The sequence below is a fragment of the Sphingomonas sp. NFR15 genome (assembly GCF_900103265.1).
Taxonomy (GTDB): domain Bacteria; phylum Pseudomonadota; class Alphaproteobacteria; order Sphingomonadales; family Sphingomonadaceae; genus Sphingomonas; species Sphingomonas pollutisoli.
The window spans coordinates 1-55,863 of record NZ_FMWX01000010.1 but is presented as its reverse complement, the minus strand read 5'-3'; the positions used below and the strand labels follow the sequence as shown (position 1 = coordinate 55,863).

53 protein-coding genes (1 of these 53 only partly in view) are annotated in these 55,863 nt (G+C 69.0%); 26 read left to right on the top strand and 27 right to left on the bottom strand.

Annotated features, from left to right (window positions below; genetic code table 11):
* From pabB to clpS, 3 genes are all read left to right on the top strand, one after another.
* Positions 1 to 791: the 3' portion of an aminodeoxychorismate synthase component I gene (gene pabB / locus BLS81_RS18480; protein ID WP_093226100.1), read on the top strand. Its footprint begins 994 nt before the window's first position; 791 of the gene's 1,785 nt are visible here — the last part of the coding sequence; its start codon lies off the left edge, out of view; it ends in the stop codon at positions 789 to 791.
* A 33-nt stretch (positions 792 to 824) separates the two neighbouring features.
* Positions 825 to 2,024, top strand: coding sequence for a pyridoxal phosphate-dependent aminotransferase (locus BLS81_RS18475; protein ID WP_093226098.1), 1,200 nt, complete (start codon positions 825 to 827; stop codon positions 2,022 to 2,024).
* A gap of 150 nt (positions 2,025 to 2,174) precedes the next feature.
* Positions 2,175 to 2,528, top strand: a complete 354-nt coding sequence (gene clpS, locus BLS81_RS18470) for an ATP-dependent Clp protease adapter ClpS (protein ID WP_371128305.1) — start codon at positions 2,175 to 2,177, stop codon at positions 2,526 to 2,528.
* A gap of 56 nt (positions 2,529 to 2,584) precedes the next feature.
* On the opposite strand, the gene BLS81_RS18465 is transcribed toward clpS, so the two are convergent.
* Positions 2,585 to 3,286 (bottom strand): Crp/Fnr family transcriptional regulator, encoded by a 702-nt coding sequence (locus BLS81_RS18465; protein ID WP_093226097.1) that lies wholly within the window; start codon positions 3,284 to 3,286, stop codon positions 2,585 to 2,587.
* Positions 3,287 to 3,473: 187 nt separating this feature from the next.
* Between BLS81_RS18465 and murA the strand changes: the two genes are divergently transcribed.
* Positions 3,474 to 4,757 (top strand): UDP-N-acetylglucosamine 1-carboxyvinyltransferase, encoded by a 1,284-nt coding sequence (gene murA / locus BLS81_RS18460; RefSeq protein WP_093226095.1) that lies wholly within the window; start codon positions 3,474 to 3,476, stop codon positions 4,755 to 4,757.
* Positions 4,758 to 4,972: 215 nt separating this feature from the next.
* Here the strand turns inward: murA and BLS81_RS18455 are convergent, their stop codons facing one another.
* Both BLS81_RS18455 and BLS81_RS18450 read right to left on the bottom strand, forming a co-directional pair.
* Positions 4,973 to 5,821 (bottom strand): phasin family protein, encoded by an 849-nt coding sequence (locus BLS81_RS18455; RefSeq protein ID WP_093226094.1) that lies wholly within the window; start codon positions 5,819 to 5,821, stop codon positions 4,973 to 4,975.
* A 133-nt stretch (positions 5,822 to 5,954) separates the two neighbouring features.
* Positions 5,955 to 7,646, bottom strand: a complete 1,692-nt coding sequence (locus BLS81_RS18450) for a PHA/PHB synthase family protein (RefSeq protein ID WP_093226180.1) — start codon at positions 7,644 to 7,646, stop codon at positions 5,955 to 5,957.
* A 176-nt stretch (positions 7,647 to 7,822) separates the two neighbouring features.
* Between BLS81_RS18450 and BLS81_RS18445 the strand changes: the two genes are divergently transcribed.
* The 4 genes from BLS81_RS18445 (at position 7,823) to BLS81_RS18430 (ending at position 13,290) form a co-directional block, all read left to right on the top strand.
* On the top strand, positions 7,823 to 9,028 hold the full coding sequence (locus tag BLS81_RS18445; RefSeq protein WP_093226092.1) for an LL-diaminopimelate aminotransferase: 1,206 nt from the start codon (positions 7,823 to 7,825) through the stop codon (positions 9,026 to 9,028).
* A 118-nt stretch (positions 9,029 to 9,146) separates the two neighbouring features.
* Positions 9,147 to 10,922, top strand: a complete 1,776-nt coding sequence (locus BLS81_RS18440) for a sensor domain-containing diguanylate cyclase (protein ID WP_093226091.1) — start codon at positions 9,147 to 9,149, stop codon at positions 10,920 to 10,922.
* A gap of 55 nt (positions 10,923 to 10,977) precedes the next feature.
* The gene (locus tag BLS81_RS18435) at positions 10,978 to 11,718 is read left to right on the top strand and encodes a response regulator transcription factor (protein WP_256326329.1); all 741 of its coding nucleotides are present in this window, start codon (positions 10,978 to 10,980) and stop codon (positions 11,716 to 11,718) included.
* Positions 11,719 to 11,748: 30 nt separating this feature from the next.
* A complete protein-coding gene (locus BLS81_RS18430) occupies positions 11,749 to 13,290 on the top strand; it encodes a sensor histidine kinase (RefSeq protein ID WP_093226088.1) in 1,542 nt (513 codons plus the stop codon).
* A 207-nt stretch (positions 13,291 to 13,497) separates the two neighbouring features.
* On the opposite strand, the gene BLS81_RS18425 is transcribed toward BLS81_RS18430, so the two are convergent.
* From BLS81_RS18425 to BLS81_RS18380, 10 genes are all read right to left on the bottom strand, one after another.
* Positions 13,498 to 14,283 carry a 3-hydroxybutyrate dehydrogenase gene (locus BLS81_RS18425; protein ID WP_093226086.1) on the bottom strand — a complete coding sequence of 262 codons (786 nt, stop codon included), beginning with the start codon at positions 14,281 to 14,283 and terminating at the stop codon, positions 13,498 to 13,500.
* A gap of 30 nt (positions 14,284 to 14,313) precedes the next feature.
* Positions 14,314 to 15,471 (bottom strand): patatin-like phospholipase family protein, encoded by a 1,158-nt coding sequence (locus tag BLS81_RS18420; protein WP_093226085.1) that lies wholly within the window; start codon positions 15,469 to 15,471, stop codon positions 14,314 to 14,316.
* A gap of 68 nt (positions 15,472 to 15,539) precedes the next feature.
* Complete coding sequence (locus BLS81_RS18415) at positions 15,540 to 16,733, bottom strand: murein hydrolase activator EnvC family protein (protein ID WP_093226179.1); 1,194 nt, start codon at positions 16,731 to 16,733, stop codon at positions 15,540 to 15,542.
* Positions 16,733 to 17,155 (bottom strand): 23S rRNA (pseudouridine(1915)-N(3))-methyltransferase RlmH, encoded by a 423-nt coding sequence (locus tag BLS81_RS18410; protein ID WP_093226083.1) that lies wholly within the window; start codon positions 17,153 to 17,155, stop codon positions 16,733 to 16,735. The genes BLS81_RS18415 and BLS81_RS18410 overlap by 1 nt, the downstream gene beginning before the upstream one ends.
* Before the next feature lie 344 nt (positions 17,156 to 17,499).
* Positions 17,500 to 17,910, bottom strand: a complete 411-nt coding sequence (gene rsfS, locus BLS81_RS18405; protein WP_093226082.1) for a ribosome silencing factor — start codon at positions 17,908 to 17,910, stop codon at positions 17,500 to 17,502.
* Between the two features lie 8 nt (positions 17,911 to 17,918).
* A complete protein-coding gene (locus BLS81_RS18400) occupies positions 17,919 to 18,551 on the bottom strand; it encodes a nicotinate-nucleotide adenylyltransferase (RefSeq protein ID WP_093226080.1) in 633 nt (210 codons plus the stop codon).
* Between the two features lie 8 nt (positions 18,552 to 18,559).
* Entirely contained in the window at positions 18,560 to 19,597 is a 1,038-nt protein-coding gene (locus BLS81_RS18395) for an aldo/keto reductase (protein ID WP_093226079.1), read from the bottom strand.
* Between the two features lie 94 nt (positions 19,598 to 19,691).
* Positions 19,692 to 19,955, bottom strand: a complete 264-nt coding sequence (locus BLS81_RS18390) for a type II toxin-antitoxin system RelE/ParE family toxin (RefSeq protein ID WP_176787252.1) — start codon at positions 19,953 to 19,955, stop codon at positions 19,692 to 19,694.
* A 17-nt stretch (positions 19,956 to 19,972) separates the two neighbouring features.
* On the bottom strand, positions 19,973 to 20,236 hold the full coding sequence (locus BLS81_RS18385) for a CopG family ribbon-helix-helix protein (RefSeq protein ID WP_093226076.1): 264 nt from the start codon (positions 20,234 to 20,236) through the stop codon (positions 19,973 to 19,975).
* A gap of 31 nt (positions 20,237 to 20,267) precedes the next feature.
* Positions 20,268 to 21,533 (bottom strand): glutamate-5-semialdehyde dehydrogenase, encoded by a 1,266-nt coding sequence (locus BLS81_RS18380; RefSeq protein ID WP_093226074.1) that lies wholly within the window; start codon positions 21,531 to 21,533, stop codon positions 20,268 to 20,270.
* 120 nt (positions 21,534 to 21,653) lie between these two features.
* Between BLS81_RS18380 and BLS81_RS18375 the strand changes: the two genes are divergently transcribed.
* From BLS81_RS18375 to BLS81_RS18345, 7 genes are all read left to right on the top strand, one after another.
* Positions 21,654 to 23,351: an Hsp70 family protein gene (locus tag BLS81_RS18375; protein ID WP_093226072.1), complete on the top strand. Its 1,698-nt coding sequence runs from the start codon at positions 21,654 to 21,656 to the stop codon at positions 23,349 to 23,351.
* Positions 23,348 to 25,768 (top strand): J domain-containing protein, encoded by a 2,421-nt coding sequence (locus tag BLS81_RS21245; protein WP_093226071.1) that lies wholly within the window; start codon positions 23,348 to 23,350, stop codon positions 25,766 to 25,768. Before BLS81_RS18375 ends, BLS81_RS21245 begins: the two co-directional genes overlap by 4 nt.
* Positions 25,769 to 25,811: 43 nt before the next feature.
* Positions 25,812 to 26,999, top strand: coding sequence for a BaiN/RdsA family NAD(P)/FAD-dependent oxidoreductase (locus tag BLS81_RS18365; protein ID WP_093226069.1), 1,188 nt, complete (start codon positions 25,812 to 25,814; stop codon positions 26,997 to 26,999).
* Between the two features lie 47 nt (positions 27,000 to 27,046).
* On the top strand, positions 27,047 to 27,625 hold the full coding sequence (pdxH, locus tag BLS81_RS18360; RefSeq protein ID WP_093226177.1) for a pyridoxamine 5'-phosphate oxidase: 579 nt from the start codon (positions 27,047 to 27,049) through the stop codon (positions 27,623 to 27,625).
* Positions 27,622 to 28,554: a cation diffusion facilitator family transporter gene (locus tag BLS81_RS18355; protein WP_093226068.1), complete on the top strand. Its 933-nt coding sequence runs from the start codon at positions 27,622 to 27,624 to the stop codon at positions 28,552 to 28,554. Before pdxH ends, BLS81_RS18355 begins: the two co-directional genes overlap by 4 nt.
* A complete protein-coding gene (locus BLS81_RS18350) occupies positions 28,551 to 29,342 on the top strand; it encodes a PhzF family phenazine biosynthesis protein (RefSeq protein WP_093226066.1) in 792 nt (263 codons plus the stop codon). The genes BLS81_RS18355 and BLS81_RS18350 overlap by 4 nt, the downstream gene beginning before the upstream one ends.
* A 113-nt stretch (positions 29,343 to 29,455) precedes the next feature.
* A complete protein-coding gene (locus BLS81_RS18345; protein WP_093226065.1) occupies positions 29,456 to 30,349 on the top strand; it encodes an SDR family oxidoreductase in 894 nt (297 codons plus the stop codon).
* A 16-nt stretch (positions 30,350 to 30,365) separates the two neighbouring features.
* Here the strand turns inward: BLS81_RS18345 and mnmA are convergent, their stop codons facing one another.
* Positions 30,366 to 31,475 carry a tRNA 2-thiouridine(34) synthase MnmA gene (gene mnmA / locus BLS81_RS18340; protein ID WP_093226176.1) on the bottom strand — a complete coding sequence of 370 codons (1,110 nt, stop codon included), beginning with the start codon at positions 31,473 to 31,475 and terminating at the stop codon, positions 30,366 to 30,368.
* A gap of 156 nt (positions 31,476 to 31,631) precedes the next feature.
* Between mnmA and BLS81_RS18335 the strand changes: the two genes are divergently transcribed.
* The 3 genes from BLS81_RS18335 to BLS81_RS18325 all read left to right on the top strand — a co-directional run bounded on the left by BLS81_RS18335 (position 31,632) and on the right by BLS81_RS18325 (position 32,607).
* Positions 31,632 to 31,859, top strand: coding sequence for a hypothetical protein (locus BLS81_RS18335; protein WP_093226063.1), 228 nt, complete (start codon positions 31,632 to 31,634; stop codon positions 31,857 to 31,859).
* A gap of 98 nt (positions 31,860 to 31,957) precedes the next feature.
* On the top strand, positions 31,958 to 32,257 hold the full coding sequence (locus BLS81_RS18330) for a CtrA inhibitor SciP (protein WP_093226062.1): 300 nt from the start codon (positions 31,958 to 31,960) through the stop codon (positions 32,255 to 32,257).
* A 98-nt stretch (positions 32,258 to 32,355) separates the two neighbouring features.
* Positions 32,356 to 32,607 (top strand): GlsB/YeaQ/YmgE family stress response membrane protein, encoded by a 252-nt coding sequence (locus BLS81_RS18325; RefSeq protein ID WP_093226060.1) that lies wholly within the window; start codon positions 32,356 to 32,358, stop codon positions 32,605 to 32,607.
* A gap of 57 nt (positions 32,608 to 32,664) precedes the next feature.
* On the opposite strand, the gene BLS81_RS18320 is transcribed toward BLS81_RS18325, so the two are convergent.
* On the bottom strand, positions 32,665 to 33,390 hold the full coding sequence (locus BLS81_RS18320) for an SIMPL domain-containing protein (protein ID WP_093226059.1): 726 nt from the start codon (positions 33,388 to 33,390) through the stop codon (positions 32,665 to 32,667).
* Positions 33,391 to 33,680: 290 nt separating this feature from the next.
* Between BLS81_RS18320 and BLS81_RS18315 the strand changes: the two genes are divergently transcribed.
* From BLS81_RS18315 to BLS81_RS18305, 3 genes are all read left to right on the top strand, one after another.
* A complete protein-coding gene (locus BLS81_RS18315; RefSeq protein ID WP_093226057.1) occupies positions 33,681 to 34,871 on the top strand; it encodes an efflux RND transporter periplasmic adaptor subunit in 1,191 nt (396 codons plus the stop codon).
* Positions 34,872 to 34,877: 6 nt separating this feature from the next.
* Complete coding sequence (locus BLS81_RS18310) at positions 34,878 to 37,997, top strand: efflux RND transporter permease subunit (protein WP_093226056.1); 3,120 nt, start codon at positions 34,878 to 34,880, stop codon at positions 37,995 to 37,997.
* Positions 37,998 to 38,140: 143 nt separating this feature from the next.
* Positions 38,141 to 39,403, top strand: coding sequence for a DUF445 domain-containing protein (locus tag BLS81_RS18305; RefSeq protein ID WP_176787251.1), 1,263 nt, complete (start codon positions 38,141 to 38,143; stop codon positions 39,401 to 39,403).
* Positions 39,404 to 39,540: 137 nt separating this feature from the next.
* Here BLS81_RS18305 and BLS81_RS18300 read toward each other — a convergent pair whose 3' ends face one another.
* Positions 39,541 to 40,212 carry an HAD-IB family hydrolase gene (locus BLS81_RS18300; RefSeq protein WP_093226054.1) on the bottom strand — a complete coding sequence of 224 codons (672 nt, stop codon included), beginning with the start codon at positions 40,210 to 40,212 and terminating at the stop codon, positions 39,541 to 39,543.
* Between the two features lie 62 nt (positions 40,213 to 40,274).
* On the opposite strand from BLS81_RS18300, the gene BLS81_RS18295 reads away from it, so the two are divergent.
* The 4 genes from BLS81_RS18295 to BLS81_RS18280 are packed head-to-tail and all read left to right on the top strand — an operon-like array spanning position 40,275 to position 43,793.
* A complete protein-coding gene (locus BLS81_RS18295) occupies positions 40,275 to 41,384 on the top strand; it encodes an ABC transporter permease (protein ID WP_093226173.1) in 1,110 nt (369 codons plus the stop codon).
* Positions 41,381 to 42,211 carry an ABC transporter ATP-binding protein gene (locus tag BLS81_RS18290; RefSeq protein WP_093226053.1) on the top strand — a complete coding sequence of 277 codons (831 nt, stop codon included), beginning with the start codon at positions 41,381 to 41,383 and terminating at the stop codon, positions 42,209 to 42,211. The genes BLS81_RS18295 and BLS81_RS18290 overlap by 4 nt, the downstream gene beginning before the upstream one ends.
* Positions 42,211 to 43,173 (top strand): MlaD family protein, encoded by a 963-nt coding sequence (locus tag BLS81_RS18285; protein ID WP_093226051.1) that lies wholly within the window; start codon positions 42,211 to 42,213, stop codon positions 43,171 to 43,173. The genes BLS81_RS18290 and BLS81_RS18285 overlap by 1 nt, the downstream gene beginning before the upstream one ends.
* Before the next feature lie 23 nt (positions 43,174 to 43,196).
* On the top strand, positions 43,197 to 43,793 hold the full coding sequence (locus BLS81_RS18280; RefSeq protein ID WP_093226050.1) for an ABC-type transport auxiliary lipoprotein family protein: 597 nt from the start codon (positions 43,197 to 43,199) through the stop codon (positions 43,791 to 43,793).
* A gap of 111 nt (positions 43,794 to 43,904) precedes the next feature.
* On the opposite strand, the gene BLS81_RS18275 is transcribed toward BLS81_RS18280, so the two are convergent.
* The 11 genes from BLS81_RS18275 to cyoA form a co-directional block, all read right to left on the bottom strand.
* On the bottom strand, positions 43,905 to 44,870 hold the full coding sequence (locus BLS81_RS18275; RefSeq protein WP_176787250.1) for an FAD:protein FMN transferase: 966 nt from the start codon (positions 44,868 to 44,870) through the stop codon (positions 43,905 to 43,907).
* Positions 44,871 to 44,881: 11 nt separating this feature from the next.
* A complete protein-coding gene (locus BLS81_RS18270) occupies positions 44,882 to 45,766 on the bottom strand; it encodes a DUF4198 domain-containing protein (RefSeq protein ID WP_093226048.1) in 885 nt (294 codons plus the stop codon).
* A 198-nt stretch (positions 45,767 to 45,964) separates the two neighbouring features.
* Entirely contained in the window at positions 45,965 to 46,435 is a 471-nt protein-coding gene (locus tag BLS81_RS18265) for a DUF2271 domain-containing protein (RefSeq protein ID WP_093226047.1), read from the bottom strand.
* An 11-nt stretch (positions 46,436 to 46,446) separates the two neighbouring features.
* On the bottom strand, positions 46,447 to 47,136 hold the full coding sequence (locus BLS81_RS18260) for a PepSY-associated TM helix domain-containing protein (RefSeq protein WP_093226045.1): 690 nt from the start codon (positions 47,134 to 47,136) through the stop codon (positions 46,447 to 46,449).
* Positions 47,137 to 47,373: 237 nt separating this feature from the next.
* Positions 47,374 to 47,904, bottom strand: a complete 531-nt coding sequence (locus BLS81_RS18255) for a response regulator transcription factor (protein ID WP_093226044.1) — start codon at positions 47,902 to 47,904, stop codon at positions 47,374 to 47,376.
* Positions 47,897 to 49,144, bottom strand: a complete 1,248-nt coding sequence (locus BLS81_RS18250; protein ID WP_218123169.1) for an ATP-binding protein — start codon at positions 49,142 to 49,144, stop codon at positions 47,897 to 47,899. Before BLS81_RS18250 ends, BLS81_RS18255 begins: the two co-directional genes overlap by 8 nt.
* An 86-nt stretch (positions 49,145 to 49,230) precedes the next feature.
* Positions 49,231 to 49,971: an SURF1 family protein gene (locus BLS81_RS20995; protein ID WP_218123166.1), complete on the bottom strand. Its 741-nt coding sequence runs from the start codon at positions 49,969 to 49,971 to the stop codon at positions 49,231 to 49,233.
* Entirely contained in the window at positions 49,971 to 50,369 is a 399-nt protein-coding gene (gene cyoD, locus BLS81_RS18245; RefSeq protein ID WP_093226041.1) for a cytochrome o ubiquinol oxidase subunit IV, read from the bottom strand. The genes BLS81_RS20995 and cyoD overlap by 1 nt, the downstream gene beginning before the upstream one ends.
* Entirely contained in the window at positions 50,366 to 50,998 is a 633-nt protein-coding gene (gene cyoC / locus BLS81_RS18240) for a cytochrome o ubiquinol oxidase subunit III (RefSeq protein ID WP_093226039.1), read from the bottom strand. The genes cyoD and cyoC overlap by 4 nt, the downstream gene beginning before the upstream one ends.
* Positions 50,999 to 51,001: 3 nt before the next feature.
* Positions 51,002 to 53,005, bottom strand: a complete 2,004-nt coding sequence (gene cyoB, locus BLS81_RS18235; protein WP_371128303.1) for a cytochrome o ubiquinol oxidase subunit I — start codon at positions 53,003 to 53,005, stop codon at positions 51,002 to 51,004.
* A gap of 12 nt (positions 53,006 to 53,017) precedes the next feature.
* Positions 53,018 to 54,103 (bottom strand): ubiquinol oxidase subunit II, encoded by a 1,086-nt coding sequence (gene cyoA / locus BLS81_RS18230; protein WP_093226170.1) that lies wholly within the window; start codon positions 54,101 to 54,103, stop codon positions 53,018 to 53,020.
* 212 nt (positions 54,104 to 54,315) lie between these two features.
* Here cyoA and BLS81_RS18225 point away from each other — a divergent pair, with 212 nt between their 5' ends.
* Positions 54,316 to 55,662, top strand: coding sequence for an MFS transporter (locus tag BLS81_RS18225; RefSeq protein ID WP_093226036.1), 1,347 nt, complete (start codon positions 54,316 to 54,318; stop codon positions 55,660 to 55,662).
* Positions 55,663 to 55,863 lie beyond the last annotated feature (201 nt).

Sequence of the window (55,863 nt, the reverse complement as noted above, 5' to 3'; positions counted from 1 at the left end):
GGGACGCCGCGTTCAACGTCGCGATCCGCACGCTGACGCTGCCCGACGGCGCGGACACAGCGAGCTTCGGGGTGGGCGGCGGGATCGTCGCCGATTCGCGCGCTAGCGACGAATGGGCCGAGACGCGGACCAAGAGCGCGTTCCTCGCCACGCCCGGCCCCGGCTTCGACCTGATCGAGACGATGCGGTTCGACCCGCTAACGGGGGTGGCGCGGCTCGAACGCCACCTCGCGCGGATGCGGGCGAGCGCCGCGGCGTTCGGCTTCGTGTTCGATCGCCACATCGCGCGCAACGAGCTTCAGGCGGCGACCTTCCGGCTGCGCGAGCCGCGCCGGCTGCGGCTGTTGCTGGCGCGAAGCGGCGCGATCGCGATAGAGGTGTCGCCGCTGCCCGCGCCGCCGGCGGGGCCGGTGCCGGTCGCGGTGGTGCCGCTGCCGGTCGATCCGGGCGACATCCGCCTGCGCCACAAGACCACCGATCGCGGCTTCTACGACGCGGCGCGCGTCGCGGCGGGCACGTTCGAGGTGCTGTTCGCCGACCCTTCCGGCGCGCTGACCGAGGGGAGCTTCACCGCGCTGTTCGTGGCGCGCGGCGGCGTGCTGGTGACGCCGCCGCTGGCGCGCGGGCTGCTGCCGGGGGTGCTGCGCGCGGCGCTGATCGCGGAGGGCAAGGCGATCGAGGGCGATCTGACCGCCGCCGATCTCGCGGGCGGCTTCTTCATCGGCAACGCGCTGCGCGGGCTGATTCCGGCGGTCGTGACGGTTGCGAAGCCTGCGAAGGCCAGTCTATAGCCGCGCCGCTTTCCCTATAGAGGCGTCTTTCTCATGCACCCATCCGCCGCGCTCGCCCGCATCAAGCCCTCGCCCACGCTCGCGATCACCTCGCGCGTGCAGGAACTGAAGCGCGCCGGCGTCGACGTGATCGGCCTGGGCGCCGGCGAACCCGATTTCGACACGCCCGATTTCATCAAGGAAGCGGGCATCAAGGCGATTCGCGACGGGCAGACCAAATATACCAACGTCGATGGCACCCCCGAGCTGAAGGACGCGATCGCGCAGAAATATCTGCGCGACAACGGCCTCGCCTACACGCGCGACCAGATCAGCGTGAATTCGGGCGGCAAGCACACCTTGTTCAACGCGATGGTGGCGACGCTCGACGCCGGCGACGAGGTGGTGATCCCCGCACCGTATTGGGTGAGCTATCCCGATGTCGTGCTGTTCGCGGGCGGTACGCCGGTGTTCGTCGCGGCGGGCGCCGACCAGCAGTACAAGATCACCCCCGAGCAGCTCGACGCGGCGATCACGCCGAAGACCAAGTGGGTGATCCTCAACTCGCCGTCCAACCCGACCGGCGCCGCCTATAGTGAGGCCGAGCTGAAAGCGCTGGGCGCGGTGCTGGAGGCGCATCCGCACGTGTGGATCTTCGCCGACGACATGTACGAGCATATCCTGTTCGACGATTTCAAGTTCACCACGATCGCGCAGGTCTGCCCGTCGCTGTACGAGCGCACGCTGACCGCCAACGGCTGTTCGAAGGCCTATGCGATGACCGGCTGGCGGATCGGTTTCGCCGGCGGCGCGCCGTGGCTGATCAAGGCGATGGCGAAGCTTCAGTCGCAATCGACCAGCAACCCGTGTTCGATCGCGCAGGCGGCATCGGTCGCGGCGCTGACCGGCGACCAGGGGTTCCTCAAGGACAACGCCGCGCTGTTCCAGCGCCGGCGCGATCTCGTCGTGGGGATGCTCAACCAGGCCGAGGGCATGACCTGCCCCAAGCCCGAGGGCGCCTTCTACGTATATCCCGAATTCTCCGCGCTGATCGGCAAGACCACGCCGGGCGGCAAGCGGATCGAGACCGACGAGGACTTCGTCGGCTATCTGCTCGACGATGCCAAGGTGGCGGCGGTGCAGGGCGCGGCGTTCGGCCTCTCGCCGGCGATGCGGATCAGCTATGCGACCAGCGACGAACTGCTGACCAAGGCGTGCGAGCGGATCCAGGAGGCGTGCGCGGCGCTGCGCTAGGCACCGCCGGCCCGCCCGCCCCCCGAACGGGTCTAAGCCCGAACGGGGGCGCGGGCGGCTTCCTGCTTCGGGCGTGATCGACGCAAAAACCGGGGATCGGTCAAGACCCCCTTGCCCTTGGCCGGTGCGATGCCATATTTTCGTCTCGCCATGATCGACGCACCCACACCCACGACGATGGCCGAGCACACGGACGGCGATGACGACGGCACCGGGCTTGGTGTCGCGACCCGCACGCGTGCCCGCACCAAGCAGCCGACGCCGTACCGCGTGCTGCTGCTCAACGACGATTACACGCCGATGGAGTTCGTCGTGCTCGTGCTTCAGCGCTTCTTCCGCATGGACATGGAGGCGGCGACGCGGGTGATGCTCCACGTCCACCAGAAGGGCGTCGGCGTGTGCGGCATCTTCAGCTATGAGGTCGCCGAGACCAAGGTCGCGCAGGTGACCGAATTCGCCCGGCAGAACCAGCATCCGCTGCAATGCATGCTGGAAAAGGCGTGACCCGCCGCCGCTGAGCCTCACCCGGCGCGGTTTGGCCCGGCATCGCGGCCTGGCCGTTATCCCCGCGAGGCGGGCAGCCAGCCGAGTTCCAGACCCGCGTAGCGATCGATGAAATTGGCCGAGCGCGCCAGCGCGCGTTCGTCGAGAAAGCGCACCCGGCCCGCCTCGCGCGCGATCAGCCGCTCCTCCTCCAACTGGCGCAGCATGCGGTTGACGTGGACGGCGGTGAGGCCGGTCGCGTCGCCGATCTCCTCCTGCGTCAGCCCGAGCGCGAAACTGTCGCCGACGCTCTTGTCGAGCATCCGCGCGCGGTTGCGCATCTCGATCAGCACCGCCGCCACGCGTGCCTTGGCCGAGGTGCGGCCGAGCGCGGCGAGCCGGTCGGTCAGCGCGACCCGCTCGATCTGGTTATAGACCAGGATCAGCGCGGCGAGACGCGGATGCTCGACCAGCAAGGCGCTGAACGCGGCGCGTTCGAACGGCGCGACGGTGCAATCGGACAGGGCGGTGATCGTCTCGGGCGCGTCGTCGTAGATCAGGTTCGAGACGGCGAGCAGATCGCCCGAGGAATGGATGCGCAGGATCTGCCGGCTGCCGTCGTCGAGCAACACCGAGCTCATCATCCGGCCGGACCGCAACACGAACACTTCGCCGACGCGATCATTCTCGCGCTGCAGCGTGACACCGCGGCGAAGACGCCGTTCCCGTTCCTCCAGACGCTCAAGCGCTCGGTATTCCACATCCGTCAGCGCGACCATGTCGTTGAGACGGTCGGCGAAGCAACTGCCAGGCACTCGTAACATTCCCCCACTGGTCCGCGATCCAAAGCAGTCCTGTAAAATCAGTGCATTAAAGTCGATCAAGGGTGTCTCGAAGCCGACACATTCCACTTTGCGCGCGCCGCGCCGGCTTGCGCGGAAGGCGCGAGACGATAATAGCCGGCGGATGGATCGCATCATCATTCGTGGCGGCAAACGCCTGTCGGGCCGCCTCCCCATTTCCGGTGCCAAGAACGCCGCGCTGACGCTGATGCCGTGCGCGCTGCTGACCGAGGAACCGCTGACGCTGCGCAACCTGCCGCGGCTCGCCGACGTCGACAGTTTCGGGCATCTGCTCAACCAGCTCGGCGCTTCGACCCAGATCGAGGGCGCACGGCCCGAGGATTTCGGGCGGGTGATGACGATCCGCGCGGGCAAGCTGACCTCGACCGAGGCGCCGTACGACATCGTGCGCAAGATGCGCGCCTCGATCCTCGTGCTCGGCCCGCTGGTCGGCCGCGCGGGCGAGGCGACGGTGTCGCTGCCCGGCGGCTGCGCGATCGGCAACCGGCCGATCGACCTGCATCTGAAGGCGCTGGAGGCGCTCGGCGCCGAGATCGAGCTGGCGGCGGGCTATGTGAAGGCGACCGCGCCGGGCGGGCGGCTGGCGGGCGGCGATTACGTCTTCCCGATCGTCTCGGTCGGCGCGACCGAGAATGCGGTGATGGCGGCGGTGACGGCGCGGGGCGTCTCGCGGATCGGCAATGCCGCGCGCGAGCCCGAGATCGTCGACCTGTGCAACTGCCTGGTCGCGATGGGCGCGAAGATCACCGGGATCGGCACCGAGACGCTGGAGATCACCGGGGTCGAACGGCTGCACGGCGCGACCTATGCGGTGATGCCCGACCGGATCGAGGCGGGCAGCTATGCGTGCGCGGCGGCGATCACCGGCGGCACGCTCGATCTGGTCGGGGTGGTGCCGGAGGACATGCGCGCGACGATCGCCGCGCTGGTCTCGGCGGGGGTGACGGTGGAGGAGCGCGGCACTGTGCTCCACGTCTCCGCGCCCGAGCGGCTGCGGCCGCTGACGCTCTCGACCGCGCCCTTCCCCGGCTTCGCGACCGACATGCAGGCGCAGTTCATGGCGATGCTGACGCTCGCCGACGGCGCCAGCGTGCTGACCGAGACGATCTTCGAGAATCGCTATATGCACGTGCCCGAGCTGGCGCGGATGGGCGCGGACATCCACGTCTCGGGCCGCACCGCGGTGGTGCGCGGCGTGAACAAGCTCGTCGGTGCGCCGGTGATGGCGACCGACCTGCGCGCGTCGATGAGCCTGATCCTCGCGGGACTCGCGGCGGAGGGCGAGACGCAGGTGGCGCGCGTCTATCATCTCGACCGCGGCTACGAGCGGCTCGAGGAGAAATTGAGCGCGGTCGGCGCGGACATCGAGCGCGCCGGCGACGGGTGACGGCCTGTGTGAAATCCTCCCCCGCCAGGGGGAGGTGGCACGCGTAGCGTGACGGAGGGGGCGGGCGGCGAAACGGTCGCGCGCGAATCGCGCCCTCCCCCTCCGTCGCCTTTGGCGACACCTCCCCCTGGCGGGGTAGGATTGCGATTACAGCCCACACACGAAAAGGGGCCGCCCTCGCGGGCGGCCCCTTTCCTATTCCCGAACGCCGGCGATCAGGCGGCGATCTTGGCCTTTTCGGCGGCGAGCGCGACGCGGTTCGACAGCGGCTGGGCGACTTCGCCGGCCAGCTTGAGCAGCGCTTCGGTGTGCTTCGACGATTCGGCGACGAGCGAGTCGAACGACTGGCGGAAATAGTCGCTCTGGAGCTTGAACAGCTCGGTCGGCGACTTCACCGACGCGAAGCTCTTCATCATCGCGGTCGCGCCTTCGAACTGCTTGCGCGTGTATTCGGCGGCTTCCTGACCGAACGATTCGAAGCCCTTGGCCGCGATCTTGCTCGATTCGACGACGGCTTCGATGTTGCCCTTGCCGAACGCGTTCATGTCCTCGAACAGCTTGGTGCTCTTCTCGAAAGCGGCCTTGGCGCGCTCATTGGCGTCGCCGAAATAGGTCTGGGTCTTGGCGGTGGCGTCCTGGATCGTGGCTTCCATGGTCTTTTCCTTGTGCGAGATCGCCGCGGAAGACGGTTCCGGGGCTGGGGGCGGGGTAGAAACGGGAGGCTCCGGCGCGGTGACGGGCTGGGGAGCGGGTTCGGGCGCCGCGGCGACGGGCTCCGGCGCCGGCTTGGCGGCGACCGGGGGAAGCGTGACGGGCGGCACCACCACTTCCGGGATCACCGGCGCGGCGAGCGTCGGCGCCGGCTCGGCGGCCTGAGCGGCAACGGGTTCGGGCAGCATCGGCACCGGCGGCTTCGCCTTGGGTGCGGGCTTCGATGCTACCGGCTTGGGCGGTTTCGGCGCGGCGGCCGGGGTCGGCGAAGCGGCTGCGGCGGGAGGCACCGGCACGGCCGGCTTGTTCGGCCCCTTGCCGCGCGTCGCGGGCTTGGGATTGTCACCGGCCATATGATCGTCTCCTGCCGTATTGCTGTCACGCAATATATCGAAGTCGATCCACGACCGCAAGAAGTTTGTTGCAGTGCAACATGGCTGTCATGCTGCAATGTTGGAGCCATAATGGAGACAATAAAGCGGGGCTTCATCTTTCCCGAACGTAGCGCCCGGGCGCGTCGTCGAGCGCCTTCGCGGTTCCGCCGCCCGGTTTGCGCGCGCCGGTCGCGCGCACCGTCGCCGAATCTATCGCGCGCAGCCACGCCGCCCAATCGGGCCACCAGCTCCCCGGAGTCTCGCGCGCGGCGGCGAGGAAATCGTCGAGCGTGCCCTTTGGTTCCGCGTCGCTCCAATATTGGTATTTGTTCGCCTCCGGGTGGTTGACCACGCCGGCGATATGCCCCGACCCGGCCAGCACGAAGCGCACCGGCCCCTTGAGGTGCTCGGTCAGTTTCCACACGCTTTCGGCCGGGGCGATATGATCCTCGCGGCCCGCCTGCACATACGCGGGGGTCTCGATCCGCCCGAGGTCGATCGGCGTGCCATCGACGCTCAGCGCGCCGGGCGTTGCGAGCAGATTGTCGCGGTACAGGTCGCTCAGATAGCTGAGATGCCATTTCGCCGGCAGGTTGGTGATGTCGCTGTTCCAGTGGAGCAGGTCGAACGGCGCGTAATCATTGCCGAGCAGATAGTTGTTGGTGACATAATTCCAGATCAGATCGCGCCCGCGCAGCAGGTTGAAGGTCGCCGCCATGTAGCGCCCGTCGAGATAGCCGTCGGGGCTCAGTTCCTTGAACATCGCGAGTTGGGCATCATCGACGAAATGGAGCAATTCGCCGGCATCCGCGAAATCGACCTGCGCGGTGAAGAAGGTCGCGCTCGCCACGATGTCGGCGCGCCCGCGCGCCGCGAGCAGCGCGAGCGTGGCGGCGAGCGTGGTCCCCGCCACGCAATAGCCGATCGCGTGGACGCGATCGACCTTGAGCGCGGCGCGGGTCGCCTCGATCGCGTCGATCTGCGCGGCGACGTAATCGTCCCACACGACATGCTTGAGGCTCGCGTCGGCGGATTTCCACGACACCATCAGCACGGTGATGCCCTGATCGACCGCCCAGCGCACGAAGCTCTTCTCGGGCGTGAGATCGAGAATGTAGAAGCGGTTGATCCACGGCGGGAAGATCACGATCGGCGTCTTGAGCACGTTGGGCGTGGTCGGCGCATATTGGATCAGTTCGTACAGCGGGGTGCGATGGATCACCTTGCCGGGGGTGACGGCGAGGTTACGGCCAAGCTCGAACGCGCCCGGCGCCACCTGCGTCATCTGCCCCTTGGAGATGTCGGCGAGCATGTTCTGCAAGCCCTTGACGAGATTCTCGCCACGCGTCTCGATCGTCTTTTCGAGCACCTGCGGGTTGGTGGCGGGGAAGTTGCTCGGGCTCATCGCGTCGATGAAGGCGCGCGTGGCGAAGCGGAGCTGCTCCTTCTGCTTGCCCTCGACCCCCTCGATCGACTCGACCGCGCGGAGCAGATGGTCCGAGAGCAGGAAGTAGCTCTGGCGAATCCAGTCGAACACCGGATTATCGTGCCAGCGCGGATCGCGGAAGCGGCGGTCGGCGGTCTGTTCGGGGCGCTGCGCCGGGCCTTGCGCGGCGGGATCGAGCAGGTGCTGCCACAGCGCGATGCTGTCGCGCCAGAAATCCTTGGCGCGCGCCACCGTCGCCGGATCGGTGACGCCGGGGATCGGCGGCACCGCGCCGGCGTCGGCCGGCTGCATCGCGGCGAGCCCATGTTCGAGCGCGAGTTGCTGGAGCCGGCCGAGGATCAGCGTCCAGTGCTGCATCTCCTCCAGGCTGGGCAAGCCGAAACCCGCGCCCGTCGGAGCCGCGCCGGGCCGTTGCTTGGTATCGGTCTCGCTCACGCGCGTTCTCCTTCGCCCCTGGCGGGTTTTGCTTTCGTCGATGGCCGTTCGAGTTCTATAAGCGTGCCGTCGCGCCTTTGCGACCTTGGGAAGATCCAGTGTCCGACGAATTCTACCGCATGAAGCGCCTGCCGCCCTATATCATCGCCGAAGTGAACGCGATGCGGGCCGAAGCGCGCGCGGGCGGCGAGGACATCATCGATCTCGGCATGGGCAATCCCGATCTGCCGCCGCCGCCGCATGTCATCGAGAAACTGTGCGAAGTGGCGAGCAAGCCGGGCGCGCACGGCTATTCGCAGTCGAAGGGCATTCCGGGGCTGCGCCGCGCGCAGGCGAATTATTACGGCCGCCGCTTCGGCGTCGATGTCGACCCCGAGACCGAGGTGGTGGTGACGATGGGATCGAAGGAGGGGCTCGCCAGCCTCGCCACCGCGATCACCGCGCCGGGCGACGTCGTGCTCGCGCCCAACCCCTCCTATCCGATCCACACCTTCGGCTTCATCATCGCCGGCGCGACGATCCGCGCGGTGCCGACCACGCCCGACGAACACTATTTCGAGAGCCTCGATCGCGCGATCGCCTTCACAGTGCCGCGCCCGTCGATCCTCGTCGTCAACTATCCGTCGAACCCGACCGCCGAGACGGTCGATCTCGCCTTCTACGAGCGGCTTGTCGCGTGGGCGAAGGAGAACCAGGTCTGGATCATCTCGGACCTCGCCTATTCGGAACTCTATTACGACGGCAAGCCGACCGTCTCGATCCTCCAGGTGAAAGGCGCCAAGGACGTCGCGATCGAGTTCACCTCGCTCAGCAAGACCTATTCGATGGCGGGCTGGCGGATCGGCTTCGCGGTGGGCAACGCCAAGCTGATCGCGGCGATGACGCGGGTGAAATCCTACCTCGATTACGGTGCGTTCACGCCGATCCAGGCGGCGGCGTGCGCGGCGCTCAATGGCCCGCAGGATATCGTCGAGGCCAATCGCGTGCTCTACCACAAGCGCCGCGACGTGCTGGTCGAGAGCTTCGCCCGCGCCGGCTGGGACATACCCGCGCCGCCCGCGAGCATGTTCGCCTGGGCGCCGTTGCCGCCCGCGCTCAAGCATCTCGGCAGCCTCGAATTCTCCAAGCAGTTGCTCACCCACGCCAAGGTCGCGGTCGCGCCGGGGGTCGGCTATGGCGAGAATGGCGAAGGGTTCGTGCGGATCGCGATGGTCGAGAACGAACAGCGGCTGCGCCAGGCCGCGCGCAACGTGAAGCGCTATCTGCAGAGCATGGGCGTCAACACGCCGGCGCGCACCGGCTGAGCCGATCGGCCTTGCCAGCCCGCCGCCCGGAACGATCATCGGCAGACCCGGCACGCTGCGCGCCCATAGGCGTGCGATTGGCAATCGCGCGTTAAGCCTCGTGCGATATGAAGCACTTATGAGCTTTCGGGATCGATCGGGCGGCTTCGCGGCCACTATCGTCTGGACGTTCATCCTCTACGCGGTGCTGACCGCGGCGGCGGCGCTGCTGACGCGCTTCAACCACGGCATCGCGCTGATCTGGCTCGCCAACGGGCCGCTGCTCGCGACCTTGTGCCGCACCCCGCCGCGCCGCTGGCTGCCGATCGCGATCGCGGCCTGGCTGGGCATGGTGTGCGCCGTCTTCACCGCGATCGGCATCCGCCTGGTCGCGATGCCGGTCGCGCTGGTCGATGTCGGCGAGGCGGTGGTCGCGGCGGCGCTGCTGCGGCACTGGCGCGTCTCCGACACGCTGTTCCGCTCGGTGAGGACGATCCCGGCCTTTGTCGCCGCCTGCGCCGTCGCGACCTTGCTGAGCGGCCTGCCCGGCGCCGTGCTGGCGGCGGAGACGCTGCATCTCGCCGTGCTGCAGGTTTGGTCGGATTGGATCATCGGGCACGGATGCGGGCTGCTGCTCGGCACCCCGCTCGCGCTGGTGGTGCGGCGCGACGAGGGCGCGTGGGCCGAGCTGGCCCGGCCCGGGCGCGGCGGCGCGGCGGCGGGCGCCGCGCTTCTGGTCGCGGCGACGACGTTCGGCGCGTTCTGGCAGAGTACGCTGCCGCTGCTGTTCCTGCCCTTTCTGCCGGTGATGATCGCGACGGTCGCCTTCGAGCGGGTCGGCGCGGCGGTGAGCGTGGTGATCGTCGCGACGATCGGCGGCCTGCTGACGATCGCCGGGCACGGCCCGGTGATGCTGATGCACGGCGATGCCGCGCTGCGGCTGCAGGTCTTCCATTTCTATCTGGTCGTGATGTTCCTGACCGCGCTGCCGATCGCGGCGCTGCTGGTGCAGCGCGAGACGCTGGTGCGCGCGCTCGCCGAGAACGAGGCGCGCTACCGGCTGCTCGCCGACAATGCGACCGACATCATGCTGACGTTCGACCCCGACGGGACTGTACGCTTCGTCTCGCCCGCGGTGCGCGAGATCGCGCTGTACGAGCCCGAGGCGCTGCTCGGCACCAGCATAATCGACCTGATCTACCCCGAGGACCGCGCGCGCGTGCGGGCGATCTACGCGGCCGGCCTCGCCACGCCCGAGCGCAGCCACGCCTTCGAGTTCCGCGCGATCAAGGCCGACGGGACGGTGAGCTGGTTCGAGGGCAACAGCCGCATCGTGGTCGACGCGAATGGCGCGCCCGACGCGATCGTCTGCATCCTGCGCGACCTCGAGGGGCGCAAGCAGCGCGAGGCGGAGCTGGAACGCGCCGCCGCGAGCGATCCGCTGACCGGGCTGCTCAACCGCACCGCCTTCCGCCGGCGGGTCGATGAGCGGCTGCGCGGCGACGATCCGCCCGGCGCGCTGGCTTTGGTCGATCTCGATTATTTCAAGCTGGTCAACGACGTCCACGGCCACGCCACCGGCGACACCGCGCTGCTCGTGCTGGCCGATCTGCTGCGCACCAACCTGCGCGCGGAGGACGCGGTCGGGCGGATCGGCGGCGAGGAATTCGCGATCCTGTTCGCCGGGCGCGACACGGCGGCGGCGGTGGCGATCTGCGACCGCTTGCGCGACCTGCTCGCGCGGACGCTGATCCCGGCGCCGCACGACTGTTTCTCGATCACGATGAGCGCGGGGGTGATGCCGCTGCGCCGCGACCTGAGCGTGGACGCGCTGTTCTCGCGCGCGGACGAGGCGCTGTACCGGGCGAAGGCGCTCGGACGGAACCGCACCGAACGCGCGGTGGGGGCGGGCTGACCGCCCTGCACGGTTTCTCCACGGGCCGCGGACCACCGCTCGACGCGCGCGCGGCATGGCATGGTTGACCGCCACCACCCGGACCCCGATCATGCGCGCCATGACCCGCCACATCCTCGTCGTCGACGATGATCCGCATATCCGCGACCTGCTGAGCTTCGCGCTCGGCAAGGCGGGGATGACCGCCGAGGAAGCCCCCGACGGCGAGGCGGCGCTGGCGGCGATCGCGCGGCGGCCGCCCGACCTGATCGTGCTCGACATCAACATGCCGCGGCTGGACGGGCTGGAGCTGTGCAGGCGGCTGCGCGCGGGGCCGGCCGATCAGGCCGCGCTGCCGATCCTGTTCCTGTCCTCGCGCGACGACGAGATCGACCGGATCGTCGGCATCGAGATCGGCGGGGACGATTATGTCGTGAAGCCGTTCTCGCCGCGCGAGGTGGTCGCGCGGGTCGGCGCGATCCTCAAGCGCGGCGGCGCGTCCGTGCCGGCGCCGACCCCGGCGCGGATCGCGCACGGGCGGCTGTCGCTCGACCCCGAGGGATGGGAGGCGCGGTGGGACGATGTGCCCGTCGCCCTGACCGCGACCGAGTTCGAACTGCTCGCGCTGCTCGCCGCGATGCCGGGGCGCGTGTTCAGCCGCGACCGGATCATCGACCGGCTGCACGGCCCCGGCTTCGCGATCACCGACCGGACGATCGACAGCCATGTCCGCAACGTCCGCGCCAAATTCCCCGCCGGTGTGGACCTGATCGAGACGCGCGCCGGGATCGGCTACCGGATCGGCGGCTGTACGTGATCGGCTCCGCTTCATGATCGCCCCCTCTTTATGATCGGATGGGCCAAGGCGCTCGCCAAGCGCCACTGGCCGAAGCTGCGCATCCGCACGATCCTGTTCGGCACGTTGCTGTTCGTGGCGGCGCTGCCCGGCGTCGCCGCGCTGTTCCTGCGCGTGTACGAGAACACGATCGTCCAGCAGACCGAGGCCGAGCTGATCGCGCAGGGCGCGGTGCTCGGCGCGGCGTACAAGGCGGCGTGGGCGGCGGGGCTGGCCGATCCCGCGCCGCGCCGGCTCGCGCCCGAGCCGCCGCGGATCGACCTGCGGACGATGCCGATCCTGCCGCCGCAGCGCGCGCCGCGCGGCCGCTTCGCCGGCGATCCGCGCGCCGCGCGGGCGGCGCGCGCGATCCTGCCGATCGCGAGCGACGCGGCGGCGGTGACGCTGACCGCGACGCGGCTGCTCGACGCGCGCGGCGTGGTCGTGCTCGGGCGCGGCGACGTGGGCCGGCGCTATGCCGCGCTGCCCGAGGTGCGCGCGGCGCTCGCCGGCCGCGCCGCGACCGTGCTGCGCGCGCGGGGGCAGGCGCGCTGGCTGGCGGTGCTGAGCCGCGCCTATGCGATTCGCGTGCATCATGCGCGGCCGGTGCTGTTCGGCGGGCGCGTGATCGGCGTGGTGCTGTCGTCGCGCAGCCCGCGCGGGCTGTTCGTCGGCATCCGTCAGGACGCGGCGGCGATCCTGACCGGCATCGCCTTGATTCTCGCGACCTTGCTGGTGCTGGTCGGGCTGCTGTCGCGCGGGATCGCGCGGCCGATCGACCAGCTCGCGCGCGCCAGCGAAGGCGTGGCGCTCGGGCATGTCGAGATGCCCGACACGCCCGTCACCGCCGCGATCGAGATCGCGCAACTCTACGACGCGTTCCGTGGCATGGCGGCGCGGATCGAGCGGCGCTCGCGCTATCTGCGCGATTTCGCGGCGGCGGTGAGCCACGAGTTCAAGACGCCGATCGCGGGTATACGCGGTGCGCTCGAACTGCTCGACGAGCATGGCGGCACGATGGCGCCGGACGAGCGCGCGCGCTTCCTCGCCAACGCCGCCGCCGATGCCGAGCGGTTGCAGCGGCTCGTACAGCGGCTGCTCGATCTCGCCCGCGCCGACATGGTGACGATCGACGCCGGCGCGAGCGCTGATGTCGTCGCGGCGGCGCGGCGCGTGGCGGACTCATGTCGCGCGGATGGCTTCGCGGTGACGCTCGCGGGCGTCGGCGCCGCGGCGGCGCGAATCACGCCCGAGGTGATCGAGACCGTACTCGAGACATTGCTGGAGAACAGCCGTCAGGCCGGCGCGCGCGCGGTGACGATCGGCATCATCGCGGGCGACACCGTCCGGATCACCGTCACGGACGACGGCCCCGGCATTGCGCCCGCCGACCATGAGCGGATTTTCGAGCCGTTCTTCACCGGACGGCGCGAGGCGGGCGGCACCGGACTGGGCCTCGCGATCGCGCGCTCGCTGCTGGCGGCGAGCGGGGGAACGATCGCGGCGGTGGCGGTGGAGCGAGGCGCGTGTTTCGAGGCCGTGCTGATGCGGTGATGTGGCCCGGCTTGAGCGACCGCCCTCGTTTCGTCACCCGTTCGCACTGAGCTTGTCGAAGTGCGTACCAAGAGCATCGCGCTTTTGGGCACGTGCTTCGACAGGCTCAGCACGAACGGGTGGGTTTGGAGCGCAATGTCCTTAACCTCCGCTCGTTCGTGCCGAGCGCAGTCGAGGCACTGCGCTCGGGACGAACGGTGTGTGACCTCAAGCCGCCGTCCAGCCGCCGTCGACCGAGAGGTTAGCGCCGGTGATCGACTTGGCCTCGTCGCGGCACAGGTACAGCGCGAGCGCGGCGACCTGTTCGACGGTGACGAATTCCTTGGTCGGCTGCGCGTCGAGCAGGACGTCGTTCATCACCTGTTCGCGCGTCATGCCGCGCGCCGCCATCGTGTCGGGGATCTGCTTCTCGACCAGCGGCGTCCAGACATAGCCCGGCGAGATCGCATTGACGGTGATGCCGAACGTCGCGGTTTCGAGCGCGACCGTCTTGGTGAGGCCGGCGAGGCCGTGCTTGGCCGTGACATAGGCGGATTTGGCGGGGCTTGCGACGAGCGAGTGCGCCGACGCGGTCGAGATGATCCGGCCCCACTTCGCCGCCTTCATCAGCGGCACCGCCGCGCGCATCATGTGGAAGGCGGAGGACAGGTTGATCGCGATAATCGCGTTCCATTTGTCGATCGGGAAATCCTCGATCGGCGCGACGTACTGGATGCCGGCGTTGTTGACGATGATGTCCGGCCCGCCCAGCTCGGCGTGGCAGCGCTGGACCATGCCGGCGATCTCGTCCGGCTTGGTCATGTCGGCGGCGTCGTAGAGCGCCTTCGCGCCGCTCGTCGCTTCGAGCGCGGCGCGTTCCTTTTCGATGTCGGCGGCATCGCCGAAGCCGTTGATGACCACGCTCGCGCCCTCGCTCGCGAACGCCTTGGCATAGGCGAGGCCGATACCCGAAGTGGAACCGGTGACGATCGCGGATCTGCCCTTGAGGAACATGCGGTTTTCTCCGTTTGCGTGAGGATCAGGTCAGGGATGCGCGCGGTCGAGCGTCAGGTCGAACGCCGCGCTCTTGCCGGTCTCGATATTCTCGGCGACGAGACGGGCGTTGGCCATCGTCTCGTGGACGGCTTCGAGCCCGGCGCGCCAATGTTCGTCCATCGTGCGCGCCGAGAATTCGTAATCGCGCGATCCGCCCTCCCACGCGTTGGCGCGGTAGATGAGCTGGACGAGATTGACCGCATCCTCGTGCGAGCGCGCGGCGAGCGCGAGCACGTCGGGATCGTCCGCGAGCGCCGCGGGCAGCTTGGCGAGCACCTTGCGCGCGAGTTCGCGGTCCTTGCGGATGCGCAGCAGCACGTCGGAGACCTGCCGGGTGCGGCTGGAGAAGCGAATCTCCTTCTCGCGCGCCATCACGTCCATGATCGTGCGCGGGCGCTCGGCGCTGGAGGAGAACAGATCGACCTGGAAGGCGAGCAGATCGGAGGTCTGGTTGTCGAGCACGTGGCTGAGCGGCGTGTTCGAGACGAGCCCGCCGTCCCACCACAAGCGCCCGTCGATCTCGACCGGGGGAAGCCCCGGCGGCAGCGCGCCCGAGGCCATGATGTGGCGCGCGTCGATCCGGTCGGTCGTCGTGTCGAAATAGCGGAAGTTGCCGCTTTCGAGATCGACCGCGCCGACCGAGAGCCGCACCGGGCCGGTGTTGAGCAGATCCCAGTCGATCATCGAATCGAGCGTTTCGAGCAAGGCCCGCGTATCGTAGAAGCTGAGCGCCTCGGGCGTTCCCGGCGCCGCGAAGATCGGTGAGATCGCGCGCGGCGTGAAGAAACCGGGCACGCCCCGCGCCAGCACGAAATTGGCCGACCATTCGTGCAGCGCCTCGCGGACATGGTCGTTGGGGAAGATCGGGAAGCTTGGCAGCGCGCTGGTCAGCAGGTTCCAGAAATCGTGGAGCGCCTCCACCCGCCTTTCCGGCGGGTTGCCCGCGACCAGTGCCGCGTTGACCGCGCCGATCGAAATGCCCGCAACCCAGTCGATCGCGATCCCGCTCGCCGCCAGCCCCTCGATCACCCCGGCCTGATAGCTGCCGAGCGCGCCGCCACCCTGAAGCACCAGGGCGACGGTATCGGGCAGCGGGATCGCCTTGGCATGGCGTTTGGGGCGTTTGTGGGGTTCGCTGTCGGCCATGCGCAGAGACATGGGCCGGGGCGGCGCGGCGATCAACGACAGTTTGATGAAAAGGCCGTCATCGGCGCCTATCCGATCAGCGGCACCATATCGATCGCGCGGTCGCGGCGGCGCAGCTCGACGGTGACGCGCGGATCATCGCCCTTGGCAGCGGTGCCGATCACCGCCCCTTGCGCGACGCGCGCGCCCGGCGCGACCGATGCCGCGTCGAGCCCGGACACCAGCGTCGTCCAGCCGCCGCCGTGATCGAGGATGACGATCGTCCCGTAGCTGCGGAAGCGCCCGGCATAGGCGACCTTGCCCGCCGCGGGCGCGACCACGAGCGCGGCGGGCGCGGTCGCGATCGTCAGCCCGCGGGCGCGCACGCCCGCGTCCGAAAGCTCGCCCAGCCCCGTGACCACCCGGCCCGCGACCGGCAACCGGTATGGCGCCGAACCGGCGGGCCAGACCGGCGGCCCGAGCGACGCGACGACCTCGCCGGGGCGCGGCGGGCGCGGCAGCGGGCCGGGCAAGGCGGCTAGGCCGGCGCGGGTCGCGGTCTCGTCGCCTTGCCTGCTCATCAGATCGACGATGTCGCGCGCGCGCTCGCCAAGCGCGATCGCGCGATCCGATTCGAACAGCGCGTCGCGGCCGAGCGCCCGCGATTTGAGGCGGTGTTCGGCCTCCAGCCGGGTGAGCGCGAGCCGCTGGGTTTCCAAACGGGTGCGGCTCTCGGCGAGCGCGGCGGCGGCGAGCGCCGCATTGGCCTGCAACGCGCGGGTGCGATCGAGATCGGTGCGGAGCGCGGCGGTGCGCGCGCGGACCACCGGCATCGCGCTCGCCAGCACCGCGCGGACGTGGACGAGATCATCGACCGAGCCGGGCTGGACGAGGCTTATCATCGCCGGCCGCCGCGCAAGCGACTGGAGCGCCGCGATCAGCCGCGCGATCGGCCCCTGCCGGGCGGCGAGCCGCGCGCGCTGATCGGCGAGCAGGCGCGCGGTGATCGCGCCGCGCGCCTGACCCGCCGCGATATCGGCCTCGGCCTGCTGGATGCGCGCCGCCATCGCGGCTTCTTGCGCGCGCGCCTGCGCGGCCTGATCCTGCTCGCGCGCCGCCGCCGCTTCGAGCGCCGCCGAACGCGCGGCGGCGGCGGCGGATTGCGCCTTGGCGGCCTCGAGCCGGCGGAGCTGGTCGGCGGGGACGACCTGCGCGGTAGCGGCAGCCACGGCCGCGACCGCGACCGCCGCGCCACCGGCCGCGAGGGTCCAGCGCGCGCGCATCATCCCTCGCGGTGATAGGGGTGGTTGGCGAGGATGCTGGTCGCGCGCCACAATTGCTCGGCGAGCATCGCGCGCGCGAGCAGGTGCGGCCAGGTCGCGCGGCCGAACGAGAGGAGCAGGTCGGCCTGCTTGCGCTGCGCGTCGTCGAAGCCGTCGGCGGCGCCGATCAGGAAGCGCGTCTCGCGCACGCCGCCGTCGCGCCACGTCTCCAGCCGGCCGGCGAAATCGCGCGAGCCGAGCATGTCGCCGGTCTCGTCGAGCATGACGATACGCGTCGCCGGATCGAGCGCGGGCATCTTGCCGCCGGTATCGGGGAGTTCGGTGATCCGCGTCGGCCAGCCGATCCGCTTCATGTAGCGGTCGACCAGCTCGCTCTCAGGCCCGCGCCCGATCCGCCCGCGCGCGACGATGTGGAGGAGCATTCGGTCAGCCTCTTGTCGAAGCGGTTTCTACAAGACCGCTCCGTTGCACGGGCAGGCGGCGAATTTAAGAGTGTACGCGACGGCAATCCCGCCGTCGCTGAAGGGAACGCATATGACACTAGCAGATCTGTGCGCCATCATCATGGCGTTATGCGCCTTCGCAGCCTTGATCCTCAAGGTCGTGGAGGTGTCGCGCTCACGATAGCGCACCGGGCGGGGGCGCGTTACAGCGCGTCCCCAAACGATTGAACCCCGGCCGTTACAGCGACCGGGGTTCGAACCGAAAGGGCAAGCCCTGACACTAGCGCGACCGACATAGCCGAGCCTCGCCGAAAGTCAAGATTTCAGGCGCCCGCCGCCGCCCCACCGGGCACCGCAGGCGGAGTCGGCGCGTCGCCGAACGCCCACATGCGTTCGAGGTTGTAGAAGCTGCGCACTTCGGGGCGGAACAGATGGACGATCACGTCGCCGGCGTCGATCAGCACCCAATCGGCGGTGGGCAACCCTTCGATCCGCGCGACGCGGCCGAGTTCGCCCTTGATCTTCTCGACGAGCTTCTGCGCCATCGACGCGACCTGCCGCGTCGAGCGGCCGCTCGCGATCACCATGTGATCGGCGATCGTCGATTTGCCGGCGAGCGGGATCGAGATCGTATCGACCGCCTGATCGTCATCGAGCGAGGCGAGGACGAGCTTGTGCAGCGCCTCGACCTCATCGGGTTCGGACGCGCGATAGGATGGGGAAGCTGAAGCCAAGATGGTTCCTAAGAAACGTGGGAGGTCGGGTCAGGCCCGGATGATTCGGCAAAACGAAGCTGCCAGGCGGGGTCGGCTGCGCGCAGCCGGGTCGCCGAGGTCGGGTCGAGACGGAAGCGCAACAGCACGAGTGCCGGCAATCTCCACTTCGTCCAGCGTTTCGCCTGGCGTGCGGGCCGGATGGAGCGCCGCAGCCAACCCATCGCGGGGGCCGCGTGAGCGTGCCTATCATAGCCCGGTCTGGCGATAACTGCAATCGGAACCTCACGCGCGATCCGCCGCCACCCGCGCCACTGGTGAAACTGGGCGAGATTGTCCGATCCCATCAGCCAGACGAAGTGCTTCTTGGGATAGAGCCGGACGAGCTTGGCGATCGTGTCGACGGTGTAGCGCGTGCCGAGCCGCACCTCGAGCGCACTCACCCGGATCGGCGCATGCCGCGCCGCCACGCGCGCGGAGGCGAGCCGCACCGCGAGCGGCGCCATGTCGCCGCTCGCCTCCTTGAGCGGGTTGCCCGGCGAGACCAGCCACCACACTTCGTCGAGATCGAGCGCGTCGAGCGCGGCGAGGCTGATCGCGCGGTGGCCGTGATGCGCCGGGTTGAACGAGCCGCCTAGAATGCCGATCCGGGTTGCCGCCATGCGTCCGCTCAAGCGCCCCGAGCCGGCTGGTTGAGGACAGTGTCGCGGTAGCCGCGCTGCAATTCGAGCATCCAGCCGGGATATTCGCCGGGCAGCCGGCTGACCGCGTCGAGCGTGGCGAGATCCTCCGCCGACAGCACGATCTCGGCGGCGGCGAGATTGTCGTCGAGTTGCTCCTTGCGCTTGGCGCCGACGATCACGCTCGTCACCACCGGCTGATGGAGCAGCCAGGCGAGCGCGATCCGCGCCACCGATACGCCGTGCTTCTCTGCGATCGGCGCCATCGCGTCGAGCACGGCATTGCCACGCGCTTCGTCCACGGGCGGGAACTGGCGCGTCGCGCGGCGTCCTTCGGCGCCGGCATCTCGGTACTTCCCCGACAGATAGCCGCCGGCGAGCGGGCTCCACACCATCAGCCCCAGCCCTTCGGATGCGAGCATCGGCACGATCTCGCGCTCGATGTCGCGCCCGGCGATCGTGTAATAGGATTGCACGCTCTGCGGCCGCGCGAGGTTGAGGCGCTCGGTGATGCCGACCGCCTTCGCGATCTGCCACGCCGCCCAGTTCGATACGCCGACATAGCGGACATGGCCGTGCTGGACGAGGATGTCGAGCGCGCGCAGCGTCTCCTCGATCGGCGTCGCGGGATCGAAGCCGTGGATCTGGTAGAGATCGATATGGTCGGTGCCGAGCCGCTTCAGGCTGGCCTTGCACTGATCGAGGATATGGACGCGCGACGCGCCCCGGCCGTTGATCCCCTCGCCCATCGGCCCGAGCACCTTGGTGGCGAGCACGACATCCTCGCGCTTCAGCCCGAGGTTCTTGATCGCCTGTCCGGTGATCTGTTCGGACAGGCCCTGCGAATAGACGTTGGCGGTATCGATGAAGTTGACGCCGGCATCGACCGCCGCCTTGAGCAGCGCATCGGCATCATCCTGACCGACCTGCCCCATGTACGCGAAGAAGCCCTCGCCGCCGAAGGTCATCGTGCCGAGGCACAGCTCGGACACGTACAGGCCGGTGCGGCCGAGTGGGTTGTAGCGCATGATTGATATCGTCCCGATGGTCAGCCCCGGCCCTGCGGCGACATATGTCCATCACGCCGCGATGCGGCAATGGCGGCGGAGAGATTTCGCGCGGCTAGAGTTCAGCCTCGACCTGCCCGAGCCAGTCCTCGCGCCCATGACGGATGCGAACGATTTCGACCCCTTCGTCGCGCAGGCGGTAGATGAGGATATAGTCCGTGCCACGCACACCCATCACGCGAAATGGCTCGCTGAGGGCGCGCCCAAGGCGGGGATAGTCGAGGAGTCGGTGTGCCACCCGGTCGAGCGCGCGGAAGACGTTCGATGCGGGCACGTCGTGTTCAAGGAAATATGCGTCGATCGCATCGAGATCATCCAACGCGGCCGGCGACCAGATCAAACGCGGCATCGCGCCTCATGCTTAGCGATCAACGCATCCAGCTTTGCCTTCACCTCTTCGTGCGGAATGCCTTCGCCGCGATCGAGCTGATCGATACCTTCCTGAACGAAGGCTAGGAACTCGGCCTCGCGCCGCGCCGCCTCGACCACCGCACGCGCGATGAACTTGGACCGACTTTGCCCGCGCGCGGCCGTGACGCGATCGATCAGATCGATCGTGTCCGGATCGAGTCGGGTCGTGACAACCGCTGTCTTGCTCATACTTCGGATGTATACAATCGAAGCACCATCATCAAGGCCGCGTCTGGCCGGTGCCGCGCCCGATCCATTTGTACGTCGTCAGCCCCTCGAGCGCGACGGGGCCGCGCGCGTGCAACCGGCCGGTGGCGATGCCGATCTCGGCGCCGAGGCCGAATTCGCCGCCGTCGGCGAACTGGGTCGAGGCGTTCCACAGCACGATCGCGCTGTCGACGGCGGCGAGGAAGCGTTCCGCCACCGCCGCATCCTCCGCCACGATCGCGTCGGTATGGTGCGAGCTGTGTGCCGCGATATGCGCGAGCGCGCCGTCGATGCCATCGACGAACTTCGCCGAAGCGATCGCTTCGAGATATTCGGTGTCCCAATCGGCGTCGCTCGCCGGCACCAGCCCGGGGATGAGTGCGTGCAGGCTCGGATCGGCGCGCACCTCGCACCCCGTTGCGGCGAGCGCCGCGACCAGCGCCTCGGCATGGGGGTAGGCGCGGTCGATCAGCAGCGTCTCCATCGCGCCGCAGACGCCGGTGCGGCGCATCTTGGCGTTGACGACGATGCTTTCGGCCATCGCCTGATCGGCCGAGGCGTGGACGAAAATGTGGTTGATGCCATCGAGATGCGCGAGCACCGGCACGCGCGCCTCGGCCTGGACGCGCGCGACGAGGCTCTTGCCGCCGCGCGGCACGATCATGTCGATCAGCCCCTCCGCCGTCAGCATCGCGCCGACCACCGCGCGATCGGTGACGGGAACAAGCTGCGCCGCATCCGCCGGCAACCCGCTTTCGGCCAGTCCTTTCGCGAAGATCGCATGGATCGCGCGGTTGCTCTCGATCGCTTCGGAGCCGCCGCGCAGGATGACCGCATTCCCCGAGGCGATGCACAGCGCCGCCGCATCGGCGGTGACGTTGGGGCGGCTTTCGTAGATGATGCCGATCACCCCGATCGGCACGCGCACCCGCGACAGCACGAGACCGTTGGGCCGCTCGGCGGTGTCGATCACCCCGCCGACCGGATCGGCGAGCGCGGCGACCGCCGCGACGCCATCGGCCATGCCGGCGATCCGCTTGGCATCGAGCCGCAGCCGGTCGAGCATCGCGTTCGACAGCCCCGCCTCGGTCGCGCGCGCCATGTCAGCGGCGTTGGCGGCTTCGATCTCCGCGCTCGCGGCGCGCAGCAGATCGGCGATGTGGCGCAGCGCCGCCTGTTTCGCCGGCGTCGGCGCGGCGGCCAGCGTGACGGCGGCGGCACGGGCGCGGGCGCCGAGATCGGCGACCAGCCCCTTCGAAATCGCGTGATGCTCGGTCATGGCGCCATCGCTATCACGACCGCCCACCGCTGCCAAAGCCGTTTCGCCCGCGTGGCGGCTTCACCGGCGCGGCGGGGGCGGGTAAGCGTCGGCGCGAGGCAACCGCGACGGACATCACGCATGATCATCGGCATCGACCTTGGCACCACCAACAGCGCTTGCGCGGTGTGGAAGGACGGCGCGGCGACGCTGATCCCCAACCGGCTCGGCGAGACGCTCACCCCCTCGGCGGTGAGCATCGACGATGGCGGCGCGGTGCTGGTCGGCATGGCGGCGCGCGAGCGGCAGGCGAGCCACCCCGACGCGACCGTCACCGCGTTCAAACGCTATATGGGCACCAAGCGCACCACCCGGCTCGGCGGGCGCGACTATAGCGCCGAGGAACTCTCCGCGCTGGTGCTGCGCAGCCTGAAGGAAGACGCCGAAACCTTCCTGGGCGAGCCCGTCACCGAGGCGGTCATCACCGTGCCGGCCTATTTCAACGACCAGCAGCGCAAGGCGACTCACCGCGCGGGCGAACTGGCGGGGTTGCGGGTCGAGCGGCTCATCAACGAGCCGACCGCCGCCGCGCTCGCCTATGGCATCCACAATCTCGATGCCGAGGCGCGGTTCTTCGTGTTCGATCTCGGCGGGGGGACGTTCGACGTGTCGATCGTCGAGATTTTCGAGGGCATCATCGAAGTGCGCGCCTCGACCGGCGACAACCAGCTCGGCGGCGAGGATTTCAACGAGGTGCTGATCGCGCTGATGCGCGAGCGCTTCGCCCCGGAGTGGGGCGAGGCGGCGCACAACGACCGGCTCTACCAGCGCCTGCGCGAACAGGCCGAGCGGGCGCGGCGCGATCTGAGCGGCGGCACCGCGGCGACGCTGCGCGTGGTATGGCAGGACCGCGCCTATGAGATGGAGATCGACGCCGCCACGTTCGAGGCGCAGGCGGCGGGGCTGATCGAACGGCTGCGCGCGCCCGTGCTGCGCGCGCTGCGCGACAGCGATCTCAGGCCCGAGGCGCTGTCCGACATCATCCTGATCGGCGGGGCGACGCGGATGCCGCTGGTGCGGCGCGCGGTGGCGCGGATGTTCGGCCGCTTCCCCAATGCGACGGTCAACCCCGACGAGGCGGTCGCGCTCGGCGCGGCGGTGCAGGCCGGGCTCAAGGCGCGCGATGCCGCGCTTAAGGAAGTCGTCGTCACCGACGTGTGCCCCTATTCGCTCGGCGTCAACGTCAGCCGAGCGCTGCCCGGCGGCGGCTTCGAACATGGCATCTTCGCGCCGATCCTCGAACGCAACACGGTAATCCCGGCGAGCCGGGTCCACGGTTTCCAGACGCTCACCGACAATCAGGCGGAGGTGGTGTTCGGCATCTACCAGGGCGAGGCGCGGCTGGTGCGCGACAATGTCGAGATCGGCAAGACCAAGGTGAAGGTGCCGCGCGGCCCCGCCGGACAGGACATCGAAGTGCGCTTCTCCTACGACGTGAGCGGTCTGCTCGAAGTCGATATCGTCGTCGCGCAGTCGGGCGAGCGCACCAGCCTCGTCATCAACGACGATCATGTCGGCGACGATGCCAAGATCGCGGAGCGGCGTGCGCTGCTCGCCAGCCTCAAGACGCATCCGCGCGACGAGGAACTCAACCGCGCGGCGCTGGCGCGCGGCGAGAAATGCTATGAGAATTTCCTCGGCGACGATCGCGCGCATGTCGATCATCTCATCAGCCGGTTCCAGCACGCGCTCGACGGGCAAGATCCGCGCGCGGTCGAGCAGGCGCGCGCCGAGTTCCACGCCGCGCTCGACGGACTCGAGGGCGAGCGCTTCCTGTGACCATCTGGAGCGTTCTGGGGATCGCGGCGACGGCTGACCGCGCCGCGATCCGCCGCGCTTACGCCAAGGCGCTGCGCGTCACCAATCCCGAGGACGATCCCGAAGGCTTCAAGGCGTTGCGCGCAGCCTATGAGATGGCGCTGGACTGGGCCGATAGCGCCGCAGCCTGGGACGCAGGCGAGAGCGCGGACGACATCGGCGAAAGCGGCGGCGCGGGGGTGACGCTGCGTTTCGACGAAGCCCAGTTTTTCGAGGTGATCGCGCCGCGCGATCCCGAACCCGAGACCCAAGCGGCGGACGCGCCGCCACCGTCGCCGCGCTTTCGCACCGGCCCGGCGGCGGGCGACCCGACCGACGCGCACGCGCCCGACCTCGCCGGCCTGTTCGCCGCCGAGCGCGAGGCCGGGATCGCGCGGCTGCGCGCGCTGCTCGCGACGCTCGAACGATCGCTGCGCGGGCCGTGGGACAGCGACGAGACGACGCTGCGCGAGACGTTCGCCGCGCTGCTCGCGACCCCGGCGCTCGACGAGATCGCGCTGCGCGCCGATGTCGAACGGGCGGTCGCCGAGCTGCTCGCCGACACGATCCCGCGCAGCGACGCGATCCTGGCCGAAGCCGCCACCGCGTTCGGCTGGACCGACGAGCGGGCGCACGCGGCCTCGCCGGCGGTCGCTGCGGTGCTGGCGCGGTTCGACGAATGGCGACTGGCCGAAACGCTCGCCCGCCCCGGCAACCCGCTCCAGCCGGCCTGGCACAGCCTGACGCGCGGCGCCGGGCCTTATTGGTCGTGGCGGCTCGCCGCGTTCCGGCCCGGGCTGGAAAGCGGGGTGGCGACGCTGCTAGGCGCGCACGGGCCGATCGCGCCGGGCATCGCTTATTCGTTCAAGGCCGATTCGGTGGCGCGCTGGCGGCGTTTCCTGAGCCGTCCGCACGGGACGCTCGGCATGCTCGCGGCGATGCCGCTGGCGCTGCTGCTCTATCTCGCGCTGAAAGACGCGTTCGGCGATCCGCTGCCAGCGCTCCAACCGTGGGCGAACTGGGCGATCGGCCTCGCCATTCTGCTCAGCCCGTGCGTGCCGTTCGCCGCGCGGTGGCTGCGCCATCGCTGGTCGCAGGCGCACCGCCCGGCGTGGCTGGCGAATGGCTGGATCGCGGGGCCGGCGCTGGTGCTGGCCGGCGCGATGCTGCTGCCCGACTCGCGCGTGGCGCTGCTCGGTCTCGCTTTGCTGACCGCGCTCGCGTGGGCTTGGATGGCGGTGGCGGGCGGCACCGCGACGATCGCCGAGGTGCGCCAGCGGGTGCTCGCGGGTGTGCTGCCCGGCCTCCTCGCCGCGCTGTTCGGCGGCGGTTTGGCGGTGGCGGCGCTCGATCCGGTCCACCGCGCCGCGCTGGCGCTGGTGTTCGCGCTAGGCGCGACGATCATGGTCGGGCCGCTGACGCAGGGCGCGGTGATATTAGAGCATGTGCCGCGCTGGCGCGCCGCTTTCGCGGTGCCGCTGGTGCTGGCGATCGGCGGACTCGGCTATGGTGCGGCGCTGCTCGTCGGCATCCGCGGTGCCGCATTCTATGCCGCCGCGCTGACGTTGGTGGCGGGCCTGGTCATCGTGTCGGCCGCGCAGATCGCCGGGGTGCGGGGCAACCGCGAACATCTCGCGCTGCGCGCGCTCAAGATGGCGCTCGTCGCCGGGTTCGTCTTCGCCGCGATTCTCTCGCTCGGCGGGTTCGAAGATAGCTGGGCGCCCGACGAATCGCTGCGCGGCAAGACCGAGGCCGCGCTCGATTCGCATGGCGAGCAGGCGTTGAAGCTGCGTGCGCTGCGTCAGCGCGTCGCGGGGTTCGATGCGATCGCGCGCGGCAACCCGGCGCTGTGGCAGCAGATCGCGCAGGCCGTGTCCCGACAACCGGACACCGAGACCGCAACGACGCGCGTCATCGACCTGGTCGGCGCGGCCTATGCGAGCCATCTGCCCGTCGCCCCGGACGCAGCGCTGCTGGAGGAGATCGAGATCCGCCGGCTGCGCCTGCTCGCGCTGCGCGATCGCTCTGGCGAGGCCTGCGCGAAGCCGCGCGCCACCGTCGACGAGAAAGCGTTGCCGCAGACGCTGCGCGACCGGCAGACCGCGCAGACCTTCGCCATCGCCGCCGCGCCGCGCCTGTCGGAAGCGCAACTGACCGCGACACCGCCCTACCCGCCGGTGGCGTTCAACGCGATGGTGACGGGTGCGAGCGGGCTCGATTATGAGGCGTTCATGCGCGCGGCGGACGGCAAGGCGGGCAAGGCCGCGCAGTGCGATGCGCGCATCGCCTTGCTGACCGCGCTTGCGCGCGCCCCCGACCGCGCCCGCGCCGCGGCGACCGCGCGGATCGTGCTGTTCCCGGCGCTGGCGACACCGGCGCGCGCCGCGCCATCGACCTGACACGCATTTCCCGCGCGGCGCTTTTGCCCCTACAGGCGGTGCGATGACCATCCCAAGCTACGATATTATCGTCCTCGGCGCGGGCGCCGCCGGGCTGATGTGCGCCGCCGTTGCCGGGCAGCGCGGTTCGCGCGTGCTGCTCGTCGATCATGCCGATGCGGTCGGCAAGAAGATCCTGATCTCGGGCGGGGGGCGGTGCAATTTCACCAACCTCCACACCGCGCCCGACCGCTATCTGTCGGCCAATCCACATTTCGCCAAGTCCGCGCTCGGGCGCTATACCGCGCAGGATTTCCTCGCGCTGGTCGAGGCTTATGGCATCGCCTGGCACGAAAAGACGCTCGGGCAATTGTTCTGCGACGGATCGGCCAAACAGATCGTCGCGATGTTGCAGGCTGAGTGCGACAAGGGCGGCGTGACGCTCGCGCTGGGTGCGCCGGTCGGCGCGGTCGAGCATGGTGACGGGCTGTTCCGCGTCGAGATCGGCGGTCGCGCGGCGGCGGCGCCCGCGCTGGTGATCGCCACCGGCGGGCCGTCGATTCCGCAGATGGGCGCGACCGGCTTCGCTTATGATCTGGCGCGGCGCTTCGGACTGAAAGTGGTCGAGCCGCGCCCGGCGCTGGTGCCGCTGACGCTGGGCGGCGACGAGACGCTGTTCCGCTCGCTCTCGGGCGTGGCGACCGAGGTGGTCGCGACGACCGGCAAGACCGCGTTCCGCGAGGCGGCGCTGTTCACGCACAAGGGGCTGTCCGGCCCGGCGATCCTGCAAATCTCCTCCTATTGGCGCCACGGCGACAGCGTCGGCATCGATTTCCTGCCCGCGCTCGCGGACGGCTGGCTGGTCGCGGCCAAGCATGCGCGGCCGCGCGTGACGCTCGAACAGGCGCTCGACCGCCATCTGCCCGCGCGGCTCGCGGTGACGCTCGCCGACCGGCTCAATCTCGACGGGGAGCTCGGCGGCTTCACCGACAAGCGGGTCGCCGCGGCCGAGCGGCACCTGGCGGACTGGCGCTTCTCGCCCAACGGCACCGAGGGATTCGCCAAGGCCGAGGTGACGGCGGGGGGCATCTCCACCGCCGAACTGTCGTCGAAGACGATGGAGGCGCGCAAGGTGCCCGGCCTGTACGCGATCGGCGAAGCGGTCGATGTGACGGGGTGGCTTGGCGGGTATAATTTCCAATGGGCCTGGGCGAGCGGCCATGCGGCGGGGCTGGCGATCGCGGGGGCGTAAACCCGGTGGGTGGTTACACACCGCGCGCCACGCGTTACAGCACGGTCATGACCACCGATCCCTTCGCCCTGTTCGACGCCTGGTATGCCGAGGCGCGCGCATCCGAGATCAACGATTCGAACGCGATGGCGCTCGCCACCGCCGACGCGGGCGGGCGGCCGGCGGTGCGCATGGTGCTGCTCAAGGGGCATGGTCCCGACGGTTTCGTGTTCTACACCAACCAGCAGAGCCGCAAGGCCGCAGACATCGCCGCGAACCCGCAGGTCGCCTTGCTCTTCCACTGGAAGTCGCTGCGCCGCCAGATCCGCATCGAAGGGCCGCTCGCGCGCGTCACCGAGGCCGAGGCCGACGCCTATTTCGCCAGCCGCGCGCGCGATTCGCAGCTTGGCGCCTGGGCATCGGACCAGTCGCAGCCGCTCGACGCGCGCGAGACGTTCGAAGCGCGCTTCGCCGAGGTGCGGGCGCGCTTCGAAGGCGGCGACGTGCCGCGCCCGCCGCATTGGAGCGGCTACCGCGTGACGCCCGATCGCATCGAATTCTGGCAGGACCGCGCGCACCGCCTCCACGAACGCCGCCTGTTCACGCGCACCGCCGACGGCTGGGACGAGGGCCTGCTCTACCCATGAGCGGCGCGGTGCCGCTCGCAACGCGCGGCGCGCTCGCCAGCGTGGCGACGGCGTGCTTCCTGCTCGCGCTGAAGGGCTATGCGGCGTGGGCGACGGGATCGGTGGCCATGCTCGGATCGCTGGCGGACACCGCGCTCGATCTCGTCGCGTCGTGCGTCACGCTGTACGGCGTGCATCTCGCGACGATCCCCGCCGATCACGACCATCGGTACGGCCACGGCAAGGCCGAGGCGCTGGCCGCGCTGTTCCAGGTCGCGCTGATCTCGGTGTCGGCGGCGGGCATCGCGTGGGAGGCGATCGGCGCGCTGGGCGCGCCCGCGCCGACGCGGCACGCGGGCACCGGCATCGGCGTGTCGATCGCGGCGATCGTCGTAACGCTCGCGCTGGTCGCCTATCAGCGCCGCATCATCGCCGCGACCGGATCGGTCGCGGTCAGCGCCGACAACGTGCATTATCAGTCCGACCTGCTGCTCAACGGATCGGTGATCGTCGCGCTGGTGCTCGACCAGCTTCTGCACGTGCGCGGCGCCGATCCGGTGTTCGGCGTGGCGATCGCGCTGTGGCTCGCCTGGGGTGCGCTGCGATCGGCCGGGACCGCGATCGACCTGCTGATGGACAAGGAATGGCCGGTCGCCGAGCGCGACCGGCTGATCGCGCTGATCGCCGACCATCCCGAGCTGCGCGGGCTGCACGACATCCGCACGCGGCGATCGGGCACGCGCGATTTCGTGCAATTCCATATGTATGTCGCACCCGAGATGACCGTCGCCGCCGCGCATGAGGTGGTCGAGGAGGTCGAGGCGCGAATCACCGCGGTGTTCCCCGATACCGAGATCCTGATCCATCTCGATCCCGGTTGGCTGCTCGACGCGCGCAACCCGCTGATCGAGTCCGATGTGATGATCGCCGACGCAAAGGACCGCGCATGAGACTGCCCTTCACCCAGATCGACGCCTTCGCGACCCAGCCGTTCGAGGGCAATCCGGCGGCGGTGATGCCGCTGACCGAGTGGCTCGACGACGGCACGTTGCTGGCGATCGCGCGCGAGAACAACCTGTCCGAAACCGCCTTCCTCGTACCCGACGCGAGCGGCGAGAGCGATTTCGAGCTGCGCTGGTTCACCCCCGCCGACGAGGTCCGGCTGTGCGGCCACGCGACGCTCGCCAGCGGGCATTTCGTGCTAGCGGCGGACCCCGACCGCGTGCGCGTCACCTTCCGCACGCGCCGCGCCGGGGTGCTCGCGGTCGATCGGCAGGGCGATGGCTACGCGCTCGCGCTGCCGGCGTGGGCGCCGTCGCCCAAGCCGCTGGCCGAGGTGGTCGCGGCGCTCGGCGTGGCGCCGGTCGAGACCCTGTGGCGCGAGGGCGGCTACGGCGTGATCGTACTCGCCGACGAAGCCGCCGTGCGCGCCTGCGCGCCCGACATGGCGCGGCTGGCCGCAAGCGGCGACCATCAGGCAATCGTCACCGCGCCGGGCGATTCGACCGACGTGGTGAGCCGGATGTTCGCGCCCGGCGCGGGCGTGGACGAAGACCCGGTGACGGGCTCCGCGCATGCGGTGATCGTGCCCTATTGGGCGCAGCGACTCGGCCGCGACAGCTTCACCGCGTTTCAGGCGAGCGCGCGCGGCGGGCGGCTGACATGCGCGCTCGACGGCGACCGCGTCGTGCTGGGCGGCGGCTGCGTGACGGTGATCGAGGGGACGTTCTTCCTGTAACCATCGCGCCGGGCGGACGATGCTGTTGATATCTATACCACGATAAAGTCCCATATTTTACCGGGACGGCGACTCGACGACATGGCCTTTCGAACAGCATCGGAGACCATGTCATGCGCGTATTCCTCACCGGGGCGACCGGCTTCATCGGCTCGCGGATCGTACCCGAACTGCTCGCCGCCGGGCATCAGGTGCTCGGGCTGACGCGATCGGACGCGGGCGCGCGGGCGCTCGAAGCGGCCGGCGCGGAGGCGTTTCACGGCACCCTCGAAGATCCCGATGGCCTCGCCGCCGGCGCGGCGCAGGCCGACGCGGTGATCCACACCGCGTTCGACCATGATTTCGCGAACTTCGTCGCCAACTGCGCGAAGGACGCGCGCGTCATCACCGCGCTCGGGCAAGCGCTCAAAGGGTCCGACCGGCCGCTCGTCATCACCTCGGGCACCGGCATGGGCAATGCCGTGCCCGGCCAGCCCGCCACCGAAGATGCCTTTGTCGCCGACAATCCCAACCCGCGCGTGCTGTCCGAAAAGACCGGGGCCGAGTTGATCGAGGCTGGCGTCAACGTCTCGGTGGTGCGGCTGCCGCAGGTGCATGACACCGAGAAGCAGGGCCTCGTCACGCCCTATATCGAGATCACGCGCGAGAAGCGGCTGGCGGCCTATGTCGGCGAGGGGCGCAACCGCTGGCCCGCCGCGCATGTGCTCGACGTGGCCAAGCTCTATGTGCTCGCGCTGGACGCCGCCGAGCCGGGTGCGCGCTATCATGCGTCCGATGAGGAAGGCGTGGCGGCGCGCGACATCGCCGAGGCGGTCGGCGCGGGGCTTGGCGTGCCCGTGGCGTCGCTGACCGCCGAGCAAGCACAGGCGCATTTCGGCTGGCTCGGCCTGTTCGCCGGGATCGACATGCCATCCTCAAGCGCGTGGACGCGGCAGCGGCTCGGCTGGCGGCCGAGCGGGCCGGGGATGATCGCCGACCTGCGCGCGATGGACTATTCGGTGCGCTGACGGCTCGCGCTGAGCGCTACGCCGCGACCAGCGCGCGCTCGGTCTCCTCGATCCAGCCGCCGCCGAGCACGCGTTCGCCCGCGTAGAGCACCGCCGCCTGGCCGGGGGCGACGCCATATTCGGGCGCGTCGAACGTCACGCGGTCGCCGATCAGCCGCGCCGGCACCGGTTTGGCGAGCGAGCGCACCTTGGCGGTGAGCGGCCCGTCGAAATCGCCGCCGAGCCAGTTGATCCCCGACAGCCGCGCCGCGCCGACGGCGAGCGCGGCGCGCGGGCCGACCACGACCTGGCGTGTCGCCGCGTCGAGCCGGATCACGTAGAGCGGCTCGGGCGTGCCGCCGATCTCGAGCCCGCGTCGCTGGCCGACGGTGAAGTGGATCAGCCCCTTGTGGCGGCCGAGCACGCGGCCGCGCTCGTCGACGATCTCGCCGCTGGTGTCGGCCTCGGGCCGCAGCTTCTTGACCAGCGATGCATAATCGCCGTCGGGCACGAAGCAGATATCCTGGCTGTCGGGCTTGGCGGCGACCCCCAGGCCCAGTTCGGCCGCGAGTTCGCGCACGCGCGGCTTGGGTAGCCCGCCCAGCGGGAAGCGCAGGTAATCGAGTTGCGCCTGCGTGGTGGCGAACAGGAAATAGCTCTGGTCGCGCGCGGGATCGGCGGCGCGGTGGAGTTCGGCGCCGTGTGCGCCTTCGACGCGGCGGACGTAATGGCCGGTGGCGAGGCAGTCGGCGCCGAGATCGCGGGCGATCTTGAACAGGTCGGTGAATTTCGGCCCCATGTTGCAGCGCACGCACGGGATCGGCGTGCGGCCCGCCAGATATTCGTCGGCGAACCCGTCGATCACCTCGGCGCGGAAGCTGCTTTCATGATCGAACACGTAATGCGCGATGCCGAGCCGGTCGCACACCGCGCGCGCGTCGCGGATGTCGCGGCCCGCGCAGCAACTGCCGGCGCGGCCGACCGCCTCGCCATGATCGTAAAGCTGGAGCGTGATGCCGATCGTCTCCGCGCCGCTGCGCGCGGCGAGCGCGGCCACCACCGACGAATCGACGCCGCCCGACATGGCGACGACGATGCGGCGGCCGGCAAGGTCCGCCCCAAGCTGGAAATCGGCTTCGGAGGTCATCGCGTGCAGATAGGGCGTGGCGGCGGCGGATGCAAAGCGCGGCGGGGCAGGCGCCGGCACGAACGCGCATCCGCGATTTTCTTCGCGCGCTTTACCAAGCCTTTAGACGGGTTCGTTTACACGGATTTCCCTGGCACAAGAAAGCGGAACGCCGTCGTGGACCTGAGTTTTCCCCATTTCGTACAGGACGGCCGCGTCACCGGCCTGCCGCCCGATCTGGCGGTGCTGATGGTCGGCGTCTCGGCGCGTCAGGCGGCGAGCCCGACCGCGATCCTCCACGCGCGGCTGTCGCCCGTCGCGGCGCCGCGGAGCGTGTTCACGCCGAGCGGCGGCGCGTTCAACCGGGCCGTGGCCGCGACGTTCGGACGCTGGAAAGCGGGATGAAGGCGGCGTTTACCCTCCTGCTTTAACCGCCCTTCAATCCCGATACGATATCCCCATGTGACGTGAGAGGGGGCCCCCCGCCCCGATCGAGGTTAGTGATGATCGAGAACCAGAAGATACGACCGGCCAAGGTGATCGGCCCGCTCGGGGAGCCGCTGACGCTCGAATCGCTGCCCCCGCCCGAGACGACGCGCTGGGTGGTGCGCCGCAAGGCCGAGGTCGTCGCCGCCGTCAACGGCGGGCTGCTGACCGTCGATGAGGTCTGCCAGCGCTACAACCTCACCGTCGAGGAGTTCGCGAGCTGGCAGCGCGCGATCGACCGGTCGGGCATGCCCGGGCTGCGCGTGACGCGCATCCAGCATTACCGCTCGCTCTACGAACGCCAGCAGAAATACTGATCGCGGCAGGCGCGCGCACCGGCAAAACCGGAACAAATTCGGTCCCGAAACGTCTTGCTCCCTGTCATCCCCGTCGAGGGGGCATAATGGAGGGAAACATGGGACTTATTATCTGGCTCGTAATCGGCGGCATCGTCGGCTGGCTCGCAAGCATCGTCATGCGCACCGACGGTCAACAGGGGATCATTCTCAACGTCGTCGTCGGCATCATCGGCTCGGTGATCGCCTCCGCGCTGTTCGGCGGCGGCATCAATCAGGTCATTACTGTCACGACCTTCATCTATTCGTTGATCGGCGCGATCATCCTGCTCGCGATCGTCAACCTGGTTCGCCGCGGCTCGCTCCGCTAAGCTGACGTTTGCGAAGATCACGGGCCGCGCGGTTCACGCCGCGCGGCCCGTGTCGTTTCACTTGAGCAGGAAGCGCACCGTCAGCGACGCCGACACGCGCGATTCGCCGGCCGCGACCGGGGTCGAATCGGCCCTGACGGCGCGCTGGAACATCACGGGGCCAGGCGTCGCGCCGTCGTTCACGCCGGTCTCGGCGATCGAGACGATCCGCGCGGCCGACAGGCCGGCGGCGCGCGCGTACAGATCGGCGCGCGCGCGGGCGATCTTGATGGCGGCGGCGCGCGCCTCGTCGAGCGCGGCTTCGGGATTGTCGATCGAGAGGTTCGGTCCGTCGATCTGGTTCGCGCCGACCCCCGCCAGCGTATCGAGAATCGCGCCCGCCCTGGCGATGTCGCGGAAGCGGATCGCCACCGAATTCGTCGCCTGATAGCCGGTGATCGTCGGCGCCTGCCCCTCGGCATAGCGATATTGCGGGCTGAGGTTGACGGTCGCGGTCTGGACATCGCGTGCATTCACCCCGGCGCGCTTGAGCGCGTCGAGCACGCGGGCCATGCGCTGCGCGTTGTCGCCCAGCGCCGCCGCCGCGGTCGCGCTCTGGGTGACCACGCCGGCGCGGATCGTCGCAACGTCGGGCGCGCGCGTGGTGCTGCCTTCCGCCTGCACATCGAGCAACGTTCCGTCGGCGAGGATCGTCGGCGCGGCCGGCACCTGCGCCTGCGCGCCCGCGGGCACGGCGGCGAACGGAAGCACCGCCAGCGCGGTCGCCTGAAGATATGAACGCATGTTTCGCAAATCCTCCCGGTTGAGCGGGCCGGCAGGCCCGGTACGGCCCTGTTCGCATGGCCTGGAACAACCGAGGATGAACGAAGGTGTTCGGGGCTTCGGCAAGAAAATCTTCCGAAACGGTCGCTATACGACAGATTTCATGCTGAAATCGGCGCGCGACGTCTTGCCGAAGCCTTCATGACGGGTCATTCCTCGCTCGCTTCGCGAAGAACCCTTGAGCGCGGTGCGTTGTTTCTGTAACACAGCACCCGGTATACGGCATCGGCCGGGGCGAGGACGTGAGCGACATGAACTACGAGACGCCGTTATTGGACAATGGCGGCACCCTTGCCCTGCCCGCCCCCGAGGCGGAACGCGGCTATCGGCGCACGCTGGTGATCGGCGCGGTGATCGCGATCGTCGGCGCGCTCGTCCTCGGCTGGTGGTGGATGCACAGCCACCCCGCCGCCAAGCCCGCCGCCGTCGAGCAACTGCCGAGCGTCACCGTGTCGGCGCCGGGCCGCTCGAACGTTGCGGAGGTCATTTCGGCGACGGGCACGCTCGCCGCCAAGCGCGACATGCCGGTCGGCGTCGCCGGCGAAGGCGGCATGATCACGCGCGTGCTGGTCGAGCCGGGCCAATGGGTCGGCAAGGGCCAGGTACTCGCCACCATCGACCGCGCGGTGCAGACGCAGACCGGCGCATCGCTCGCCGCGCAGGTCCGCGCGGCGCGCGCCGACGCGGGGATCGCGCAATCCAATTACGACCGCGCGCTGGCACTGGTCGATCGCGGCTTCATCTCCAAGGCCGATCTGGAGCAGAAGGCCGCGACCCGCGACGCCGCGTTCGCGCGCGTCAAGGTCGCGCAGGCATCGCTCGACGAGCAGCTCGCGCGCAACGGCCGGCTCGACATTCGTGCGCCCGAGGCCGGGCTGATCCTCGCGCGCGGCGTCGAGGCCGGGCAGATCGTCGGCGCGAGTTCGGGCACGCTGTTCCGTATGGCCGAGCGCGGCGAGATGGAGATGCGCGCGCAGTTGAGCGAGGGCGATCTTGCCGCGATCCACGTCGGTTCGCCCGCCACCGTGCGCCCGGTCGGCAGCAACGTCAGCTATAGCGGCACCGTCTGGCAGGTCTCGCCGGTGATCGACACGCAGACCCGGCAGGGCATCGCCCGCATCGCGCTAAGCTACAATCCCGCGCTGCGCCCCGGCGGCTTCGCGGCGGCCGAGATCGGCGGCGGCTCGACCAGCGCGCCGCTGCTGCCGAACTCGGCGATCCAGAGCGACGATCGCGGCAACTTCGTCTATGTGCTCGACGCGAACGATAAGGTCGTGCGCCGCGACGTGAAGGTCGGCGAGGTTTCGGACAATGGCGTCGCCATCGCCGAGGGGCTGAGCGGCAGCGAGCGGGTCGTGCTGTCGGCGGGCGCGTTCCTCGCGCCGGGACAGAAGGTGAAGCCGATCCTGCAAAAGCCGCTTTCCCAAAAGCCGCGCGGCTGACGCGCGATGGGCTTCCGCAACATCTCCGCCTGGTCGATCCGCAACCCGGTGTTCGCGATCGTCCTGTTCTTCATGCTGAGCGTCGCCGGCATCGTCAGCTTCGCGACGATGGACGTCAACAACCAGCCCGACATCGAATTCCCGGTCGTCATCATCGAGGTGACCCAGCCCGGCGCGGCGCCGACCGAACTCGAAACGCAGGTCACGCAGAAGGTCGAAGCGGCGGTGCGCAGCCTGCAGGGCATCGACGAGATCGATTCGACCGTGACCGAGGGCCAGTCGGAGACGGTCGTCCAGCTCGCGATCGGCACGCCGATCGACCGCGCGGTCGAGGACGTGCGCGGCGCGATCCAGCAGATCCGCAGCGACCTGCCCGACGGAATCCTCGAACCGCAGGTGATCCGCGCCAACACGACCGGCAACGATCTGGCGAGCTATGCCGCGATCGGCACCGACATGACGATCGAGGAACTGAGCTGGTACATCGACAACACCGTGTCGAAGGAACTGCTGTCGGTGCCCGGCATGGCCGCGGTCGACCGCAACGGCGGCGTCAGCCGCGAGATCCGCGTGATCCTCGATCCGCTCAAGCTGCAGGCGCAGGGCCTCACCGCGAGCCAGGTCAACCAGCAGCTTCGCCAAGTCAATCTCAACGCCGCCGGCGGCCGCGCCGAGATCGCCGGATCGGAACAGGCGGTGCGCGTGCTCGGCAACGCCAAGAGCGCGTATGATCTCGGCCAGACGCAGATCTCGGTCGGCGGCGGGCGCTCGATCCACCTCTCCGACATCGCCGACGTGCGCGATCTCTACGCGGAGCAGCGTTCGTCGTCCGAACTCGACGGCCGGCAGGTGCTGAGCTTCGATTTCCAGCGCTCGAAGACCGGCTCGGACGTCAACGTCTACAAGGGTGCGGTCAAGAAACTCGCCGAGCTCGAGAAGCGCAACCCGAAGGTCAAGTTCAAGGAGATCTTCAACTCGGTCAAATATACCGAGAAGCAATATGACTCGGCGATGGAGGCGATGATCGAGGGCGCGCTGCTCGCGGTCGTGGTCGTGTTCATCTTCCTGCGCGACTGGCGCTCGACCGTCATCTCCGCGCTGGCGATCCCGCTGTCGGCGATCCCGAGCTTCTGGTTCATGGATCTGATGGGCTTCACGCTCAACAACATGACGCTGCTGGCGCTGAGCCTGGTCGCGGGTGTGCTGGTCGACGACGCGATCGTCGAGATCGAGAACATCGTGCGGCACATGCGGATGGGCAAGACCGCCTATCAGGCGTCGATCGACGCCGCCGACGAGATCGGCCTCGCCGTGCTGGCGACGACGATGGCGATCGTCGCGGTGTTCCTGCCGGTCGGCCTGATGCCCGGTCTCGCGGGGCAGTTCTTCAAGAATTTCGGCCTCACCGTCGTCGTCTCGGTGCTGATGAGCCTCGCGGTCGCGCGGCTCATCACGCCGATGATCGCGGCCTATTTCCTCAAGGCGCACGGCACCGCCAGCCACGGCGAGGGCCGGCTGATGGACGTCTATATGGCGACGCTCCGCTGGACGCTCCAGCACCGCTGGTCGGCGATCGTCGGCGCCGCCACCGCACTCGCGCTGACCGTGGTGTGCTTCTCGGTGATCCCGCAGACCTTCCAGCCCGACCGCGACAACGACAGCAGCCGCGCCAATATCGAGATGGTGCCCGGCACAACGCTCGCGCAGACGCAGGTGGTGGTGCGCAAGGTCGCCGATTTCCTCAGCCAGCAGCCCGAGGTCGCCTCGGTCTATTCGCGCGCGCTGGTCGGCAGCGGCCGGGTGAGCGCGATCCTCAAGCCGCGCGGGCAGGGCCGCGACGTGACCAGCGTCGCGTTCGAGCGCCGGCTCGCGCCGCAGCTCGCGCAGTTCGCCGATGCGCGCGTCTCGTTCCAGTCGGGCAACGGCTGGGGGAGTTCGGGCCGCGACTTCACCGTTACGCTCGGCGGCGACGATCCCGCGGTGCTGCTCAAGACCGCGCAGACTTTGGTCACGCAGATGTCGCATGTCCCGAGTCTGGTCGCGCCGCGAATCGCGGGCGATCTCGAACGCCCCGAAATCGTCATCCGGCCGCGCATGGACCTCGCCGCCAATCTCGGCGTGACCACCAACGCGCTGTCGACCGCGATCCGCATCGCGACGCTCGGCGACATCGACCAGAACAGCGCCAAATTCTCGCTGTCGGATCGTCAGGTGCCGATCCGGGTCGCGCTCGCGCAGAATTCGCGCCAGCGGCTGTCGACGATCAAGAACCTGCCGGTGCAGACCGCCGCCGGCGAATCGGTGCCGCTCGGCCTCGTCGCGGACATCGGCTTCGGCGCCGGGCCGACCAAGATCGAGCGTGTCGCGCAGCAGCGCCAGATCACGGTCGGATCGGATCTCGCCCCCGGCGTGGTGAGCGGCACCGCCAAGAAGCTCGTCCACGATCTGCCGATCATGAAAAACATGCCGATGGGCGTGAAGGAACTCGTGCTCGGCCAGTCGAAGTGGGAGGAGGAGATGATCTCCAACTTCATCGTCGCGGTGTTCGCGGGCGTGTTCCTGGTGTTCGCGGTGCTGGTGCTGCTCTACCAGCGGCTGCTGCCGCCGTTCGTCAACATGGGCTCGCTGATGCTAGCGCCGCTGGGCGGGCTGATCGCGCTGCTGGTGACCGGCTATCCGGTGTCGATGCCGGTTTATATCGGCATGCTGATGTTGCTCGGCATCGTCGCCAAGAACTCGATCCTGCTGATCGACTTCGCGCTGGAGGAGATGAAGCACGGCGTGCCCGTGCGCGCCGCGATCCTCGACGCCGGGCACAAGCGCGCGCAGCCGATCGTGATGACCACCGTGGCGATGGTCGCGGGAATGCTGCCGACCGCATTCGGCCTCGCCGGCGACAAATCGTTCCGCGCGCCGATGGGCATCACCGTGATCGGCGGCCTCACGCTCTCGACGATCCTGACGCTGCTGATCGTGCCGGCATTGTTCAGCCTCGCGGTCGGGATCGAGCGCTGGGCGGGGCCGCGGCTCGGGCGGCGGCTGCTCACCTATCGTCCCGGCGACGACGGGCAGCCGCTGATCGAGCATGACGATACCCCACGGCTGCCACCGCACCCGGCGGAGTAATCCCCCGTCGCCCCGGCGAAGGCCGGGGCCGCTGAGTTTTGAGGCACTCGCTCGCCAAATTGCGCAGCGGCCCCGGCCTTCGCCGGGGCGACGATAATAACGGCGGACTTGAACTATCGGGCGCCTCGGGCTTTTGTTTCCCGATGAGGAAAGCCGGTCCCCTGCGCATCGAAGCCGTCTCGCCGGGGCTGGTCCGCATGCGGCTGATCGCGACGGGGCTGTTGCTGGCGATGGCGGCTGTGTTCCTCGTCTCGCGCGCGTACGACCAGCGCTGGCCCGCGCTCGGCTTCGTCCGCGCCTTCGCCGAGGCGGCGATGGTCGGCGGGCTCGCCGACTGGTTCGCGGTGACCGCGCTGTTCCGCCATCCGCTCGGCCTGCCGATCCCGCACACCGCGATCATTCCGCGCAACAAGGATCGCATCGGCACCACGCTCGCCGCGTTCCTGCGCGACAATTTCCTGATTCCGCGCGTGGTCGCGCGGCGGATGCTGCGGCTCGACGTGGCGGGCGCGGCGGGGCGCTGGCTCGCCAACCCGCTCGCGCGCGACGGGCGCATCGCGCGCGGCGCCTCGGCGCTGACCATCCACATTCTTCAGGCGCTCGACCAGCAGCGGCTCGGCGGGATGGTCAAGACGATGATCGGCACCCGGCTCGCCGATCTCGATGTCGCGCCGCTGCTCGGCCAGGCGCTCACCGCCGCGATCGCGGAAGGACGGCATCTGCCGCTGCTCGACGGCATCGTGCGCTGGGCGGCGCGCATCCTCGAGGCGAACGAGCATCTGATCCGCGCGATGGTGCATGAGCGCGCCGGATCTATCCTGCGCTGGACCGGGCTCGACGAAACGCTCGCCAACAAGATCATCGCCGGGCTGAACGGGCTGCTCAGCGACATGGCCGCCGATTCGGCGCATCCGCTCCGCGCCAAGGCCGAGGAGGCGCTGGAAACCCTCGCCCATGACCTGACCCATTCCGCCGAAATGCGCGCGCGGGTGGAGGCGATCAAGGCCGAGATCATCGCCAATCCCGCCATGCAGCGCTGGCTCGACGGTCTGTGGGAGCAGGCGCGCGGCGGCCTGCTGCGCATGGCGCGCGACCCCGACCGGGTGATGCAGGGTCCGATCGGCGACGCGCTGCGTCAGCTCGGCGAGACGCTCCAGCGCGAACCGAGGCTACGCGCGACGATCAACCGCTTCGTGCGCCGCACCGTCGTCGGCATCGCCGCCGATTACGGCGACAACATCGTCCGGCTCGTCTCCGAGACCGTCAAGGGCTGGGACGCCGACACGATCACGCGGCGGCTGGAGAATGCGGTCGGGCGCGACCTGCAGTATATCCGCATCAACGGGACTTTGGTCGGCGGGCTGGTGGGGTTGGCGATCCATACGGTCGACGTGGCGCTCGGCTGAGCGTAGCCCGCCACAATACCGTCACCCCAGCGCACGCTGGGGTCTCTCCGCGATAGCACGCGCCCGGCCCCCGGGAGACCCCAGCGTGCGCTGGGGTGACGATGAGGAAAGCGGCGCGGGGACGTTCGTTCACGCCCTCACCGCTCCCAATCCACCACCGTCCAGCCGCGCAGCGCCGCCATCACCCGCAGCGGCGCGTGGGCGTTGACCGCGAAGGCTTCGTCGGCCCATTCGAGCGTCGGCGCGTCGGAAACGTGATCGCTGTAGAAGCGGATCGTCGCATCATCGCGCGCGATCCCCTGTTCGGCCATCCACGCCTCGATCATGCGGAGCTTGGCGGCGCCGTAGCAATTCTCGCCGTCGATCCGCGCGCGGACCCGGCCGCCGTCGGACGCCACCCCGGTGCCGATCACGTCGTCGAAGCCGAGCCGTTCGGCGATCGCGCGCGCGTAAAAGGCGTAGGAGGCGGTCGCCAGCACGATGCGCCGCCCCGCCGCGCGATCCGCCGCGATCGCCGCGCGCGCGCCGGCATAGACGCCCGTCGCGACGACACCCTCGGCGAAGCGCGCCGCCGCCGCCGCCGCGCGCGCCTCGGGCCAGGCATTGCCGAGCATCAGACGCTGGGTCGCCGCCTTCAGCGCGCCGCGATCTAGCCGCTTGAGCGCATAGCCGAGCGTCGCCACCCCCGCGAGCGGCAGCAGCGCGAGCCGCCACGGCATTTCGCGCCGCGCACTCGAAACGAGGAACGAAGTCCATGTCGGTGCGTAGGTGATCGTCTTATCGAGGTCGTATATGGCGATGGCGTGCATCGGTTCATCCTAGCAAAAGCGCAGCTTGCCGTTCCAGCGCGATTGCAGCAAAGATGCGCGCGATGACCGAACCAGCCGCCTTCACGTCCGAACGCTCCGGCGCGCGCGACGTGGTTCGCTTCACCGGCAGCCTGTCGCTGGCGCAGATCGGCGATCTGCCGGACCGTTTGCGCGATTATGAGGGCGAAGTCGATTCGATCGATCTCAGCCGCATCGAGCGCATCGACACCGTCGGCGCATGGCTGATCCACCGCTTCGCGGCGCAGCATGGTGCCGAGATCGACGGCCTCGACTCCGACGGCAGGCATCTGCTCGAACAGGTCGAGGCGGCGGATCAGCCGGTGGCGATCCGCCCCGCGCCGGTCGGCGGCATCGCGCGCGTGATCGGCGAGGTCGGCGACGCGGTGGTGGTGACCGGCAAGACCTTGGTCGGCCTGCTCGGCTTCTTCGGCGCGATGATGATCGCGGTGTGGCACATCGTCATCCACCCCAACCGCTTCCGCTTCAACGCGACGGTGCAGCGCTTCGAGGTGGTCGGCGTCAAGGCGCTCGGCATCATCGGGCTGATGAGCATCCTGATCGGCATCGTCATCGCGCAACAAGGCGCGGTGCAGCTCCGCCAGTTCGGCGCGGAGGTCTATACGATCAACCTGCTCGGGCGGCTGACGCTGCGCGAGCTCGGCGTGCTGATGACCGCGATCATGGTCGCCGGGCGCTCGGGCTCGGCGTTCGCGGCGCAGCTCGGCACGATGAAGCTGACCGAGGAGATCGACGCGATGCGCACGATCGGCGTCTCGCCGATGGAGGCGCTGGTGCTGCCGCGCGTGATGGCGGTGGTCATCATGATGCCGCTGCTCGGTTTCTATTCGGCGCTGGTCGGGATCATCGGCGGCGGGCTGCTGTGCTGGGTGTCGCTCGGCATCCCGCCGGTGACGTTCATCCAGCGGCTGCGCGAGGTGGTGCCGCTCACCGATCTCTACGTCGGGCTGGTCAAGGCGCCGGTGTTCGGGGCGATCATCGGCATGGCGGGCTGTTACCAGGGCATGCTGGTCGAGGGCGATGCCGAGCAGGTCGGCCAGCGCACCACTTCGGCGGTGGTGCAGGGCATCTTCCTCGTCATCGTGCTCGACGCATTCTTCGCGGTGTTCTTCACATGGGTGGGCTGGATATGAGCGCGCAGCCCGAAGACACCGATACCGACGACGTGATCGTCGTCCGCGGCTTGCGCAACAGCTTCGGCGAGCAGGTCGTGCATGACGGGCTCGATCTCGAGGTGCGGCGCGGTGAGATCTACGGCGTGGTCGGCGGATCGGGCACCGGCAAGTCGGTGCTGATGCGCTCGATCATCGGCCTGCAGAAGCCGCAGGCGGGCGACATCCATGTGCTCGGCGAGCCGACCATCGACCGCGAGGAGACCGAGATGGTCGATCTCTCGAAACGCTGGGGCGTGCTGTTCCAAGGCGGCGCGTTGTTCTCGACGCTGACCGTCGCGGAGAACGTGCAGGTTCCGCTGCGCGAATTCTACAAGGGGCTGCCGCCCGCGCTGCTCGACGAGATCGCCGCGTACAAGGTGGTGATGACCGGGCTGCCCGCCGATGCCGGGCCGAAATATCCGTCGCAGCTTTCGGGCGGGATGAAGAAGCGCGCCGGCCTCGCGCGCGCGCTCGCGCTCGACCCCGAGGTGCTGTTCCTCGACGAGCCCACCGCCGGGCTCGATCCGATCGGCGCGGCCGCGTTCGACGAGCTGATCCGCTCGCTCCAGAAGACGCTCGGGCTGACCGTGTTCCTCATCACGCACGATCTCGATACGCTGTACGCGATCTGCGACCGCGTCGCGGTGCTGGCCGACCACAAGGTGATCGCGGTCGGCACGATCGACGAGCTGCTCGCGACCGATCACCCGTGGATTCAGGAATATTTCAGAGGGCCGCGCGGCCGCGCCGCGAGCGCGTCGGTTGAGCATGCCGCGGCCAACGAGATTGCAGGGACCGAAAGCTGATGGAAACGCGCTCGAATCACGTCCTGGTCGGCTCGGTCGTGCTGATCCTGCTGCTGGTGATGGCGGCGTTCCTCGTGTGGATCGCGCGTTTCGGCGCGGCGACCGACAAGGAATATGACATCTTCTTCAAGCAGTCGGTCGACGGCCTCGCCAAGGGATCGGCGGTCGCGTTCTCGGGCGTGCCGACCGGCGAGGTGAAGGAGATCGCGCTGACCAACGATCCGCAGTTCGTGCGCGTGCGGATCAGCGTCAACCGCGACACGCCGATCCTGGTCGGCACCACCGCGACGATCCAGGGCAGCTTCACCGGCACCAGCACGATCCAGCTCGACGGCGCGGTGAAGGGTGCGCCGCCGATCACCTGCCCCGAAACCAACCCGCTGCTCGATTGCCCGAACGGCGTGCCGACCATCCCCGCCAAGGCCGGCGGCCTCGGCGCGCTGCTCAACTCGGCGCCGAAGCTGCTCGAACGCATCTCGACGCTGACCGAGCGGTTCAACGAACTGCTCTCCGACAAGAACCAGCAGTCGATCACCGGCATCCTCGCCAACACCAACCGGCTGACCGGCGCGCTCGCCGATCGCGGGCCGGAGATCGCGGCGACGCTCGCCGAGATGCGCACCACGCTCAAGCAGGCCGGTGACGCCGCCAAGCAGATCGGCGACCTGGCGGGATCGACCAATACGATGATCAACGAGGACGTCCGCCCGGCCACCAAGAACCTGAGCGCGACCGTCGCCTCCGCGCAGCACAGCATGGAGACGCTCGACGCGGCGATCACCGACGCGCGGCCTGGCATCAAGGCGTTCTCGAAGGAGACCATCCCCGAGGTCGGCGCGCTGATCCACGATCTGCGCAATATGTCGCAGGCGCTGACCGCCGTCGCCGAGAAGCTCGATCGCGGCGGCGCGGGATCGCTCGTCGGCCAGCCCAAGCTGCCCGACTATAAAGGTGGCAAGTGATGGCCCAGCATATGAGGTTTCCGATGCGTCCGCTTCCCCTGAAAGCCTTCGCCGCCTTCGCCGCGCTGGCATCGCTGTCGGGCTGCATCAGCCTCGCGCCCAAGCCGCCCGCCTCGCTGCTGACGATCACCTCGACCACCGCGCTGCCGGCCGGTCAGGACCAGAGCTCGGCGAACGCGGCGACGATCATCATCCAGGTGCCCGCCGTCTCGCAGGCGCTGGCGGGCAATCGCATCCCGGTGCAGATCAACCAGACCTCGATCGCCTATGTGCCCAAGGCGCTGTGGGTCGAACCGCCGGCGCGGCTGTTCGCGCGGCTGGTGTCGGACACGGTCGCGGCGAAGACCGGGCGCGTCGTGCTCAGCGTGTCGCAGTTCCGCGCCGATCCGGGTGCGCGGCTCTCGGGCGAACTCCGCAGCTTCGGGATCGACGCCGGCTCGAAGCAGGCGGTGGTCGCGTTCGACGGGTCGCTGATCCGCGACGACAAGAACGTGATCGAGAAGAAGCGCTTCTCGGCGAGCGTGCCGGTCACAGCGATCGACGCGAACGGAAGCGCCGCGGCGCTCAACCAGGCGGCGAACCAGGTCGCGGGCGAGGTCGCGGACTGGGTGGGAAAGTAGCCTCGTTCGTCACCCCAGCGCACGCTGGGGTCTCTGCGTGGTAGCGCGTTCCCGGCCTCCGGGGAGACCCCAGCTTGCGCTGGGGTGACGAACGTGGGCGGGTGGCGGAACTCACGCCAGCATCGCTCGCAACACCGGGCTGAGCCACTCGCGCATGCCGCCTTCCGCGCGATAGATGCACCGTACGGCCAGCCCCTCGCGCTCGGCGAGCGCGGCGCCCGCCGCCGGGCCGAGCACCGTCAGCGCGCTCGCCCAGGCATCGGCGATCATCGCCGACGGGTGGAGCACGCTGAGCGAGGTTACGGCGCGGGCAGGATGGCCGGTGCGCGGATCGAGCGTGTGGGGGCCGCGCACGTAATCGCCCGACGTGGCGACCGCCAATCCGTGCAGCGCGACACGAAGCGGGGCGAGCTCCGCACCCGGCGGGGTCTCGATATCGACCCACCACGGATCGAGATCGGGCCGCACGCCCATCCCCCGACATTCACCGCCGATCTCGACCAGCGCGTGTACGACATCCTGCTCCCAAAGCAGGCGCGCGACAGCATCGACCGCATACCCCTTGGCGATGCCCGACAGATCGAGCGCGATACCGCCCGGCTGGTGCAGCCACCCCGCGCCGTCGAAAGCGAGACGCTGCCAACCGGACATCGTTCGCGCCTCGGCGATGTCCGCGGTCCGGGGTACGCACGTGTGCGGTCGAGGGCCGAACCCCCATAGATCGACCAGCCGCCCGATCGCCGGATCGAAAGCGCCACCCGAGCGCTCGGCGATGTCGAAGCCAGCCGCGATCACCGTCGCAAAGTCTTGCGGCAGCCGCACCCATGTGCCCGCCGCGGCGCGGTTGAAGCGGCTGAGCGTCGACGCCGGCTCCCAGTGGCTCATCTCGCGGACGATCCCGGCCAGCCGCCGCACGATCGCCGTACGCAACGCCGCGACGTCATGCGTGGCGGGGACGGCGCAGCGCACCCGCCACACCGTTCCCATCGTCTCGCCGGCGAGATCGGCCACGCGCGCGGCGCGGTCCACCCCGGCGATCGCGCGCGCGTCGAGATCGCGCGGGATCGCGAGGCGCATCGCGCCGGCGGTTATGGCGCCACCACTTCGAGCGTGGCGGTGTAGCTCATCCGCCGCTCGGTCGCGCGGGGGGCGCTCGGGTGCGCGTCGGTGGTGGTGGCGTTGAGCCAGAACAGCCCGGCGAACGGCCAGGTCACCTTGGCGACGCCGTCCGCGCCGGTGGTCACGTCGAACGCACCTTCGCTGTCGCGGTAGCGCTTGCCGCCGGGGACGAGCGTGACGTTGAGACCGGCGGCGGGCTTGCCATCGATGAGGAAGCGGAACGTCGCCGGTTCGTTCGACACGAGTTCGTCGGGGTGCGTCACCGGCACCATCTCCAGCGCCTTGTTGGTCGGCTGGAACACCGTCGTGCTCGGTGCGCCGGCGGTGATGAAGACGTTGTTCTGGCCGATCACCTCGGTGAGCTTGATGTCGGTCGCGTTGGCCGGGATGTCGGCGACGGTGGCGACGCTCGGGCGCGGCGGGGCACCCTCCCCGGCCGGCCGGGCCGCGCCCGGCGCGGGCGGACGGGCTGCCCCGCCGAAGCCGCGCCCGCCGACGCGCCACTCGACGCCATCGAGCTTGAAGCTGCCGATCACCGCCGATTGCGTCGTGCCGATCTTCCAGGTGCCGGGCTTGTCGATCCTGACGTCGAACACCGAACGATAGTGCAGCGTCGCGGCGTTCTGGATCGGCGCGGGGCTGCCGTCGGGCGCCCAGATCTTGACCATGTCGGGGCGCATCGGATTGTGATCGGCGAAGAACAGATCGTTCGAGATCGCCGCGTCGATCGAAACCCAATCGTCGGTGCCCGAGACGATCGTGGTCGAGGGCACAAGCCAGGCGCGATGCGCGAGCGCCGGGGCGGCGCAGGACAGCAGGGCGGCGGCGGTGGCGAGACGGAGAGCGGAGCGCATCGAAAACCTCCCGGTTAGAGCTTGGTTGTCTCCGTTCGTCCTGAGTAACTGCCGAGTAGCCCGCAGGGCGTATCGAGGCAGTGTATCGAAGGACAGGGCAGCGCGATTCACTGCACTTCGATACGGGCTTTCGATACGGCGCAAGCGCCTACTCGATCCCTACTCAGCACGAACGGCTGAAGGTGATCTCGACCTGTTTCACCGGATCGTGACGGTGCCGAGTTCGGTCTTGCCCGCCGCGCGTGCGGGCTTGACCGGAACGCCGAGCGGGACCGAGACCAGTTCGCGCCCGCCGGTCTCGCGCGCCGCCTCGACGTACAGCGTGTACGCGCCGGGTTTGAGATTGGTGGGCAGCGGAATCTGGTAGGTGCCGGGGGCGCGCGTCGCGCCGCTTAGACCGTCGGCGGGAAGCGTGAGCGAACGGCCGCCTTTGCGCCAGAAGGTGCGCAGGTCGGACAGCCATTTGGTGCCCGGCTCGGCGCCCTTCTTCTTGATGTCGTACCACACGAACACCGTCTGCGCCGCGCCGCCGCCCACCGGCTCGATCCATGCCGCAACATAGGGCCGGTGATATTCGGCGACGGGCACCTGCGGAATGGTGACGCTGATCGTGCCCGCGCTCGCCGGCGTGGCCAGCGCACCGGCGATCAGGAGCGGTGTCTTGCGCATGGTGGTTCCCCTCAATGGATGAAGATGACGGCGAGGATCAGCGGCAGCGCGAGGCCGAGCCCGACCATCGGCCAGGTGAGCGGCCGCCGCCGTGCGTGGAGTTGGAGCAGCAACAGCCCGGTCAGCGAGAAAAGCACGCAGGCGGCGGCGAAAACGTCGATGAACCAGAACCACACCCCGCCGGTGTTGCGGCCCTTGTGGAGATCGTTCGCCCAGGCGATCCAGCCGCGATCGGTGACCTCCGATGTGGCGACGCCGGTCGCGCGCGCGATGCTGATCCACGCGTCGCGGCCCGGCCCCGGCATCGCGACATAGACGTCGTCGTCGGACCAGTCGGCGGGCCGCCCGCGCGCGTCGAGGTGGAGCCGCAGCGCGAGATCGTCGGCGACGGCATCGGGCAGCGGCGCGTCCGGGGCGTGCGGCGCGCCGAGCAGGCGCATCAGATGCGGCGGCACAGTCGCTTTGGCGGTGGTGACGACCGGCGTGGCGGCGATGCTCGCGGCGTGGTTGAGCGTGATGCCGGTGATCGCGAACAGCAGCATCGCGGCGAGCGACACCGCCGCGCTGATCCAGTGCCAGGTGATGAGCTGCTTCATCCACCAAGCGCGGAACTTGGGCTTGGCGCGCGGTGGAGACACCGCCACCGGGGCCGCCGCGCGCGCGCCGGATTCGGCCAGACCATCCTTCACCAAAGCGCCCATCCCGACTCCGAACAGCCGCGCAGACGCCGCCGATTCCCCGTTCCGGGAGCGTGGTACGGTTTATGCGATTGGTTCGCAATAGCTAAATCGTAGGCTGCTGCGACCTTCTCCCCTCCCGGAAAGGGAGGGGTTGGGGGTGGGTTGGCACCCGAGGAAGCGGAAGGCCCGCCACAAGCCAACCCACCCCCGGCCCCTCCCTTCCAGGGAGGGGAGAAGAGGGCGAGGGAGGACGGCCGCTCACTTCACCTGCTGTTTCTCCAGCTTCCGCGCCAGCGTGCGCCGGTGCATCCCGAGCCGGCGCGCGGTTTCCGAGATGTTGAAGCCGGTCTCGGCCAGCACCTCGTGGATGCGTTCCCATTCGAGCGTCTTGATCGAGGTCTGGCGGTCGCTGATCGGCGCGTCAATGTCGCCGCGCGTCTTGCGGAACGCCGCCTCGATATCGTCGGTGTTGGAGGGCTTGGCGAGATAATGCGAGGCACCGAGCTTGATCGCTTCGACCGCGGTCGCGATGCTGGCATAGCCGGTCAGCACGACGATCAGCATCGCGGGATCATGCGCGTGCAGCGTCTTGACGCAGGCGAGGCCCGAGGCCTGGCCGAGCTTGAGATCGACCACCGCGAAGCCGGGCCGGTGCTCGGCGAGCAGTGTGTCGAGCGCTTCGGGGCTGTCGGCGGTGAGCACGGCATAGCCGCGCCGTTCGAACGAGCGCTTGAGCGTGCGCGCGAAGGCTTCGTCGTCCTCGACGATCACGAGCTTGCGGTCAGGCATCGGGCGTCTCCGTATCGAGCGCGAGCGAGGCGATCGGCAGCCTCAGCGTCACCTCGGCGCCGCCCTCGTCGCGGTTGCGCGCCGTCACCGAGCCGCCCAGCTTGCGCATGACGTTGACGACGAGGAACAGCCCGAGCCCGCCCCCTGGGCGCTGCTTGGTCGATTGATAGGGCTTGCCGAGATTGGCAAGCATGTCGGGCGCGAAACCCGGCCCGGCATCGCGCACGCTCAGCCGGATCGCGTCGCCGGCACGCTCGACGGCGAGGCCGATGCCCTGGGGCGAGACTTCGGCGGCATTGTCGAGCACGTTGCAGATCACCTGTTTGAGCGCGGTATCCGAAACGATCGGCAAGTCCGGGCCGAACGCATTGTCATAGGCGAGCGGGGTGGTGCCGCGCGCGCGCCAATAGTCGACCAGATCGGCGAAGAAGCCGTGGACGCTGGTGATCTCGGGCGCTTCGCCGCGCGCCTCGCCAGCCGACATCAGGATGCCGGTGACGATCGCCTTGCAGCGTTCCACCTCGGCCTGCATCTCGGCGACGTCCTGCGCGAGTTCGGGATCGGCGGCGAGCCGGGGCATCCGCCGCCAGTCGCCGAGGATCACCGCGAGCGAGGCGAGCGGCGTACCGAGTTCGTGCGCCGCGCCCGAGGCGAGCAGCCCGATCTGGAGGATATGGTCCTGATCCGCCGCGCGCTGGCGCATGTCGGCGACATAAGCATCGCGCGCGCGCAGATTTCCGCTGATCCGGGTGACGAACAGCACCAGCAACACCGCGACCAGCGCGAAGCACGCCCAGGAGCCGACAATGTGCAGCCCGAACGGATCACTGGCGAGGTTGATCGGCAGATCGAGCGGGCGGAAGCGGCGCATCAGCAACGCGAACGCGCCGCAGGTGACGACCACCAACGCCCAGCTCGACCAGCGGCCGAGCAGGATCGCGCCGAGCACGACTTGCAGCAGGAACAGCGACACAAACGGATTGGTCGCGCCGCCGCTCAGGTAAAGCTGCGTGGTCAGCGCGGCGACATCGAGCAGCAGCGCGAGCAGCAACTCGCTGTTGGTGATGGTGCGGCGCTGGCGGAGCAGCGAGAGGCTGGCGAGGTTGACCAGCACCAGCGCCGCCAGCACCAGCGCCATCGCACGCAGCGGCAACTCCACGCCCATTCCGAACTGAACGAGCAGAATCGTCGCGAGCTGCCCCGCCACGGCCAGCCAGCGGAGCTGGACGAGCAGCACCATGTTCTTGCGCCCCGCCGCATCGGCGGAGAGCAGCGCCGCGACCAGCGCGAGCCGGGTCGGCTCGCGCGGCGGCCCGGCCGCGACGCTCACCGCGCCGCCGCGGCGCGGCGCACGCGGCGCTCCTCGCGCGCGACGATGACCGCGCCGATGGCGACGAGCGCGGCGAGTCCGAACCAGGTGAGCGCATAGATGAGATGGTTGTCGCTGAACCTGACCACGGTCAGCCCGCCGACCGGACCGCCGGGAGGCGAGGACGCGGCATCGGCATCGACGAAATAGGGCGCTACCGGCGCGAGGTGGCGTGCCCGCGCGATCGCCGCGACGTCGCGCGAGAACCAGTGGTCCGCCGCCGGATCGTTCGCGCGCAGGAAGCCACCGCCCGGTTCGCTCAGCCGGAGCAGGCCAGTCACGCGCACTGCCCCGGCCGGCGCCGGCGCGACGGGCGTTGCGACGAAACCGCGATTGACCAGCACGACAAAGCCGCGATCGGTGGCAAGCGGCGACAGCGCCCAGAAGCCGGGGCCGCGCTCGGTCACGGCTTTGACGAAGGTCTCGCGATCGGGGAGGTACTGGCCGCTGAGCGCGACGCGGAGATAGGCGTCGCGCGCGTCGATTCGCGGCCATTCGGCCGGCCCCGGCGGGGCGACCGGCGCGGCATGGAGCCGCGCGTCGACCTGCGCGATCAGCGCGTGTTTCCACGCGCGCCGCTCGACCTGCCAGATCCCGAGCGCGACCAGCGCGCCGAAGAGCAGCGCCGCCACGCCACCCAGCAGGATCAGCGTGGCGGGAGAACGCGGCGGCCGCTCGGGAGCACCGCCGCCGGCCATTACGGCATCTGGCGCATGTCCTCGACGGACATCGGCATCATGTTGGTGTTCATATTGTACATCACCCAGAGCGAGCCGCTCAGCGTGATGACCAGCACGACGACCGTGAAGGCCAGCGCCATCATGTTCCAGCCCGCTTCCGACTTGCTGTCGAGATGGAGGAACAGGATCATGTGGACGACGATCTGGATCGCGGCGAACGCCATGATGACATAGCCGGTGGTCTCGTTGGGCAGGACATGCGCCATCACCAGCCAGAACGGGATCGCGGTGAGCACCACCGACAGGCCGAAGCCGAGCAGATAGCTGGCGTAGGTGCCGTGCGCCGCGCCGCCTTCGTGGTCGCCGTGGCCGTGCGGCTCGCCGGCCGCATGGGGGGCATGTTGGTGCGCGCTCATCGCAGCATTCCCATCAGATAGACAAAGGTGAAGACGCCGATCCAGATCACGTCGAGGAAGTGCCAGAACAGGCTGAGGCACATCAGGCGGCGGCGGTTGGCGGGGATCAGCCCCTTGGTGGCGATCTGCACCATCAGCGTGAACAGCCAGATCAGGCCGAAGGTGACGTGCAGCCCGTGCGTGCCGACCAGCGTGAAGAAGGACGACAGGAACGCGCTGCGCTGCGGTGTCGCGCCTTCGTGGATCAGCGAGGCGAATTCGGTCAGCTCGATCGTGAGGAAGGCGATGCCGAACAAGGCGGTGACGAACAGCCAGAGCTGCGTCTGGCCGGCCTTGTTCTGGTTCATCGCGAGCATCGCGAAACCATAGGTGATCGACGAGAACAGCAGCATCGCGGTGTTGAGCGCGACCAGCGGCAGCTCGAAGAGCTGGCGCGGGCCGGGGCCGCCGGCATAGCTGTGGCCCAGCACGCCATAGGTCGCGAACAGCATCGCGAAGATGAGGCAGTCGCTCATCAGGTAGATCCAGAAGCCGAGCAGCGTGCTGCCGCCTTCGGGATGATCGTGCTCGTCGAGGTCGTAGAAGGCGATCTGTGCGTCGCCGTTCGCGGTCATGGTATCAGCCGACATGTCTCAGGCCTCCGCGGCGAGCTGGCGGGTGCGCTCGTTCTCGACGCGCGTCACGTCCTCGGCGGGGATGTGATAATCGCGCTTGTAGTTGAAGGTATGGAAGATCGCGACGCCGAGCAGCGCGACGAAGCTCGCGATCGCCAGCCACCACACGTACCAGATCATCGCGACGCCGAGCGCCACGCTCAGGCCGGCGAGGACGATACCGGCCCAGGTGCTGCGCGGCATGTGGATCGCCTTGAAGCCGCTGGTCGGACGGACCGCGCCGCGCTCCTGCATGTCCCACCACGCATCGGTGTCGTGGACGATCGGGGTGAAGGCGAAGTTATACTCGGGCGGCGGCGACGAGGTCGACCATTCGAGCGTGCGCCCGTGCCACGGATCGCCGGTGGTGTCGCGCAGCTTGTCGCGGTTGAGGATGCTCACCGCGATCTGGATGAGCAGCGCGCCGATCCCGATCGCGATCAGCACCGCGCCGAACGCCGCGATGATGAACCAGATCTGGAGCGAGGGATCGTCGAAGGTCCGCAGGCGGCGCGTCACGCCCATCAGGCCCATGATGTAGAGCGGCGTGAACGCGACCCAGAAGCCGCTGACCCAGCATACGAAGCTGATCTTGCCCCAGAACGGATCGAGCCGGAAGCCGAACGCCTTGGGGAACCAGAAGTTGATCGCCGCGAACACCCCGAACACCACGCCGCCGATGATGACGTTGTGGAAGTGTGCGATGAGGAACAGCGAGTTGTGGAGCACGAAGTCGGCCGGCGGCACCGCGAGCATCACGCCGGTCATGCCGCCGATCACGAAGGTGACCATGAACGCCACGGTCCACAGCATCGGCAGATCGAAGCGGATACGGCCGCGGTACATGGTGAACAGCCAGTTGAAGAGCTTGGCGCCGGTCGGGATCGAGATCACCATCGTGGTGATGCCGAAGAAGCTGTTGACGCTCGCGCCCGACCCCATCGTGAAGAAGTGGTGCAGCCACACGAGATACGACAGGATGGTGATGACGACGGTCGCGTACACCATCGACGAATAGCCGAACAGCCGCTTGCCCGAGAAGGTCGAGGTCACTTCCGAGAACACGCCGAACAGCGGCAGGATCAGGATGTACACCTCCGGGTGGCCCCAGATCCAGATCAGGTTCACGTACATCATCGGGTTGCCGCCGAGGGTGTTCGTGAAGAAATCGGTGCCGACGTAGCGATCGAGGCTGAGCAGCGCGAGCACCGCGGTCAGCACCGGGAAGGCCGCGACGATCAGGATGTTGGTGCACAGCGCGGTCCAGGTGAAGATCGGCATCCGCATCAGCGTCATGCCCGGCGCGCGCAGCTTGACGATCGTCGCGATCAGATTGACGCCCGACAGCAATGTGCCGACACCCGCGACCTGCAACGCCCAGATATAATAATCGACCCCGACCCCGGGGCTGTACGCCACCCCCGACAGCGGCGGATAGGCGAGCCAGCCGGTGCGCGCGAATTCGCCGACGAACAGCGACATCATCACGATCACCGCGCCGCCCGCCGTCATCCAGAAGCTGAAATTGTTGAGGAAGGGGAAGGACACGTCGCGCGCGCCGATCTGGAGCGGAACGACGAAGTTCATCAGCCCGGTGACGAACGGCATCGCCACGAAGAAGATCATGATGACGCCGTGGGCGGTGAACACCTGATCATAATGGTGCGCGTTGAGATAGCCTTCGGAGCCGTGGAACGCGATCGCCTGCTGCGCGCGCATCATGATCGCGTCGGAGAAACCGCGCAGCAGCATGACGAGCCCGAGCACCATGTACATCACGCCGATCTTCTTGTGATCGACCGAGGTGAACCACTCCTTCCAGAGATAGCCCCACAATTTGAACCACGTCAGCGCCGCGACCAGCGCGATGCCGCCGAGCGCGACCGCGCAGAAGGTGCCGACGACGATCGGCTCCTGAAGAGGCAGCGACGCGATCGTGAAGCGACCGAAGATCGGGCTGATCGGAACGAACTGGGGTGACATGGACATCGCTTCTTACAGACGGGGTTGGCTGGCGGTCGCGGCAAGCGCCACGCCGGCTGAAGGGGCGGCCCGGCGCGGCAGGTCGGCGCCGGTCAGGCCGGCGGTGTCCGGCTTGGCGGCGGGCGACGGCTGCGGCACCGGCGAGTGGCCGGGCATGGGCATCGGATGGCCGCCGGGCATCGGCATCGGGCCATGCTCGTTCGCGTTCGACTGGCTGTCGCGCGCGGCGTCGGTGCGCATCATCGCATCGGTGCAGACCGAGCCGGGCTTGACGCAGAAGTTGACCGCGGCGCGGAACAGGCCGGGTTCGACGGCGGCGAAGCGCTGTACCGGCACATGCTCGCTCGGGCGTTCGAGCTGGAGATAGGCGGCGCGGTCGAGCGTGCCGCCCGCCGCCTTGTTGCGCGCGACCCAGCCGGCGAAATCCTTGTCGGTCATGCCGTAGAAATGGAAGTGCATGCCCGAGAAGCCGGCGCCGCTGTAATTGGCGGACATGCCGGTGTAATCGCCGGGCTTGTTGATGACCGCGTGCAGCCGCGTCTCCATGCTCGGCATCGCATAGATCATGCCGGCGAGCGCGGGGACGTAGAAGGCGTTCATCACCGAGGACGCGGTGATCTTGAAGGCGATCGGCCGATCGACCGGCGCGGCGAGTTCGTTGACGGTCGCGAAGCCGTATTCCGGATAGATGAACAGCCACTTCCAATCGAGCGCCACCACCTCGACCTCGAGCGGCTTGACGCCGGGCGCGACCGGCTTGCCCGCGACGGTGCGCTCGATCGGCCGATAGGGATCGAGCAGATGTGTCCCCACCCATGTCACCGCGCCGAGGCAGATGATGATGAGCAGCGGCGCCGACCAGATCAGCAGCTCGAGCTGAGTCGAATGGTCCCAATTGGGCTGATAGTTCGCGTCCGTGTTCGACGCGCGATAGCGCCAGGCGAACAGCGCGATCATCGCGATCACCGGCACGATGATGAGCAGCATCAGCACGGTCGCGATGATGAGCAGATCGCGCTGCTGCGCAGCAACGTCTCCGGCCGGGTTCAGGACAACCATGTTGCAGCCGCCGAGCAGGAGGCTGGTCGCCAAGATCATGAAGGGCCGCATCATCGTGCGGACTCGAAGGGTGGAAGCACTCTCGGGCATGGGGCGGCGCCTAGCATGGCTGCCGCGCCGCAACATAGGACATTTTGTCCAATCCCGCAGGTGCGAGCAATATCGGAGAGGCGCGACTTGACCGCGCGGACCCAATCCGCGATCGACTCGCCGTGTCGTCCGCGCGGCGCGTCGCCTTCTGGAGTCGTGATATGAGTACGAAGAGTATCGGCAACCCCCACGCCGACACGCCGCCCGGAGGCCACGGGCGCGGTACGCATGGCAATGTCGGCCAGCACGGCGACATCGCGCCGGCGGAGATCGCGATCGGCGTCGTCATCGGGCGCACGTCGGAATTCTTCGATTTCTTCGTGTACGCGATCGCGTCGGTGCTGGTGTTCCCGCAACTGATCTTCTCCGATGTCGACCGGCTGACCGGTACGCTCTATTCGTTCGCGATCTTCGCGCTCGCTTTCATCGCGCGACCGATCGGTTCGCTGATCTTCATGACGATCGACCGTTTATACGGCCGCGGGACCAAGCTGACGATCGCAATCTTCATGCTCGGCGGCGCGACCGCGGCGGTCGCCTTCCTGCCGGGCAGCGAACAGATCGGCAAGACCGCCGGCATCCTGCTCGCGGTGTTCCGCATCGGCCAGGGCCTCGCGCTCGGCGGCGCATGGGATGGCCTGTCGTCGCTGCTCGCGCTCAACGCCCCCGAGAACAAGCGCGGCTGGTACGCGATGATCCCGCAGCTCGGCGCGCCGCTCGGGCTGATCGTGGCGAGCGCGCTGTTCGCCTTCCTCGTCTCGACGCTGTCGCCGGGCGACTTCATCGAATGGGGCTGGCGCTATCCGTTCTTCGTGGCGTTCGCGATCAACGTCGTCGCGCTGTTCGCGCGGCTGCGCATCGTTTCGACGCCCGATTACCAGAACCTGTTCGAGAGCCGCGATCTCCAGCCCGCGCCGGTGTTCGAGACGGTCTCGTCGCAGGGCCGCAACATCGTGATCGGCGCGTTCGCGCCGCTCGCGAGCTTCGCGATGTTCCATATGGTGACGGTGTTCCCGCTCTCCTGGGTCTTCCTGTTCACCAAGCAGAACCCGGCACGCTTCCTCGAGATCGAGATCGGCGGCGCGGTGGTCGGCCTCATGGCGGTGCTCGCCTCGGGGCTGCTCGCCGACCGGTTCGGGCGGCGCTCGGTGCTCGGCGTGTCGGCGGTGGCGATCGCGGCGTTCAGCGGCTTCGCCCCGCAGCTCCTCAACGGCGGCGACGTGGGTGAGGTCATCTTCATGGTGTTCGGCTTCGCGATCCTGGGGATCGGCTTCGGCCAGTCGTCGGGCGTCGTCGCGGGCAATTTCACCAGTCATCATCGCTATACCGGCGCGGCGCTCACCTCGGATCTCGCCTGGCTGGTCGGCGCGGCGTTCGCGCCGCTGGCCGCGCTGCTGCTGGCGAGCCATTTCGGCGTGCTCGCGGCGGGCGCCTACCTGCTCTCGGGTGCGGTCGGCACGATCGCCGCGCTGTTCGTCAATCGCGAGTTGGGGCAGAAGTTCTCCTAAGCGAACGCTTCGGCGGCAAAACACGAACGGCCCGCTCTCCACGAGGAGAGCGGGCCGTTTGCGTTCATATCCCCACCCGTTGGTGCTGAGCGACGTCGAAGCACGTCCCGCAAACGCCATCGATCGGGCACGCCCTTCGACTGCGCTCAGGGCGAACGGGGTACCGGACGGACCGACCGCCCTTCGCCCCGCTCAGGGCCG

Bases quoted from the DNA above. Each gene is read 5' to 3' on its own strand.
- BLS81_RS18410 (WP_093226083.1), bottom strand. From the start codon at position 17,155: ATGCTCCTCCACATCGTCGCGCGCGGGCGGATCGGGCGCGGGCCTGAG.
- BLS81_RS18415 (WP_093226179.1), bottom strand. From the start codon at position 16,733: ATGCGCGCGCGCTGGACCCTCGCGGCCGGTGGCGCGGCGGTCGCGGTC.
- BLS81_RS18295 (WP_093226173.1), top strand. From the start codon at position 40,275: ATGACCGAACCAGCCGCCTTCACGTCCGAACGCTCCGGCGCGCGCGAC.
- BLS81_RS18275 (WP_176787250.1), bottom strand. From the start codon at position 44,870: ATGCGCCTCGCGATCCCGCGCGATCTCGACGCGCGCGCGATCGCCGGG.
- cyoA (WP_093226170.1), bottom strand. From the start codon at position 54,103: ATGATCTTGGCGACCAGCCTCCTGCTCGGCGGCTGCAACATGGTTGTC.
- BLS81_RS18350 (WP_093226066.1), top strand. From the start codon at position 28,551: ATGAGACTGCCCTTCACCCAGATCGACGCCTTCGCGACCCAGCCGTTC.
- BLS81_RS18395 (WP_093226079.1), bottom strand. From the start codon at position 19,597: ATGCGCTACAACCCACTCGGCCGCACCGGCCTGTACGTGTCCGAGCTG.
- BLS81_RS18425 (WP_093226086.1), bottom strand. From the start codon at position 14,283: ATGTTCCTCAAGGGCAGATCCGCGATCGTCACCGGTTCCACTTCGGGT.
- cyoB (WP_371128303.1), bottom strand. From the start codon at position 53,005: ATGTCACCCCAGTTCGTTCCGATCAGCCCGATCTTCGGTCGCTTCACG.
- BLS81_RS18380 (WP_093226074.1), bottom strand. From the start codon at position 21,533: ATGACCGAGCATCACGCGATTTCGAAGGGGCTGGTCGCCGATCTCGGC.
- BLS81_RS18420 (WP_093226085.1), bottom strand. From the start codon at position 15,471: ATGGCCGACAGCGAACCCCACAAACGCCCCAAACGCCATGCCAAGGCG.
- cyoC (WP_093226039.1), bottom strand. From the start codon at position 50,998: ATGTCGGCTGATACCATGACCGCGAACGGCGACGCACAGATCGCCTTC.
- BLS81_RS18345 (WP_093226065.1), top strand. From the start codon at position 29,456: ATGCGCGTATTCCTCACCGGGGCGACCGGCTTCATCGGCTCGCGGATC.
- BLS81_RS20995 (WP_218123166.1), bottom strand. From the start codon at position 49,971: ATGGCCGGCGGCGGTGCTCCCGAGCGGCCGCCGCGTTCTCCCGCCACG.
- pdxH (WP_093226177.1), top strand. From the start codon at position 27,047: ATGACCACCGATCCCTTCGCCCTGTTCGACGCCTGGTATGCCGAGGCG.
- BLS81_RS18270 (WP_093226048.1), bottom strand. From the start codon at position 45,766: ATGCGCTCCGCTCTCCGTCTCGCCACCGCCGCCGCCCTGCTGTCCTGC.
- BLS81_RS18285 (WP_093226051.1), top strand. From the start codon at position 42,211: ATGGAAACGCGCTCGAATCACGTCCTGGTCGGCTCGGTCGTGCTGATC.
- BLS81_RS18475 (WP_093226098.1), top strand. From the start codon at position 825: ATGCACCCATCCGCCGCGCTCGCCCGCATCAAGCCCTCGCCCACGCTC.
- BLS81_RS18315 (WP_093226057.1), top strand. From the start codon at position 33,681: ATGAACTACGAGACGCCGTTATTGGACAATGGCGGCACCCTTGCCCTG.
- BLS81_RS18440 (WP_093226091.1), top strand. From the start codon at position 9,147: ATGAGCTTTCGGGATCGATCGGGCGGCTTCGCGGCCACTATCGTCTGG.
- BLS81_RS18375 (WP_093226072.1), top strand. From the start codon at position 21,654: ATGATCATCGGCATCGACCTTGGCACCACCAACAGCGCTTGCGCGGTG.
- mnmA (WP_093226176.1), bottom strand. From the start codon at position 31,475: ATGACCTCCGAAGCCGATTTCCAGCTTGGGGCGGACCTTGCCGGCCGC.
- BLS81_RS18465 (WP_093226097.1), bottom strand. From the start codon at position 3,286: ATGGTCGCGCTGACGGATGTGGAATACCGAGCGCTTGAGCGTCTGGAG.
- BLS81_RS18435 (WP_256326329.1), top strand. From the start codon at position 10,978: ATGGCATGGTTGACCGCCACCACCCGGACCCCGATCATGCGCGCCATG.
- BLS81_RS18430 (WP_093226088.1), top strand. From the start codon at position 11,749: ATGATCGGATGGGCCAAGGCGCTCGCCAAGCGCCACTGGCCGAAGCTG.
- murA (WP_093226095.1), top strand. From the start codon at position 3,474: ATGGATCGCATCATCATTCGTGGCGGCAAACGCCTGTCGGGCCGCCTC.
- BLS81_RS18310 (WP_093226056.1), top strand. From the start codon at position 34,878: ATGGGCTTCCGCAACATCTCCGCCTGGTCGATCCGCAACCCGGTGTTC.
- clpS (WP_371128305.1), top strand. From the start codon at position 2,175: ATGATCGACGCACCCACACCCACGACGATGGCCGAGCACACGGACGGC.
- BLS81_RS18280 (WP_093226050.1), top strand. From the start codon at position 43,197: ATGCGTCCGCTTCCCCTGAAAGCCTTCGCCGCCTTCGCCGCGCTGGCA.
- BLS81_RS18255 (WP_093226044.1), bottom strand. From the start codon at position 47,904: ATGCCTGACCGCAAGCTCGTGATCGTCGAGGACGACGAAGCCTTCGCG.
- BLS81_RS18305 (WP_176787251.1), top strand. From the start codon at position 38,141: ATGAGGAAAGCCGGTCCCCTGCGCATCGAAGCCGTCTCGCCGGGGCTG.
- BLS81_RS18365 (WP_093226069.1), top strand. From the start codon at position 25,812: ATGACCATCCCAAGCTACGATATTATCGTCCTCGGCGCGGGCGCCGCC.
- BLS81_RS18265 (WP_093226047.1), bottom strand. From the start codon at position 46,435: ATGCGCAAGACACCGCTCCTGATCGCCGGTGCGCTGGCCACGCCGGCG.
- BLS81_RS18455 (WP_093226094.1), bottom strand. From the start codon at position 5,821: ATGGCCGGTGACAATCCCAAGCCCGCGACGCGCGGCAAGGGGCCGAAC.
- BLS81_RS18260 (WP_093226045.1), bottom strand. From the start codon at position 47,136: ATGGGCGCTTTGGTGAAGGATGGTCTGGCCGAATCCGGCGCGCGCGCG.
- BLS81_RS18300 (WP_093226054.1), bottom strand. From the start codon at position 40,212: ATGCACGCCATCGCCATATACGACCTCGATAAGACGATCACCTACGCA.
- BLS81_RS18250 (WP_218123169.1), bottom strand. From the start codon at position 49,144: ATGGTGCTGCTCGTCCAGCTCCGCTGGCTGGCCGTGGCGGGGCAGCTC.
- BLS81_RS18225 (WP_093226036.1), top strand. From the start codon at position 54,316: ATGAGTACGAAGAGTATCGGCAACCCCCACGCCGACACGCCGCCCGGA.
- BLS81_RS18325 (WP_093226060.1), top strand. From the start codon at position 32,356: ATGGGACTTATTATCTGGCTCGTAATCGGCGGCATCGTCGGCTGGCTC.
- BLS81_RS18320 (WP_093226059.1), bottom strand. From the start codon at position 33,390: ATGCGTTCATATCTTCAGGCGACCGCGCTGGCGGTGCTTCCGTTCGCC.
- BLS81_RS18355 (WP_093226068.1), top strand. From the start codon at position 27,622: ATGAGCGGCGCGGTGCCGCTCGCAACGCGCGGCGCGCTCGCCAGCGTG.
- BLS81_RS18330 (WP_093226062.1), top strand. From the start codon at position 31,958: ATGATCGAGAACCAGAAGATACGACCGGCCAAGGTGATCGGCCCGCTC.
- BLS81_RS18400 (WP_093226080.1), bottom strand. From the start codon at position 18,551: ATGGCGGCAACCCGGATCGGCATTCTAGGCGGCTCGTTCAACCCGGCG.
- cyoD (WP_093226041.1), bottom strand. From the start codon at position 50,369: ATGAGCGCGCACCAACATGCCCCCCATGCGGCCGGCGAGCCGCACGGC.
- BLS81_RS18450 (WP_093226180.1), bottom strand. From the start codon at position 7,646: ATGCAGCACTGGACGCTGATCCTCGGCCGGCTCCAGCAACTCGCGCTC.
- BLS81_RS18385 (WP_093226076.1), bottom strand. From the start codon at position 20,236: ATGAGCAAGACAGCGGTTGTCACGACCCGACTCGATCCGGACACGATC.
- BLS81_RS18290 (WP_093226053.1), top strand. From the start codon at position 41,381: ATGAGCGCGCAGCCCGAAGACACCGATACCGACGACGTGATCGTCGTC.